Annotated in this window: 51 protein-coding genes and 1 riboswitch (1 of these 52 running past the window's edge); of the genes, 20 read left to right on the plus strand and 31 right to left on the minus strand. The window is 70.1% G+C overall.

What is annotated here, in order from left to right; genetic code table 11:
* From AB0J78_RS25655 to AB0J78_RS25680, 6 genes are all read right to left on the minus strand, one after another.
* Window positions 1-628 (minus strand): AMP-binding protein (locus tag AB0J78_RS25655; protein WP_363793243.1); only part of this gene is annotated, 628 nt, incomplete at its 3' end.
* A 183-nt stretch (window positions 629-811) separates the two neighbouring features.
* Window positions 812-1,576: an HAD-IIA family hydrolase gene (locus AB0J78_RS25660; protein ID WP_363793559.1), complete on the minus strand. Its 765-nt coding sequence runs from the start codon at window positions 1,574-1,576 to the stop codon at window positions 812-814.
* A 26-nt stretch (window positions 1,577-1,602) separates the two neighbouring features.
* A complete protein-coding gene (locus tag AB0J78_RS25665; RefSeq protein WP_363793245.1) occupies window positions 1,603-2,694 on the minus strand; it encodes an ATP-binding cassette domain-containing protein in 1,092 nt (363 codons plus the stop codon).
* On the minus strand, window positions 2,691-3,485 hold the full coding sequence (locus AB0J78_RS25670; RefSeq protein ID WP_363793247.1) for an ABC transporter permease: 795 nt from the start codon (window positions 3,483-3,485) through the stop codon (window positions 2,691-2,693). The genes AB0J78_RS25665 and AB0J78_RS25670 overlap by 4 nt, the downstream gene beginning before the upstream one ends.
* Complete coding sequence (gene modA / locus AB0J78_RS25675) at window positions 3,482-4,237, minus strand: molybdate ABC transporter substrate-binding protein (protein ID WP_363793249.1); 756 nt, start codon at window positions 4,235-4,237, stop codon at window positions 3,482-3,484. The genes AB0J78_RS25670 and modA overlap by 4 nt, the downstream gene beginning before the upstream one ends.
* A complete protein-coding gene (locus AB0J78_RS25680) occupies window positions 4,238-4,639 on the minus strand; it encodes a TOBE domain-containing protein (protein WP_363793251.1) in 402 nt (133 codons plus the stop codon).
* Window positions 4,640-4,800: 161 nt separating this feature from the next.
* Between AB0J78_RS25680 and moaA the strand changes: the two genes are divergently transcribed.
* The 3 genes from moaA to AB0J78_RS25695 all read left to right on the plus strand — a co-directional run bounded on the left by moaA (window position 4,801) and on the right by AB0J78_RS25695 (window position 7,506).
* Window positions 4,801-5,859, plus strand: coding sequence for a GTP 3',8-cyclase MoaA (gene moaA / locus AB0J78_RS25685; RefSeq protein ID WP_363793253.1), 1,059 nt, complete (start codon window positions 4,801-4,803; stop codon window positions 5,857-5,859).
* A 5-nt stretch (window positions 5,860-5,864) separates the two neighbouring features.
* Entirely contained in the window at window positions 5,865-6,173 is a 309-nt protein-coding gene (locus tag AB0J78_RS25690; protein ID WP_363793255.1) for a MoaD/ThiS family protein, read from the plus strand.
* Window positions 6,174-6,906: 733 nt separating this feature from the next.
* Complete coding sequence (locus AB0J78_RS25695; protein ID WP_363793257.1) at window positions 6,907-7,506, plus strand: transglycosylase family protein; 600 nt, start codon at window positions 6,907-6,909, stop codon at window positions 7,504-7,506.
* 339 nt (window positions 7,507-7,845) lie between these two features.
* Here the strand turns inward: AB0J78_RS25695 and AB0J78_RS25700 are convergent, their stop codons facing one another.
* The 4 genes from AB0J78_RS25700 to AB0J78_RS25715 all read right to left on the minus strand — a co-directional run bounded on the left by AB0J78_RS25700 (window position 7,846) and on the right by AB0J78_RS25715 (window position 11,357).
* Window positions 7,846-8,772 (minus strand): molybdenum cofactor biosynthesis protein MoaE, encoded by a 927-nt coding sequence (locus AB0J78_RS25700; RefSeq protein WP_363793259.1) that lies wholly within the window; start codon window positions 8,770-8,772, stop codon window positions 7,846-7,848.
* Window positions 8,773-8,824: 52 nt separating this feature from the next.
* Window positions 8,825-9,310 (minus strand): cyclic pyranopterin monophosphate synthase MoaC, encoded by a 486-nt coding sequence (gene moaC / locus AB0J78_RS25705; protein WP_363793261.1) that lies wholly within the window; start codon window positions 9,308-9,310, stop codon window positions 8,825-8,827.
* A 141-nt stretch (window positions 9,311-9,451) separates the two neighbouring features.
* Window positions 9,452-10,906, minus strand: coding sequence for an NAD-dependent malic enzyme (locus tag AB0J78_RS25710; RefSeq protein ID WP_363793263.1), 1,455 nt, complete (start codon window positions 10,904-10,906; stop codon window positions 9,452-9,454).
* 265 nt (window positions 10,907-11,171) lie between these two features.
* Window positions 11,172-11,357: a hypothetical protein gene (locus AB0J78_RS25715; RefSeq protein ID WP_363793265.1), complete on the minus strand. Its 186-nt coding sequence runs from the start codon at window positions 11,355-11,357 to the stop codon at window positions 11,172-11,174.
* A gap of 293 nt (window positions 11,358-11,650) precedes the next feature.
* Between AB0J78_RS25715 and AB0J78_RS25720 the strand changes: the two genes are divergently transcribed.
* Window positions 11,651-13,903, plus strand: coding sequence for a helicase-associated domain-containing protein (locus tag AB0J78_RS25720; protein WP_363793267.1), 2,253 nt, complete (start codon window positions 11,651-11,653; stop codon window positions 13,901-13,903).
* Window positions 13,904-14,123: 220 nt separating this feature from the next.
* Here the strand turns inward: AB0J78_RS25720 and AB0J78_RS25725 are convergent, their stop codons facing one another.
* Genes AB0J78_RS25725 through AB0J78_RS25740 form a run of 4 tightly spaced genes read right to left on the minus strand, consistent with a single transcriptional unit; the run spans window position 14,124 to window position 19,290 of the window.
* Window positions 14,124-14,723, minus strand: a complete 600-nt coding sequence (locus AB0J78_RS25725; protein ID WP_132676688.1) for an ATP/GTP-binding protein — start codon at window positions 14,721-14,723, stop codon at window positions 14,124-14,126.
* The gene (locus AB0J78_RS25730; RefSeq protein ID WP_363793269.1) at window positions 14,704-15,492 is read right to left on the minus strand and encodes a DUF742 domain-containing protein; all 789 of its coding nucleotides are present in this window, start codon (window positions 15,490-15,492) and stop codon (window positions 14,704-14,706) included. The genes AB0J78_RS25725 and AB0J78_RS25730 overlap by 20 nt, the downstream gene beginning before the upstream one ends.
* 31 nt (window positions 15,493-15,523) lie before the next feature.
* Window positions 15,524-15,931 (minus strand): roadblock/LC7 domain-containing protein, encoded by a 408-nt coding sequence (locus AB0J78_RS25735; RefSeq protein ID WP_175548002.1) that lies wholly within the window; start codon window positions 15,929-15,931, stop codon window positions 15,524-15,526.
* 20 nt (window positions 15,932-15,951) lie between these two features.
* A complete protein-coding gene (locus AB0J78_RS25740; protein WP_363793271.1) occupies window positions 15,952-19,290 on the minus strand; it encodes a nitrate- and nitrite sensing domain-containing protein in 3,339 nt (1,112 codons plus the stop codon).
* A gap of 570 nt (window positions 19,291-19,860) precedes the next feature.
* Between AB0J78_RS25740 and AB0J78_RS25745 the strand changes: the two genes are divergently transcribed.
* From AB0J78_RS25745 to AB0J78_RS25765, 5 genes are all read left to right on the plus strand, one after another.
* Window positions 19,861-20,874, plus strand: coding sequence for an ABC transporter substrate-binding protein (locus AB0J78_RS25745; protein ID WP_363793273.1), 1,014 nt, complete (start codon window positions 19,861-19,863; stop codon window positions 20,872-20,874).
* A gap of 495 nt (window positions 20,875-21,369) precedes the next feature.
* Window positions 21,370-22,383 carry an ABC transporter substrate-binding protein gene (locus AB0J78_RS25750; RefSeq protein WP_363793275.1) on the plus strand — a complete coding sequence of 338 codons (1,014 nt, stop codon included), beginning with the start codon at window positions 21,370-21,372 and terminating at the stop codon, window positions 22,381-22,383.
* 7 nt (window positions 22,384-22,390) lie between these two features.
* Window positions 22,391-23,158 carry an ABC transporter permease subunit gene (locus AB0J78_RS25755; protein ID WP_363793277.1) on the plus strand — a complete coding sequence of 256 codons (768 nt, stop codon included), beginning with the start codon at window positions 22,391-22,393 and terminating at the stop codon, window positions 23,156-23,158.
* Between the two features lie 88 nt (window positions 23,159-23,246).
* On the plus strand, window positions 23,247-24,053 hold the full coding sequence (locus AB0J78_RS25760) for an ABC transporter permease (RefSeq protein ID WP_363793278.1): 807 nt from the start codon (window positions 23,247-23,249) through the stop codon (window positions 24,051-24,053).
* A 5-nt stretch (window positions 24,054-24,058) separates the two neighbouring features.
* Complete coding sequence (locus AB0J78_RS25765; protein ID WP_363793280.1) at window positions 24,059-24,880, plus strand: ABC transporter ATP-binding protein; 822 nt, start codon at window positions 24,059-24,061, stop codon at window positions 24,878-24,880.
* 109 nt (window positions 24,881-24,989) lie between these two features.
* Here AB0J78_RS25765 and mdlC read toward each other — a convergent pair whose 3' ends face one another.
* From mdlC to AB0J78_RS25780, 3 genes are all read right to left on the minus strand, one after another.
* Window positions 24,990-26,585 (minus strand): benzoylformate decarboxylase, encoded by a 1,596-nt coding sequence (gene mdlC, locus AB0J78_RS25770; protein WP_363793282.1) that lies wholly within the window; start codon window positions 26,583-26,585, stop codon window positions 24,990-24,992.
* A gap of 73 nt (window positions 26,586-26,658) precedes the next feature.
* A complete protein-coding gene (locus tag AB0J78_RS25775) occupies window positions 26,659-27,303 on the minus strand; it encodes a hypothetical protein (protein WP_363793284.1) in 645 nt (214 codons plus the stop codon).
* Between the two features lie 58 nt (window positions 27,304-27,361).
* A complete protein-coding gene (locus AB0J78_RS25780; protein ID WP_363793286.1) occupies window positions 27,362-27,913 on the minus strand; it encodes a DUF4334 domain-containing protein in 552 nt (183 codons plus the stop codon).
* 263 nt (window positions 27,914-28,176) lie between these two features.
* On the opposite strand from AB0J78_RS25780, the gene AB0J78_RS25785 reads away from it, so the two are divergent.
* The 3 genes from AB0J78_RS25785 (at window position 28,177) to AB0J78_RS25795 (ending at window position 31,692) form a co-directional block, all read left to right on the plus strand.
* Window positions 28,177-29,838, plus strand: a complete 1,662-nt coding sequence (locus AB0J78_RS25785) for a DNA repair helicase XPB (RefSeq protein ID WP_363793288.1) — start codon at window positions 28,177-28,179, stop codon at window positions 29,836-29,838.
* A gap of 120 nt (window positions 29,839-29,958) precedes the next feature.
* On the plus strand, window positions 29,959-30,552 hold the full coding sequence (locus AB0J78_RS25790; RefSeq protein WP_363793290.1) for a suppressor of fused domain protein: 594 nt from the start codon (window positions 29,959-29,961) through the stop codon (window positions 30,550-30,552).
* Between the two features lie 159 nt (window positions 30,553-30,711).
* Window positions 30,712-31,692, plus strand: coding sequence for an o-succinylbenzoate synthase (locus tag AB0J78_RS25795; RefSeq protein WP_363793292.1), 981 nt, complete (start codon window positions 30,712-30,714; stop codon window positions 31,690-31,692).
* Window positions 31,693-31,721: 29 nt separating this feature from the next.
* Here the strand turns inward: AB0J78_RS25795 and AB0J78_RS25800 are convergent, their stop codons facing one another.
* From AB0J78_RS25800 to AB0J78_RS25830, 7 genes are all read right to left on the minus strand, one after another.
* Window positions 31,722-32,516 carry an SRPBCC family protein gene (locus AB0J78_RS25800; protein ID WP_363793294.1) on the minus strand — a complete coding sequence of 265 codons (795 nt, stop codon included), beginning with the start codon at window positions 32,514-32,516 and terminating at the stop codon, window positions 31,722-31,724.
* A gap of 214 nt (window positions 32,517-32,730) precedes the next feature.
* Window positions 32,731-33,585, minus strand: coding sequence for a xanthine dehydrogenase family protein subunit M (locus tag AB0J78_RS25805; protein WP_363793296.1), 855 nt, complete (start codon window positions 33,583-33,585; stop codon window positions 32,731-32,733).
* Window positions 33,582-36,014, minus strand: coding sequence for a xanthine dehydrogenase family protein molybdopterin-binding subunit (locus tag AB0J78_RS25810; protein WP_363793298.1), 2,433 nt, complete (start codon window positions 36,012-36,014; stop codon window positions 33,582-33,584). The genes AB0J78_RS25805 and AB0J78_RS25810 overlap by 4 nt, the downstream gene beginning before the upstream one ends.
* Window positions 36,011-36,577 carry a (2Fe-2S)-binding protein gene (locus AB0J78_RS25815; RefSeq protein WP_363793300.1) on the minus strand — a complete coding sequence of 189 codons (567 nt, stop codon included), beginning with the start codon at window positions 36,575-36,577 and terminating at the stop codon, window positions 36,011-36,013. The genes AB0J78_RS25810 and AB0J78_RS25815 overlap by 4 nt, the downstream gene beginning before the upstream one ends.
* Before the next feature lie 111 nt (window positions 36,578-36,688).
* On the minus strand, window positions 36,689-37,804 hold the full coding sequence (locus AB0J78_RS25820; RefSeq protein WP_363793302.1) for an XdhC/CoxI family protein: 1,116 nt from the start codon (window positions 37,802-37,804) through the stop codon (window positions 36,689-36,691).
* A gap of 57 nt (window positions 37,805-37,861) precedes the next feature.
* Window positions 37,862-39,010 carry a VWA domain-containing protein gene (locus AB0J78_RS25825; protein ID WP_363793305.1) on the minus strand — a complete coding sequence of 383 codons (1,149 nt, stop codon included), beginning with the start codon at window positions 39,008-39,010 and terminating at the stop codon, window positions 37,862-37,864.
* A 178-nt stretch (window positions 39,011-39,188) separates the two neighbouring features.
* Window positions 39,189-40,052: a MoxR family ATPase gene (locus AB0J78_RS25830; RefSeq protein WP_363793560.1), complete on the minus strand. Its 864-nt coding sequence runs from the start codon at window positions 40,050-40,052 to the stop codon at window positions 39,189-39,191.
* Window positions 40,053-40,138: 86 nt separating this feature from the next.
* Between AB0J78_RS25830 and AB0J78_RS25835 the strand changes: the two genes are divergently transcribed.
* Window positions 40,139-40,705 (plus strand): suppressor of fused domain protein, encoded by a 567-nt coding sequence (locus tag AB0J78_RS25835; protein WP_363793307.1) that lies wholly within the window; start codon window positions 40,139-40,141, stop codon window positions 40,703-40,705.
* 45 nt (window positions 40,706-40,750) lie between these two features.
* On the opposite strand, the gene AB0J78_RS25840 is transcribed toward AB0J78_RS25835, so the two are convergent.
* The 5 genes from AB0J78_RS25840 to AB0J78_RS25860 form a co-directional block, all read right to left on the minus strand.
* Window positions 40,751-42,748, minus strand: a complete 1,998-nt coding sequence (locus tag AB0J78_RS25840; protein ID WP_363793309.1) for a beta-N-acetylglucosaminidase domain-containing protein — start codon at window positions 42,746-42,748, stop codon at window positions 40,751-40,753.
* A 140-nt stretch (window positions 42,749-42,888) separates the two neighbouring features.
* The gene (gene groL / locus AB0J78_RS25845) at window positions 42,889-44,523 is read right to left on the minus strand and encodes a chaperonin GroEL (RefSeq protein ID WP_132623251.1); all 1,635 of its coding nucleotides are present in this window, start codon (window positions 44,521-44,523) and stop codon (window positions 42,889-42,891) included.
* Window positions 44,524-44,754: 231 nt separating this feature from the next.
* Entirely contained in the window at window positions 44,755-45,951 is a 1,197-nt protein-coding gene (locus tag AB0J78_RS25850; RefSeq protein WP_363793311.1) for a protein kinase, read from the minus strand.
* 117 nt (window positions 45,952-46,068) lie between these two features.
* Window positions 46,069-46,272 carry a cold-shock protein gene (locus AB0J78_RS25855; protein WP_132623257.1) on the minus strand — a complete coding sequence of 68 codons (204 nt, stop codon included), beginning with the start codon at window positions 46,270-46,272 and terminating at the stop codon, window positions 46,069-46,071.
* 317 nt (window positions 46,273-46,589) lie between these two features.
* Window positions 46,590-47,273, minus strand: coding sequence for a TIGR00266 family protein (locus AB0J78_RS25860; protein WP_363793313.1), 684 nt, complete (start codon window positions 47,271-47,273; stop codon window positions 46,590-46,592).
* Between the two features lie 212 nt (window positions 47,274-47,485).
* Here AB0J78_RS25860 and glp point away from each other — a divergent pair, with 212 nt between their 5' ends.
* The 5 genes from glp (at window position 47,486) to AB0J78_RS25885 (ending at window position 55,453) form a co-directional block, all read left to right on the plus strand.
* A complete protein-coding gene (gene glp, locus AB0J78_RS25865; protein WP_363793315.1) occupies window positions 47,486-48,712 on the plus strand; it encodes a gephyrin-like molybdotransferase Glp in 1,227 nt (408 codons plus the stop codon).
* 99 nt (window positions 48,713-48,811) lie between these two features.
* Window positions 48,812-50,770: a M48 family metallopeptidase gene (locus AB0J78_RS25870; protein WP_363793317.1), complete on the plus strand. Its 1,959-nt coding sequence runs from the start codon at window positions 48,812-48,814 to the stop codon at window positions 50,768-50,770.
* Window positions 50,771-51,466: 696 nt separating this feature from the next.
* Window positions 51,467-52,180: a phosphatidylserine decarboxylase gene (locus tag AB0J78_RS25875; RefSeq protein WP_363793319.1), complete on the plus strand. Its 714-nt coding sequence runs from the start codon at window positions 51,467-51,469 to the stop codon at window positions 52,178-52,180.
* Window positions 52,177-53,109, plus strand: coding sequence for a CDP-diacylglycerol--serine O-phosphatidyltransferase (gene pssA, locus AB0J78_RS25880; RefSeq protein ID WP_363793321.1), 933 nt, complete (start codon window positions 52,177-52,179; stop codon window positions 53,107-53,109). Before AB0J78_RS25875 ends, pssA begins: the two co-directional genes overlap by 4 nt.
* A gap of 133 nt (window positions 53,110-53,242) precedes the next feature.
* The gene (locus tag AB0J78_RS25885) at window positions 53,243-55,453 is read left to right on the plus strand and encodes an AAA family ATPase (protein WP_363793323.1); all 2,211 of its coding nucleotides are present in this window, start codon (window positions 53,243-53,245) and stop codon (window positions 55,451-55,453) included.
* A 138-nt stretch (window positions 55,454-55,591) separates the two neighbouring features.
* Here the strand turns inward: AB0J78_RS25885 and AB0J78_RS25890 are convergent, their stop codons facing one another.
* Together AB0J78_RS25890 and AB0J78_RS25895 are read right to left on the minus strand one after the other, a co-directional pair.
* On the minus strand, window positions 55,592-56,236 hold the full coding sequence (locus tag AB0J78_RS25890; protein WP_363793325.1) for a LytR C-terminal domain-containing protein: 645 nt from the start codon (window positions 56,234-56,236) through the stop codon (window positions 55,592-55,594).
* A complete protein-coding gene (locus AB0J78_RS25895; protein WP_363793562.1) occupies window positions 56,236-56,544 on the minus strand; it encodes a DUF3263 domain-containing protein in 309 nt (102 codons plus the stop codon). The genes AB0J78_RS25890 and AB0J78_RS25895 overlap by 1 nt, the downstream gene beginning before the upstream one ends.
* Window positions 56,545-56,837: 293 nt before the next feature.
* Between AB0J78_RS25895 and AB0J78_RS25900 the strand changes: the two genes are divergently transcribed.
* Both AB0J78_RS25900 and thiC read left to right on the plus strand, forming a co-directional pair.
* Window positions 56,838-57,410 (plus strand): peptide deformylase, encoded by a 573-nt coding sequence (locus AB0J78_RS25900; RefSeq protein WP_363793327.1) that lies wholly within the window; start codon window positions 56,838-56,840, stop codon window positions 57,408-57,410.
* 69 nt (window positions 57,411-57,479) lie between these two features.
* Window positions 57,480-57,601: riboswitch (TPP riboswitch) on the plus strand.
* Window positions 57,595-57,671: the beginning of a phosphomethylpyrimidine synthase ThiC gene (gene thiC, locus AB0J78_RS25905; RefSeq protein WP_363793329.1), read on the plus strand. It continues 1,561 nt past the right edge of the window; only the first 77 of its 1,638 coding nucleotides appear in the window; it begins with the start codon at window positions 57,595-57,597; its stop codon lies beyond the right edge, outside the window. (Overlaps the previous riboswitch by 7 nt.)

Genomic DNA, 57,671 nt, shown 5'->3' on the forward strand with positions numbered 1-57,671 from the left:
TGTTGAGGATGTTGTGATGCGACAACGTCGCACCCTTCGGAAAACCCGTCGTCCCCGACGTGTACTGAATGTTGATCGCATCATCCGACGACAGCCGGATCTCGCCGAGTCTGCGCTGGTCAGCGGTAGCGCCGGCGAGGCTCTCCCACTCCGGTGACTCCAGGAACACGACCTGCTCCAGGCCCGAGCACTTGCTCCGGACCTCGTCGACCATGGCGACGTAGTCGGAGCTCTTGAACGACTTCGCCGACACCAGCATCCGGACCCCGGCCTGGTTGAGCACGTACTCCAGCTCGTGCGACCGGTAAGCGGGGTTGATGTTGACCAGGATCGCGCCGATCTTGGCGGTCGCGTACTGGGTCAGGGTCCACTCGGCGCGGTTGGGCGCCCACACGCCCACCCGGTCCCCCTTGGTGATGCCGGCGTCGAGCAGGCCGGTCGCCACCGCATCGACGTCGGCGACGAACTCCCGGTAGGTCCAGCGACGACCCGTGGCGACCTCCACCAGCGCGTCCCGGTCGGGGAAGCGGGCGGCCGTACGGTCCAGGTTCGTCCCGATCGTGTCGCCCAGGAGCGGCACGGTCGACGTACCGGAGTCGTAGCTGAGCGGTGTCGGCTCGGTGTCCACGGCAACCTCCCGATTCGGTGGTGCAGGTCACCATCTTCACCTCCACCGCCATCTCGGGCCAACCCCGCGAGAGCGGTGCCCGCCCCAGCCATCGCCCCTCGAACTTCGCGCGAAGTTCGAGGGGCGATGGCTGGGTGGGTGGCTCGGGAATCACGTGCGGTGGTGATCCCCGAGGTCGTCCCGTCAGGCGTTGAAGGGGTCGGTGACGTGGTCCCGGAGGTCTGCGATGGAGCGGACGACCTTGGTGGGGCGGTACGGGAAGAGCTCCGCCGTGTCCTGGTCGGAGATGCCGGAGAGGACGAGGATCGTCTGCAGCCCGGACTCCAGGCCCGAGCGGACGTCGGTGTCCATCCGGTCGCCGATCATCAGCGTGTTCTCCGAGTGCACGCCCAGGTGGCGCAGCGCGGAACGCATCATCAGCGGGTTCGGCTTGCCCACGTAGTACGGGGCGCGGCCGGTGACCCGCTCGATCAGGGCGGCCACGGCGCCGGTGGCGGGCAGCGTGCCCTCGCGGCTCGGGCCCTTCTCGTCCGGGTTGGTGGCGATGAACCGGGCACCGTTCTCCACCAGTCGGATGGCCTTGGTGATGGCCTCGAAGCTGTAGGTGCGGGTCTCGCCCAGGATCACGTAGTCGGGATCCCGGTCGGTGAGCACGTAGCCGATGTTGTGCAGCGCGGTGGTCAACCCGGATTCGCCGACCACGAAGGCCGAGCCGCCGGGCCGCTGCTGCTCCAGGAACTGCGCCGTGGCCAGCGCGGACGTCCAGATCGCCTCCTCCGGGATGTCCAGCCCGCTGCGCAGTAGCCGGGCCCGCAGGTCCCGTGGTGTGTAGATCGAGTTGTTGGTGAAGACCATGAACGGGATGCCGTGCTCTCGAAGAGCGGCCACGAACTCGTCCGCGCCGGGCACCATGTGCTCCTCGTGGACCAGCACGCCGTCCATGTCCATCAGGTACGTCCAGGTGGATGGCTCAGTCACGCCCCCGATGATCCTCCGGATACCGGGTGAATGGCCACCTCGGTCGCCTTGATCACGAACCAGACTTCCTCACCTGCGGAAATCCCGAGCTCCGCGACCGCTGCCGGGGTGACGTCGGCGGACATCCCGACCTTCGAGGGGCCCGTGGCGCGCACCCGGACCACGTCGCCGCGCGGTTCCACGGCCGTGACGCGCACCGGCAGCGCGTTGCGCGGACTGCCGTGCGGGCGCTGCCGGTGCACCGCCACGGCCGACGGCGCGAACACCGCGCCCGCCGGTTCCCGGGACTCCAGCTCCTCGACCACCCGGCCGCTGATGATCTCCTCGCCGATCAGCACTCCGCCGTCGATCGCCGTGCCGGTCAGCAGGTTGAGACCGGCGAGGCGTGCGGTGAACGCCTCGCGCGGACGCGACAGCACCTCGCTGGTCGGCCCCTGCTCGACGACGCGACCGTCCTGCAGCACAAGCAGGCGGTCGGCCAGCACGACGGCGTCGAGCACGTCGTGGGTGACCAGCACCGTCGGCATCTCCTGACGCCGCAGCACCTGGTGCAGCAGTCCGCGCATGGCCGGAGCCGCGTCGACGTCGAGGGCCGCCAGCGGCTCGTCGAGCATCAGCAACCCGGGTTCGCCGGCCAGCGCGCGAGCCAGCGCGACCCGCTGCGCCTGTCCTCCGGACAGCCGCGCCGGACGGCGACCGCCCAGGTCGGCAACATCGGTCTCGGCCAGCCAGCGCGCGGCGATCTCCCGGGCCCGCGCCTTGCTCGTGCCCGCGGCGCGCGGGCCGAAGGCGACGTTGTCGCGCGCGGTGAGGTTGGGGAACAGCAGCGCCTGCTGGGCGAGCAGCCCGACTCCGCGCCGGTGCGTGGGGACGTTGATGCGGCGTGCGGTGTCCAACCAGGCCGTCCCGCCCAGTTCGACCACGCCGCGATCGGGCACCAGCTGCCCGGCCAGCACCGACAGCAGCGTCGACTTCCCGGCTCCGTTAGGGCCGAGCACCGCCAGCACCTCGCCGGGCGCCACCGCGAATTCCGCGCGCAGCGAGAACTCCGCGCGGTGCAGCTCGACGTCCACCCGCAGGCCGCTCACAACCGTCCCTCCACTGCCCTCGGCCTGGCGATCACGATCACCAGCAGGGCCACCACGACCAGCAACAACGACATCGCCACCGCAGCGTCCACATCGGACTGGGCGGTGGTGTAGATGGCCAGCGGCAGGGTCCGGGTGCTGCCCTGCAGGCTGCCCGCGAAGGTGATCGTCGCGCCGAACTCACCGAGCGCGCGGGCGAAGGTCAGCACCAGGCTCGACCCCAGCGCCGGGAGCAGCAGCGGCAGCGTCACGCGCCGGAATGCCAGCCACGGACCGGCTCCCAGCGTCGCGGCGACCTGCTCGTAGCGTCCGCCCGCCGTGCGCAACGCGCCTTCGAGACCGACCACCAGAAAGGGCATCGCGACGAAGGTTTGGGACAGCACGACCGCGGCCGTGGTGTAGGGCAACCGGATTCCGGCGACCGCGAGCACACCGCCGAGCGGCCCGGTCCGGCCCAGCAGGTACAGCAGCGCCAGCCCGCCGACCACCGGCGGCAGCACCAGCGGCAGCAGCACCAGCGCGCGCACCACCCGCATCCCGGGCAGCGTGGAGCGCGCCAGCACGACGGCCAGCGGCACCCCCAGCAGCGCCGCCAGGGCCGTCGCGATCAACCCGGTGATCACCGACAACCGCAGCGCCTCCAGCGCTGCCGGGCTCAGCAGCAGCCCCGGCAGCCGGGCCGGTTCGACGCGGGTGAGCAGACCGGCGACCGGCAGCACCACCAGCGCCAGCGCGAGCACCGCAGGGCCCCACAGCACTGCGGGGACCTGCGGTGGATGACGCCTGATCATGGAACGTCGAAACCGTGCGCGCCGAGCACCTCGCGGCCCGCGGGCCCGCGCACGAACGAGACGAACTCGTTCGCCAGCTGCGCCTGCTGCGAGTCCCCGATGGTGGCGATCGGGTAGTTGTTGACCGCCTGGTGTGCCTCCGGGAAGTCGATCGCCTGCACCCGGTCTCCCGCGGCCTTGGCATCGGTGACGTAGACCAGGCCCGCGTCGGCCTCGCCCGCGACGACCTTCTGCAGCACCTGCTTGACGTCGTTCTCCTCGCTGACCGGCCGCAACCCGACGTGGGCGGCGTCGGCGACCTGCTGGGTGGCGGCGCCGCAGGGCACCTGCGGGGCGCAGACGACCAGCTTCTTGTCCGCGAGGTCGGCGAGCGAGGTCACGTGCGCGGGGTTGCCGGGCGGGACCACGATGGTCAGCCGGTTGGTGGCGAAGCTCTGCGGCGGCGAGACCAGGTCTGCGACCTTCAACATGTTCTTGTCGTCGGCGGAGGCGAACACGTCGGCCGGTCGGCCCTGCTTGATCTGCTCGGCCAGCGTCGACGAACCCTGGTAGTCGAACTGGACCGCGACGTCGGGGTGCTCGGCGGTGAACCGCTTGCCCAGCTCGTCGAAGGACTCGGTCAGCGAGGCCGCCGCCAGCACCGTCACCGTGCGCTGCTGCGCGGGGGTCTGCTGGCCGGACCCGGCCTGCCCGCAGCCGGCCAGCAGGGTCAGCGCGAGCATCCCGCCCGCGATCATCTTGAGCTTCGACATTCAGCCCTCTCCCGGTGTCTCCACCACGACGTTGGTCGACTTGACCACGGCCACCGCCAGCGAACCGGGCACCAGCCCGAGCTCGCGCACCGCCTCGGTGCTCATCAGCGACACCACGCGGTGAGGTCCGCACTGGATCTCCACCTGCGACATCACCTTGTCCGAGACGATCTCGGTCACCAGTCCGACCCAGCGGTTGCGCGCCGAGCGCCCGACGGCCGACGGGTCCGGTGCGGACCTGGCCTGGTGGCGGGTGAACTCGGCGAGCGCGGCTCCGTCGACGACCAGCCGTCCGGCTGCGTCGCGCTCCGCGGGTAACTGCCCGCCGTCGACCCAGCGGCGAACGGTGTCGTCGCTGACGCCGAGCAGCGAGGCCGACTCTGCGATCCGATATTGCGGCACGGTCAGAACAATACTTCCGCAGGTGCGGGAAAACCAAGGCGTTCTGAACCGCGAACCAGGATCGTCAACCCCTGCCGCACCGCCGTTGACCAGCGATCTCGCACCGTCCAAATTGACGCTCGCGATCGAAAAGCGTCGGTCCGAGGAGATAGGGTCGAGTTGTGAACGCGGTGGACTTGGGAATTCCGTTCGTGCGCCGCACGATCGACTCCTCCGAACGGCCGGACACGCCGTACCTGGTGGATCGCTTCGGTCGGGTGGCGACGGATCTGCGCGTCTCCCTGATCGACAAGTGCAACCTGCGCTGCACCTACTGCATGCCCGCCGAAGGGCTGCCCTGGCTCAAGCGCGACGAAATGCTCGACACCGACGAGATGAACCGGCTGATCCGCATCGCGGTCGAAGAGCTCGGCGTCACCACGGTCCGCTTCACCGGCGGCGAACCGCTGCTGCGGCAGGACCTGGTCGACGTCATCGCGGCCACCTCGTCGCTGCCCAGCCGGCCCACGACCTCGCTGACCACCAACGGCATCAACCTCGGCGGCTTCGCCGAGAAGCTGGTGACGGCCGGGCTCAACCGGGTCAACGTCTCGCTGGACACCTTGGACCGAGCGGTGTTCAAAGAGCTGACCAGGCGCGACCGCATGCAGGACGTGCTCGACGGGCTCGCCGCCGCCAAGACGATGAAACTGGAGCCGGTCAAGGTCAACGCCGTGCTGATGCGCGGGATCAACGACCACGAGGCACCCGAACTGCTGCGGTACTGCATCGAGCGCGGCTACCAGCTGCGGTTCATCGAGCAGATGCCGCTGGACGCCCAGCACGGCTGGGAGCGCTCCGCGATGATCACCGCGGACGAGATCCTGGAGATGCTGGGCGAGGAGTTCACCCTCACCCCGGACGTCGCCGAGCGCGGCTCGGCACCGGCCGAGCGCTGGCTGGTCGACGGCGGCCCGGCCACGGTGGGCGTGATCGCCTCGGTGACGCGGCCGTTCTGCGCGGCGTGCGACCGCACGCGGTTGACCGCGGACGGACAGCTACGCTCGTGCCTGTTCTCGACGACGGAGACGGACCTGCGCGGCCCCATGCGCGAAGGCGCCACCGACGCCGAGCTGATCCGGCTGTGGCAGGGCGAGATGTGGGCCAAGGCCGCCGGTCACGGGATGGACTCCGGTGAGTTCGCCCAACCATCAAGGCCGATGAGCGCAATCGGGGGTTAGCGGAGATGACCGCGGTGTCGGAGCAGAGCGCCGGTCCGGCGAGGAGTTCGGTGTCGGTGCAGGTCCGGTACTTCGCAGGTGCTCGCGCCGCGGCCGGCGTCCGCGAGGAGACGGTGCGGCTGAACCGCCCGGACGGCGCGGCTCCGACCGTCTCCGACGCCATCGCGGCGGCGCTGAACCAGCACGACGAGAAGCTGGCCAAGGTGCTGCCGGCGTGCAGCTTCCTCCTCGACGGCGTGGCCGTTCGCGACCGCAGCACGCGCATTCCCGGCGACGCCACCCTCGACGTCCTGCCGCCGTTCGCGGGCGGCTGAACCGCCCTCTGAGGACGGTGCACTGTGTCCTCTGCGCGCGTGCGGGTGCGCGAATACAACATTCCCTGGCGTGTCGTACAGCCTCGTTCAGGTGACTTCTCAGTTGATTTTTCCCTCATTCGATCTTGATTTTCAGCGCACCTCCCGCGCCCGACGCTCGACCGCCTGAGAGCCACCCGATCTAGCGACTGGACCACCCACGCTCCGTGTTTTCGCGAACACGAATCGCGTTCGCGCTCGGCCGTCCGCGTCCCCACACCCCGGCGTGACCCACGCACGCTCGACATTTGGTAACCGCGTGACAGGGGTTCCCCAGTGGGAGCATCGTGGTGACCCAAGCCTCACTTACGGTGATCGATATCAGCCCGGAAACGGTCCGATAACGACGCTCTGATCAGCGAAAATGATCGGGATCGCCACCCGTTTCGCCGGTGTTACTGTGACCAGCGTCACATGGTCCAAGATTTCCGATCTTCGGATTGGTTACGTAGTGTCGCTCCTCGGTCGGCCCCGAACCGATCAGCAAGGAACTCGAGAGCCCGTGGCGCCGAACCTGTCCAGCGGGCTCTCACCCCGAAAACGAAACAGAACCGGACAGGAACGAGGGACGTCTCAGGGCCCCCCGAAAGCCCCGAGGCGCCGCCGGCTCCCCCGAGACCGGCGGGCGTGGACCCGGCTCCACCCGAAGGAGCCAGACCAGGGTTCGACCCGAGGCGCGGCAGGAGAGAGGGACATGTCCAGTTACAAGGGCAAGCACCGCAAGCCTTCGAGTACCAAGCGCAATTTCGCCCGGATCGCCGTTGCCGGCGCTGTGGTCGCCACCCCGATCGCGATCGCTGCACCCGCCAACGCCGCGGACTGGGACGCTCTGGCCAAGTGCGAGAGCAGCGGCGACTGGAGCGCCAGCACCGGCAACGGCTTCTACGGCGGCCTCCAGTTCACCCCGTCGACCTGGTCCGCGTACGGCGGCACCGAATACGCCAGCAGCGCCCACAACGCCACGCGCGAACAGCAGATCGCGGTCGCGGAGAAGGTTCTCGCCTCCCAGGGCAAGAACGCGTGGCCGGGTTGCAGCGCGAAGCTGAACTGGACCAGCGGCTCGACCAAGTCGAGCACCAAGACCGAGACCACGCCCAAGAAGAAGACCACGACCACCAAGACCAAGTCCACGGTCAAGGCGGACGGCGCGGACTACACCGTCAAGGCGGGCGACACCCTGGGCAAGATCGCCCAGCAGTTCGGCGTGAACTACCAGGACATCGCCACCAAGAACTCGAGCGTGATCAGCGACCCGAACCTCATCTTCCCGGGTCAGCAGCTCGACGTGAAGTAAGACCTGCACGGTCAGGGATCCCCCAACGCTGACCGGCAAGGAAGCACGCGCCGTCTCCCCCGACACGGCACGTGCTCCGCCAGAGAAACCCCCTCCGCCGCAATGCCCCCAAGCGGTGGAGGGGGTTTCTTGCTTTTGAAGGGAGTTGTGTCGGATCGGTTTGCTCAGCGGTGCGGGTGGCGGAACCTGAGACGCCGTCTGGACTCCGGGCGCCACTCCTGATGTATGGCCAATACACGGCGTCGCGGCGTCCTCGCCAGACGACGTCTCAGAACCCGCGGCGGTGCCGGTTGCTCGGGTGGGGTACGGAGAAAGCGGCTCCGCCGCTTGCCTGACGATCTATGGGCAGTTGACCCATTCTTCTGTGTTGTCGTCGAAGACCTGGCGCTTCCAGATGGGCAGCCGGCGCTTGACCTCGTCGACGAGTTCGGAGCAGGCGTTGAACGCCTGCTTGCGGTGCTCCGCGGCGACCGCGCAGCCGAGCGCGACGTCGCCGATCTTGAGCATGCCGACGCGGTGCGAGACGGCGATGGCGCGAACTCCTTCGAACCGCCCGGCGATGTCGTCGGCGACCTCCTGGATCACGTCCTGGGCGATGGGGTGCCCGGTGTACTCCAGCTCCAGCACTCCCCGGCCGCCGTCGTGGTCTCGCACGACGCCGCCGAAGGTCACCACTGCCCCGGCCGCCTTGTGCTCCACCGACCGGGCCAGCGAATCGACGTCGATGTGCTCGTCGACGACGTCGGCCCGCAGCACCTCGGCGGGGGTGTGCGCCGGTGCGGTCGCCGATCCGGGGTGGTCGCCGCCGTGGAGCTGATCGACCGCGTGGTCCAGGACGCCTTCCAGGACGCCGAGGCCGTCCTTGACCCCGCCGGTGGAGCCCGGGAGGTTCACGATCAGCGTGCGACCGCTGACCCCGGCCAGTCCTCGGGAGAGGACGGCGGTGGGGACCTCGGGCAGTCCGGCGGCGCGGATGGCGTCCGCGAGACCCGGGATCTGGTGGTCGAGGACCTGTCCGGTCACCTCGGGAGTGCGGTCGGTGGGGTTGATGCCGGTGCCGCCGGTGGTGATCACGACGTCCACCTCGGCGTTGACGGCGGTGCGCAGCTGATCGCCGACCGGGTCGCCGTCGGGCACCACGAACGGCTCGGGGGTCTCGTAGCCGCGGTCGCGCAGCCACTTAACGATCACCGGACCGGTGCGGTCCTCGTAGATCCCGGCGGCGGCGCGGTTGGACGCGGCGACGACTCGCGCGGTCCTCGTCATGGAGACCTCCCGTGAATGGCCCGGTTCTGGTGCAACGACGGCGAGCGGCGGATTAGTCCGCGTCGGTGCGCTCCCAGAGGCCGGTCTTGCCGCCTTCCTTGCGCTCGACGCGGACGGCGTCGAGCACGGCGCCGGGATCGACGGCCTTGATCATGTCGTGCAGCGCGAGCCCGGCGACGGCGACCGCGGTCAGCGCCTCCATCTCGACACCGGTGCGGTCGGTGGTCTTGACCGCGGCGGTGATCCGGACTTCGGTGTCGCCGAGTTCGAGCTCGACCTTGGCGCCGGAGATGGCGATGGGGTGGCACAGCGGGATGAGGTCAGGGGTGCGCTTAGCACCCATGATCCCGGCGAGCCGGGCGGTGGCGATGGCGTCGCCCTTGGGCAAGCCGTCGCGGCGCAGCAGCGCGATCACCTCGGCCGTCGTGCGCACGACTCCACTGGCCACGGCCCTGCGGGCGGTGGCGTCCTTCTCGGACACGTCGACCATGCGCGCGGCACCGGCCGCGTCGACGTGGGTGAGCTCATCCTGCGCCATGCCGAAAGCCTAGAGGACCGCCGTCCCCGGCCGAGTGGAGGGAAGGCGCAACGGGGGGCGCGATCACCGTCGTGATCACGCCCCCCGGAGACGGCGATGTCAGGTCCCGCACCGCCACGCGGCGCGGTTCCTCAGCAGCTCCTAGAAGTCGAGGTCTTCGGCCATGCTCCACGGCATGGACGAGCCACCCCGGGAGGCGGTCTCGGCGGGTTTGGCCGCCAGCGCCGCCTTCTTGACGGCGTCCGCGACGGCCGGGGCCACCGCGTTGTCGAAGACGCTGGGGACGATGAACGAGGCGTTGAGGCGCTCGCCGTCGACGACGTCGGCGATGGCGTTGGACGCCGCGAGCATCATGTCGTCGGTGATCTCGCGGGCGTGCGCGTCGAGCAGTCCGCGGAAGACGCCCGGGAAGGCCAGCACGTTGTTGATCTGGTTCGGGTAGTCGCTGCGCCCGGTAGCCACGATGGTGGCGTGCTGCTGGGCCTCCAGCGGGTCGATCTCCGGGTCCGGGTTGGCCAGGGCGAACACGATCGCGTCGGAGTTCATGCTCGCCACGTCGTCGGCGGAGAGCAGGTTGGGCGCCGAGACGCCGATGAACACGTCGGCCTCGCGCACCGCGTCGGACAGCGTGCCGGTGCGGCCCTCGTTGTTGGTGGTGGAGGCGATGTTGCGCAGGTTCTCGTCGTCGTCACCGCGCCCGGTGTGCACGATGCCGTTGATGTCGACGGCGATGATGTCGGCGGGCTTCTTGTTCTGCAGCAGCCGGATGATCGCCGAACCCGCGGCGCCGACACCGCAGACCACGATGCGGCAGTCGGCGATGTCCTTGTTCACCACGCGCAGGGCGTTGCGCAGCGCGCCGAGCACGACGATGGCGGTGCCGTGCTGGTCGTCGTGGAAGACGGGGATGTTGAGCTTCTCGCGCAGCCGCGCCTCGATCTCGAAGCAGCGCGGAGCGGCGATGTCCTCGAGGTTGATGCCGCCGTAGACGGGGGCGATCAGCTCGACGGCGCGGATGATCTCCTCGGTGTCCTGGGTGTCCAGGCAGACCGGCCAGGCGTTGACCCCGGCGAACTTCTTGAACAGCGCCGCCTTGCCCTCCATGACCGGCAGCGCGGCCTCCGGGCCGATGTTGCCCAGGCCGAGCACGGCGGAGCCGTCGGTGACCACGGCGACGGCGTTGCGCTTGACGGTGAGGCGGCGGGCGTCGTCGGGGTTCTCGGCGATCGCGGTGCACACGCGGGCGACGCCCGGGGTGTAGGCGCGGGAGAGGTCATCGCGGTTGGTGAGCGCGACGCGGGAGTTGACCTCGATCTTGCCGCCGAGGTGGACCAGGAAGGTCCGGTCGGAGACCTTGCGGACGCGCACGCCGGGCAGCGCTTCGAGGGTCTCGGTGACCTCGCCGGCGTGGTCGGCCGACAGCGCGTTGCAGGTGATGTCGACGACGATGCGGTCGGCGTGCGACTCGACCACGTCGAATGCCGTGATCACACCGCCCGCGCGCCCGATGGCGCTCGTCAGATCGCCCGCGGCGGTCGTCGACGGCGGAGCCTCGACGCGCACGGTGATCGAGTAACCAGGACCTGGAACCGGCATTGGCACACCCCTGTCGAGCGAACGGCTATGGACGTGGGTGCCGTCCTCCGGCGGTCTGACCGCCGAAGCAGATCGCCTCCCCGGCACGCAAGCCATTCTGACCCGCTAAGCGACCGGAACTTCACCCAGCACGAAAAAGCCTAAAACTTTCCCGACTGTGAGCTAGATCCGGTGGGTTACTCGTGAGTCAGTATTGACACGCCGCGTTCGCCGGGGACCGGTTTCGACGCCGAACCGGCACCCGGCCGGTCCGGCGACAGGGGCCTCACTTGTTGATGACCGTGACCGGGTGCTCGTACGGAACCGCGTCGTCGTTCAGCGGGAACGTGGTGTCCCCGAACGGCGACAGGGCGCCCTGCTTGTCGGCCACCAGCTCGCTGACCGGGTGCTCTCCGGCACCGGCCTGCGGCCAGGTCGGGTCGATACGGTCCTTCTTGGTCTTGCCGGCCACGTCGTCCTCCTGTGCATTCCGGCTACGGGCAACTCCAGTTTGCCGGATCGGGGCGATCGAACTCACCCAAGGGTGTCGCAGCTTGCACCTCTCCTCCCCTGCGCAACGCGGGACCCGCCACCCCAGGACGCGGCGTGCCCGGATTTCCACTGAAGTCCGGCACCAGATTTCCACTGAAGTCCGGGACCAGGTTTCCACTGAGATCCGGTCGGGGCCGGTGGGGGCGAGGTTGGGAGGGGTGGTGCGCGGCTAGCGCGGGGGGTTGGGGACGACTACTGGGTATCGTGGGCGTGATGCCTCCAGTGGGAAATTGGCTCCGCGACCGCGGCGACGAGCAGCTCGTCGCTCTGCTGCGCGCGCGCCCGGACCTGGCGACGCCGCCGCCCGCCGACCTGTCCGTGCTCGGCTCCCGGGTCGCGCAGCGATCATCGGTCGCCCGCGCCTGCGAGGAGCTGGACTCCTTCGCGTTGAGCGTGATGGAGGCGCTGGTCCTGCTCGACGCCGACAAGCAGCCCGTCGGGCTGGACGCGGTGGCCGACCTGCTCGGCAGCGAGGTCACGGTGCAGCGGGTTCGCCGGACGGTGAACGCGCTGCGCGACCTGGCGCTGGTGTGGGGCGACGACGACTCGCTGGAGATCGCGGGCACCACTCGCGAGGTGCTGCCGACGTTCCCCGGGGGCTTGGGGCGACCGGCCGACGACCTGACCGAGGTGACCGCCAAGGCGGCCCTGGCCGAGCTGGACGAGGAGGAGCGGCGGCTGGTCGGCAAGCTCGCCGACGGCTCCCCCATCGGACGCACCAAGGACGCGTCCGCGCACGTGCCGCTGGAACGCGCGACGAACCCGGTCCAGCGCCTGCTGGCCAGGGGGCTGCTGCTGCGCCGCGACACCGAGACCGTGGAACTGCCCCGGCAGCTGGCGCTCGCGGTGCGCGGGGATCAGCCGATGGGCCGGATCGAACCCGAAGAACCCGCCCCGGAGCTCACCCAGACCGACCGCGAGCGGGTGGACAGCACCGCGGGTGGCGCGGCGCTGGAACTGCTGCGGCACGTCGAGGAACTGCTGCTCGCGTGGGAGACCGATCCGCCGGACGTGCTGCGCTCGGGCGGGGTCGGCATCCGCGACGTGCGCCGCACCGCCAAGACCCTGGAGGTCGACGAGCAGCACATGTCGCTGCTGGTGGAGGTGGCCGTCGCCGCAGGCCTGCTGGACCGCACCGAGGACGCCGAACCGCGCTGGCTGCCGACGATCTCCTCCGACACCTGGCTGGCCTCCCCCGTCGAGCACCGCTGGGCCGTGCTGGCCGCCGCGTGGCTGGACCTCCCCCGGCTGCCGGGGCTGACCGGTGCCCGCGATGAGAAGGACCGGCTGATCGGGCCGCTGTCGGACGAGCTGAGCCGCCCGCTGGCGCCGAAGGACCGCCGCCGCATCCTCGACTACCTCGACGAGCTCCCCGGCGGTTGCGGGGCCCGCCCGGACGACGTGGCTACCGTGCTCGCCTGGCGCGCGCCCCGGCACGCCGGTCGGCTGCGCGACGACCTGGTGCGCTGGACGCTGTCGGAGGCGACCGCGTTGGGCGTGGTCGCGCTGGACGCGATGACCACCGCTGGTCGCGCGCTGCTGTTCGACGGCCCGGCCGAGGCCGGCCACCGGCTCCGCGAGGTGCTGCCCGATCCGCTGGATCACGTGCTGGTGCAGGCGGATCTGACGGTCGTCGCGCCGGGACGGCTGGAACCGGATCTGGCGGCGGAGATGAAGCTCGTCGCCGACGTCGAGTCCGCGGGCAGCGCCACCGTCTACCGGGTCGGCGAGGGCAGCGTGCGCCGGGCGCTGGACGCCGGCTACACCGCCGACGACCTGCACGCGCTGTTCCGGGACCGGTCGAAGACACCCATCCCGCAGGCGTTGACGTACCTGATCGACGACGTGTCGCGCCGCCACGGCAAGCTCCGAGCCGGAACCGCGGCAGCCTTCCTGCGCTGCGACGATCCGGTCGTGCTTGCCGAGGTGCTGGCGACTCCGGCGAGCGAGGAGCTGGAGCTGCGACGCATCGCTCCGACCGTGCTGATCAGCCCGCTGCCCCTGGCGGACCTGGTGGACGGGCTGCGCTCGGCCGGTTTCGCACCGGTGGCGGAGGGGCCCGACGGCAACGTGCTGGACCTGCGCGCGAGCGGGCGCCGCACGCGCGGAAAGACCCGGCAGCGCACGTCCTACGGGCCGCCGGTGCCCAGCGCGGAGCAGCTGGGATCGATGGTGACGCAGCTGCGCGCCAACGACATCGCCGGTTCGGCCCGGCGGGGCCGCGCGGTGGTGCCGGAGCGCGGGCGCCCGAGCGCCGAGGCGACGCTGGCGCTGCTGCGCGACGCGGCGGCCGAGAAGCGCAGCGTGTGGCTGGGTTTCGTGGACACCCACGGCGTCCGCAGCCAGCACGTCGTGCGCCCGGTCAGCGTCGGCGGAGGCGTCCTCCAAGGGGTCGACGCGGCCAACGACGAGCTCGGCAACTTCCCCCTGCACCGCATCACATCAGTCGCCCTGGTCGAGGACTGACGCAGGAGGAACCAAAAACCCAAGCGGCGCAACCGCTTCCTCTTTGCTGCACCCTCTCAACCGGCACCGCCGCGGGTTCTGACACGTCGTCTGGCGAGTACGCCGCGACGCCGATGTCCACCCCCTGGGTAAGCGGAATGCTCAAGGAGTGGCGCACGGAGTCCAGACGGCGTGTCAGGTTCCGCCACCCGCACCGCTGATCAAAGCAACCACGACACGACTAATGAGAAGTCGCGAGGCGTTGGCGCATGGCGTGCTCCACGAGCGTGATCAGCGCCTTCTTCGTCGACTCGCGGTCGCGGGCGTCGACGGTGATCATCGGGACCGACTCGGCGATGGTCAGCGCCTCGCGGACGTCCTCCATGCGGTGGTGCGTGAGGCCGTCGAAGGTGTTGACCGCGACGATGTAGGGCAGTCCCCGGTCGTCGAAGAAGTCGATCGAGGCGAACGCGTCCGCCAGCCGCCGGGTGTCGACGAGCACGACGGCGCCGATCGCGCCGCGCACGAGGTCGTCCCACATGAACCAGAACCGGTGCTGGCCGGGCGTGCCGAACAGGTAGAGGATCAGGTCCGAGTCCAGCGAGACGCGGCCGAAGTCCATCGCGACGGTCGTGGTGACCTTGCCCGGCGTGGCGGTGAGGTCGTCGACGCCGACGCTGGCCTCGGTCATCACCGCTTCGGTGGTCAACGGCACGATCTCGGAGACCGAACCGACGAAAGTCGTCTTCCCGACGCCGAAACCACCGGCAACCACGATCTTCGTCGAAGTCTTCTGGTTGCTCGGCTGCTGCGACCGGGGATCAGAGCCTGCGAAGCCCACTGAGCACCCTCTCCAAGAACTCCATGGACGGCCGATCACCGACGACCATGCCACTGTCATGAATCAGAACCAGCCCGGTGTCGGCCATGTCGCCGATCAGCACCCGCACCACGCCGAGCGGCAGCCGCATGTGAGCGGCGACCTCGGCGACCGAACGGGCCTCCAGGCACAGCTCGGAGATCGAGCGGTGCTCGGGCCGGGATTGGGTCGCCTGGTTGCGACCTCGTTCGCTGGTGCTTACCAACGTCTCGATAGCAAGATCATAATCGGTGCGGGTACGCCCTCGAGTTCGGGCATACGGCCGAACGAGTGAACCGCCGCTGTCCTCGGCTTCCATGTCGTCCATCGCCGGGATCGCCGGCATCGAGCCGGAAATCGACGGCATGGACTGGGAAATCGGTGACATCGACTGCGAGATGGACGGCATCGACACCGACGGCGGGCCGCTGTCCGGGCGCGGACGCGGAGCCGGGGTGCCGCGGTCCTGGGAGCCCCAGTTGTCCGCAGCGGCGCGGGGATCCTGCTTGCCCCAACCGTCGTGCTGGGCGTTGTTCTGCCCGCCCGAAGAGGTGTCGCCGTATCCGCCCGACCCGAACAGGTCGGCACCCGGTCCCCCGAACAACGCGCGGTCGTAGCCGCCGATGGCATCACCGCCCTGCCCGGACGGGGTGTCGTCGACGAAGTCGTCCTGCCAGGACTCCGCGCTCAGCCGCTTGTTGTAGAGGCGGAACAGGTCACCGTCCCAGCTGGGCTCGGAACCGGCGTTCATGGTCAGCTCCCCTCAGCTCTCCCAGCCGGAATCACCGGCGTCCCATGCCTTGCAGCTGCGCGCGCAGCTCAGGCGTGAGCTGACGACCGACCCGCTCCACGAGCAGGGTCATCTCGTAGGCGACCAGGCCGATGTCGGCGTTGGGCGCGGCGAGCACGGCCAGGCACGAGCCGTCGCTGATCGACATCAGGAACAGGTAGCCCTGCTCCATCTCGACGACGGTCTGGGTCACCTCGCCTGCTTCGAAGCAGCGCGCTGCGCCTTGGGTGAGGCTGACCAGACCTGACGCGACAGCGGAAAGCTGCTCGGCGCGGTCACGCGGCAAGCCTTGGGAACCGGCCAGCAGCAGACCATCCGCGGACACGACCACCGAGTGCGCCACGCCGGGTACCCGACGCACGAAGTCGGTGATCAGCCAACTGAAGCTGTTGCTGCTCATCGGTTGCTGCACGGACCCGTTCACTCCTGCTCCTCGGGACGGCTCGGATTCGAGCGGGGAAGTTCGGTGGAAACCGGTTCGGCCTTGGCGTGCCTGCCCCGATGGACGCCCTGCTGGAAGTTCGCCATGCGTCCGCGAACGGCATCGGCCGAGCGCGGGGCGGCGGGCTTGCGGCGAGGCGGCTGCGGGGAGCGGGGTGCTGCCGAGCCGGGCACGAGGTTGGTCTTCGGGACCCGCTTGGGAAGTCCGGCCGCGGTCGTCTCCTGGACCTCGTGGGTCTGCAGCAGCGCCTCGGCGGCTTTCCAACCGACATCCGCTTGCCCCCAGCCCGGGTCGGGCGTGGTGGTTCGCGGAACTTCGTCGACGACCGGTTCCGGCGCGGAGCTCGACGGGGTCGAGGGCGCGGCGGTTTCCGGCTCGGCGGGTTTGGGGTCGGCAGCGGCCGGGGTCGAGTCCTCGACATCGGACTCCCGGAACCACTGCGAGAGCACGGCTTCGTATATCGGCAGGCGTTGGGTAGGCGCATCGTCCATGTCCCAGGACTCCCTCGGCTCGTCGTCGGCGCGTGCCGGCGATCCGCCGTCGAAGCCCGGATGTTCCAGGCCGGGAGCTGATGCGTTCTCGGACTCCCAAGGCTCCGACGCCGGCTCTGGCCGGCCTTCGTTTCCTGGAGCGCCCTCGTGGCCGCCACCGAATGCCGCGCCGATTCCACTGCCGTTCAGGCTGCTGCCGTTCAGCGAGCCGCTGTCGGGCTCGCTCCCGGTCAGGCCGCCACCGCTGAAGCCGTTCCGGTGCTCGTCGGCGCCGAAGGGCTCGGACGGTGCGAAGTTCTTGGTCTTCTCCGCCTCGAACGGGCTGTGGAACAGGTCGGTCGACGAGGTCTCCGACGGTGCACCGCACTGCCCGTCGAAGCCCGGGTCGATATCCGGCCAGGCTTCCGCCCCGACTCCGTCGTCGTGGGGCGCCCGGTCGTCATCCTCCCATTGGGGGACGCTCGTTGCGCCGAATGAATCGCCGGAGGACATCGTCACGGAGTACTGCGCGGGCAGTTCCGCGTCGTGGTCGTCCGGCTCGTCGGCGAAGCCGTGGCCGTTGAACGAGGAGGCGCCCGGTGTCGAGTCGTCGGCGTCCACCGCCGCCTGGTTCATCGAGGTGAACGACGTCGGCGGCTCGGAACCGCTCAGGCTCGGCAGCTCGGCGCGGCTGGTCGGTGCGTCCAGGCCGGGCTGCTGGCCGTTGTTGCCCGCGGCGGCGCGACCGCCGAAGGCGGCGGCCAGGCCCAGCTGAGTGCCGGTCTCGCCGAGCTGACCGCGCTCCTCGGGCTGGACGGTGCGCGGCATGTCGGGCATCGGCACCGGGCCGTCCGGGGTGAGCTGCACGACCAGTTCGCCGCTGAGGCGGACGGTGGCCGTGACACCACCTTCCAGGCCCTCGTTGTTGCCGAGCTCGACCTCGATGTTGTGCCTGCGGGCCAGCTGACCGACCACGAACAGACCCATGCGCCGGGAGACCGCGACGTCGATCTCCGGCGGCCGCACGAGCCGCTCGTTGATCTCGTCGACCTCGCCGGCGTCGATGCCCACGCCGCGGTCGCGGATCTCGATGACCAGCTGCTGGCGGCGGTAGGCGGTGCGGACGGTGACCTCGGTGTCCGGGTTGGAGAACACCGTGGCGTTCTCCAGCAGCTCGGCGACCAGGTGCACGAAGTCGTTGACCACGCGGCCCTGCAGGGCCAGCTCGGGGGCGTCGACCACGGCGACCCGGGCGTACTGCTCGACCTCGGAGACGGCGGCGCCGAGCACCTCGTTGAGCGGGACCGGCCGCATGGTCCGCCGGGTGAGGTCGGTGCCGCCGAGGATCAGCAGGTTCTCGTTGTTCCGCCGCATTCGGGTGGCCAGGTGGTCCAGCTCGAAGAGGCTGGACAGCTGGTCCGGGTCCTGCTCGTCCTGCTCCAGCCGGTCGATCAGGGCCAGCTGCCGTTGCACCAGGGTCTGCGACCGGCGGGCGAGGTTGACGAACAGGTCGTTGACGTTGTTGCGGAGCATGGCCTGCTCGACGGCCAGCCGCAGCGCCTGCTGGTGCACCGCGTCGAAGGTGCGGGCGACCTGCCCGATCTCCTCGTCGGTGTAGACCGGCACGGTCGGCACCGTGGTCTGGTGGGACGCGCCCGGGTTCTCGGTGACCCGGTTGATCGCGTCGGGCAGGCTCTGCTGCGCGATCTCCAGGGCGCTGTAGCGCAGGGCCCGCAGCGGCCGCAGCATCGAGCGGGCGATGAAGGTCGCCACGCCGAAGGCCACGATCAGCAGCAGCGCCACCAGGGCGGAGTCGCGGATCAGCGTCCAGGTCGCGGAGTCGGCCAGCGAGGTGGCGTCGGAGTGCAGGTCTTCGAGGACGTCGGACTCGACCTCGCGGACGAGGTCGGTGCGCTGCCCGGACTGCTGTCCCCAGTCAGCCGGGGAGACGCCGAGGTTCTGGTTCTGCTGATCGTTGTCGTAGGCGATCAGCGAGCTCTGCTCCAGCTGCTCGCTGCGGTCGACCGCCGCACCGGCGACCCGCTCGGCGAACAGCGCGCGCTGGTCCTGAGTGGCCGCGGCCTCGAACTCGCCGTACGCCGCCTCGTAGCGCGCGTCGGCGGCGCGCATCTGATCGGGCTGACCGGTCAGGAACTGGTTCCGCAGCGACGCGCTGAGCAGGATCGAGCGCTGCCGGGCGAGCTGCTCCTTGGCTTGGCCGAGGGAGTCGGCGGCGCGGGCCGTCTGCGCGGTCGCGGTGTTGGCCGCGGAGTTGGCGACCTGGTTGTTGATCGACAGCAGCGTGTCGATCACCGAGTTGTAGGCGATCATCGTCTGCGGGCTGGTGAAGCCGCCGTTGACGGTGCCGCGCAGCGCTCCGAGGCTGTTGATCCGGTGCTCGGCGCTCTGGAAGGCGAAGCGGACCTCGGGGGTGAAGCCGACGACCTGCGGGTCGAACGCGAGGACCTGCTGGACGGCCGCGTCGACCTGGCGGCCCTGCGCCTGGTAGTCGGTGCCCGCGCTGCCGCCGTTGGAGGTGGTGAGCACGATCGCGAAGTCCCGCTCGCGCTGCAGCTCGTGGGTGAGGTTGGAGGTCTGCTGCGCCAACTCGACCTGGTCGACGATGGTCTGCATCTGCGACTGGCTGTTGAGACCGTCGTAGATGCGAACGCCACCGACGCCCAGCGCGGCCAGGGTTGGCACGAGCAGAACGGCGGCCATCTTGTACCGGAGGCGCCAGTTGCGCAGCCACCACTTCTTGGTCCGGGCGGCAGCCGGATCGGCTGGGCCGGGTGCGGTCGCGGGGTCGTTGTTGAGCATCCCTGTTTCCTGCGCTGCGGCGGACATGTGCGGAACCGCCACGGCTAGCTGCCCTTCCGTGCCGTGACAGTGGAGATCATCGTGCTGGGAGTGTGCCCGCGAACCGACGCGGTCGCGTCGGATTCCCACGAGCGGGTCCACGTCACCTCGGCGATCGAGTTTCCGCAGACCCCGACTCTGTCAGCCGGGCTTGCCATCACACTCCCTGGTCACAACGTGCATTCCCCCGAAGCAGAGGCCGGTCACCTCGACGGGCGAGACTATACTTAACCCGGCGTCACAAGTCAGGCCCCCAATACGGGTCACCGTCACTCTTAAGAGTGCCTTTGGCAACAGCTGGGCCGAACGTGTGACCCGTAGTTAGTTACGCCTGGTTGTAACCCGATAGTTCAAACCTTTACAGTCCTTTTTGCGCCCCACCCGTCACGGCCATCGCGCGTGTGCCCGGCCAGCCCGGCGCCTCCATCGAAGGTCGTGGCCAAGTCCACAGTGCACAGACGCAACTGCCGGACCCTACTCGGGGTTGTCCGCGCCGAGCCAGCGGAGCTCACGCAACGCCCGGCGCACCCCATGTCGTGCTGTTGCAAGGAGGACTCGATGACCCTGGCCAGTCGCGCTATGTCGCGGAGAGGGCTGCTCAAACTCGCAGGTGGCACGGCTACCGCCGGAGCGCTGATGGGCGCGAGCGGATGCGGCCTGCTGGGCGGCTCCGAATCGGCTGGCGGCGGTGACGGCACGGTCGAGAAGCCCAACATCAAGGTCGGCGCCATGCCGGTCACCGACCTCGCTCCCCTGCACCTGGCCGTGCGCAACGGCATCTTCCAGCAGGAGGGCCTCAACGTCGAGATCGTCACGACCTCGGACGGCAGTGCGGCTCTGACCAGCACCATCGGCGGTGACTACGACATCACCTACGCCAGCTACGTGCCCTTCTTCGCGGCCCAGGCCAGGGGCGTGGCGGACCTGAAGATCGTGGCCGACTGCGGCGCGGGCGCCCCGAACACGACCACGATCATGACCTCGCCCTCCTCGAAGGTGCGCACCCCGCAGGACCTGGCGGGCAAGACCATCGCCATCTCCGGGCCGCGCACCATCTCGGAACTGCTGGTCAAGGCCACCATGCGGGCCTACGGCGTGGACTTCTCCAAGTCCGAGTTCACCGCGATCCCGTTCATCAACATGCCGGCCGCTCTCCAGCAGGGCCGGGTGGACGCGGCGATCCTGACCGAGCCGTTCCTGACCCAGGCCGCGCGCGCCAGCGGAGCGGTCCCGGTGGCCGACACCAACACCGGCCCGCTGGAGGACCTGCCGCTGACCGGCTACGGCGCGACGGCGAAGTTCGTGCAGGACAACCCCAAGACCGTCGCCGCCTTCCAGCGCGCGATGGACCGCGCGGTGGCCGAGTCGCAGGACCGGTCGAAGATCGAGCCGCTGCTGCCGGAGTTCGCCAAGATCGACAAGGACACGGCCGCGATCATCTCGCTGCTGAAGTTCAACTCGCGCGCCGACGCGACGCGCTTGCAGCGCGTTCCGCGCCTGATGAAGGACTTCGGCTTCCTGGAGCAGGACATCGACGTGGCCAAGATGATCGTCCGGCCCGCGCAGGGCTGACCCTCGCGTCAGCCCCAGGGCTGAGGGGCGGGCCGATCCGATCAGCCGAAGTGCTGAGGAGGATCGGCCGGTCCGGCACCCGGACCCCGCCGCGGGACCGCCAAGCCGCAGGTGCTTCGTCACGTACGAGGCATCTGCGGCTTTTGTCGTTTTGCTCACCGTGTATTTCACGTTGTTGGCGCGTGATCACCCGTTCGCGATGTGGACAACACTGTCCGTGTTGTTTGCTTTCGCCAATCAGTGACGGGAGACACACCTTCGAGTAATCGACACAACGAGCCCATTACGTCTTGTTGTCGCCCCCTGATCAGGTATCTAGAGTTCTGCGCACCGATGCAGTCGGTGATCCCGAGGACACGGGATGTGCGCAGCGGCCACCGAAACCCCGCGCACGCAGTCCCCGCTTCCCGGCCGCAACGGCCTCGGTCCACGCAAGTCGCTCCAGCCGCCAGGGCCCGCGCAGGCCCACACCCCGCCATGCCAGGAGGAAACGCCATGCGTCCGAAGAACCGCCCGATAGCCCGCCGCGACCTGTTCAAAATCGCCGGCGGTGTGGCCACCGCAGGAGCGCTGATGGGCTCCAGCGGTTGCGGGCTGCTGGGTGGCGCGGAGCAGCAGTCGTCCGGGAACGGCCAGGTGGAGAAGGCCAACCTGCGCGTCGGCGCACTGCCCACCGCCGAGCTCGCCCCGCTGTACCTGGCGGCCGAAGCCGGTCACTTCCAGCGCGAGGGCCTCAACGTCGAGATCGTGCCCGCCTCCGACGGCGGCGCCGCGCTCAACAGCGCCATCGGCGGCGACCTCGACATCACCTTCTCCAGCTACGTGCCGATCTTCGCCGCGCAGGCCAAGGGCGTGGCCAACCTCAAGATCGTCGCCGACTGCATGTCGGCGGTGCCCAACAGCTGCCTGATCATGTCCGCGCCGGACTCCGGGGTGCGCACCGCGCAGGACCTGGCGGGCAAGCGGATCGCGATCTCCGGCCCCGGCACCATCTCCGAGCTGCTGGTCAAGGCCTCGATGAAGGCCAACAACGTGCCCTTCGACAAGGTGCAGATGGTGCCGCTGGGCTTCATCAACATGCCCAACGCGCTCAAGGCCGGCCAGGTCGACGCCGCGATGGTCGTGGAGCCCTTCCTGACCCTGGCCGCGCGCGACGCCGACGCCGTGCCGGTGCTCGACACCACCGCCGGCCCGCTGGAGGACCTGCCGCTGGGCGGCTACGTCTCCAACTCCGAGTTCGCCGAGAAGAACCCGAAGACCGTCGCCGCCTTCCAGCGCGCGATGACCGCCTCGGTGGCCGAGGCGCAGGACCGCGCCAAGATCGAGCCGCTGCTGCCGAAGTTCGCCAAGATCGACAAGGAAACTGCGTCCATCATCACGTTGCTGAAGTTGAACGCACGTGCAGATGCCACCCGCTTGCAGCGCGTTCCGCGATTGATGCTGGAATTCGGCTACATCACGAAGGACGTCGACGTGGCGAGCATGATCATCAAGCCGCCGCAGAGCTGATCGGGACATGACCAGAACAATCCGGGGTCTGCTCGGACTCCTGGGCTTCCTGCTGTTGTGGGAAGCCTTCAGCAGGTCCGGGCTCGTCGACCCCCAGTACTTCCCACCGCCCTCGGTGGTGCTGTCCAGGTTCGTCGAGCTCCTCGGCGACCCCTCCTTCCTGCTCGACCTGATCGCGAGCGTGCTGGCCTGGGCCATCGCGCTGGGCATCTCCATCGCCATCGCCGTGCCCGCCGGACTGCTGCTGGGCAGCGTGCGCGGCATCCGGGTGGCCACCCGCGCGATCATCGAGTTCCTCCGGCCGATCCCCTCCGTGGCGCTGATCCCGCTGGCCATCGTGCTGGTCGGGTCCGGTCCGGAGACCAAGATCGCCCTGGCGGTGTACGCGGCGGTGTGGCCGATCCTGTTCAACACCATCTACGCGTTGGACGAGGTCGACCCGGTGATGGTGGACACCGCGCGGTCCTTCGGCTTCGGCCGGACCCGCACGATGTTCACCGTGCTGCTGCCCAACGCCGCGCCGTTCGTGCTCACCGGCATCCGGATGTCGGCCTCGGTGGCGCTGATCCTGGTGGTCAGCACCGAGTTCCTGGCAGGAGGCGGCAGCGGGCTCGGCAGCTTCGTGCTGGACGCCTCGACCGGAGCCGGGCGGATGGACCTGGTCCTGGCCGGGACGATCGTCGCGGGCATCGTCGGCTACCTCATCAACGAGGCGCTGGAAACGGTGCACAAGCGAGGCCTGGCGTGGAGCGCGGTCGATCGGGAGGCAGTGTGACGGGCCACCTTTTTCCCGGCTTTCACGACTCCCCGGGAATTGACATCGTGAATTCACTGGAATTCAACTTCGGGTTGCGGGGTGCGTTGTGAAGAAAACGCGTGGATTCCTCCGCCAATGGCTCGTGCTCATCATCGCGGTTCTGCTGTGGGAATTGGTGACCCAAATCGCGCAGCACCCGTTCTTCCCGTCGCCGAGCAAGATCCTCGCCACCGCCGGGCAGAAGTGGTTCTCCGGACCTCCGGAATCGCTCTTCCTGACCAGCGAGGCCACCGGCGACCTGTTCGCCAGCCTCGGCCGGGTCGCCTTCGGGTGGGTGCTGGCCGCGGTCATCGGCGTCGCGCTGGGCACCCTGCTCGGCCGCTCGCGCAACCTGCTGGACTTCGTCGGGCCGCTGATGGCGTTCATGCGCGCCATCCCCTCACCGGTGCTGGTCCCGGTGTTCATCGTGCTGCTGGGCATCGGCTCGTCGATGCAGATCACCGTGATCGTGTTCAGCGTCGTGTGGCCGATCCTGCTCAACACCGTCGACGGCGTCCGCTCGGTGGACCAGGTCAAGATCGACACCGCGCGGTCGTTCCGCATCCCGCGGGCCCAGTGGATCACCGGCGTGGTGCTGCCCGCGGCGACGCCCAAGATCTTCGCCGGGCTGCGGGTTAGCCTGTCGTTGTCCCTGGTGCTGATGGTCGTATCGGAGCTGGTGGGGTCCACCAACGGCATCGGCTACCGGCTGATGTACGACCAGCGGCAGTTCGACTTCCCGGCCATGTGGGCGGGGATCGTCCTGCTGGGCGTCCTCGGATACGTACTGAACACCCTGCTGCTCGTGGTGGAACGCCGTGCGCTGAGCTGGCAGCCCTCGCAGGCGTCGGCTGACCAAGTTGTCGGAGGCTGACCGAAATGACCCGAACGAACACGATGCTGGAAGTCTCCGGACTCGGTCACCGCTACGGCGGTGCGAACGGGCACCAGGCCATCGCCGACCTCACCTTCGAGGTCCGCACCGGTGAGCTGGCGTGCATCGTCGGTCCCTCCGGCTGCGGCAAGTCGACGATGCTGCGGGGCATCTCCGGCCTGATCAAGCCGACCTCCGGCGACGTGCGGCTGCACGGCGAGGCGGTCGACGGCGTGCCCAGCGACCTGGCCGTGGTGTTCCAGGACTACAGCCGCTCGCTGTTCCCCTGGAAGTCGGTCCGCGCCAACGTCGAGTTCCCGCTGCAGGCCCGCGGCGTCAGCCGGTCCGAGCGGCGCGAGCGCGCCGACGAGGTGCTGGAGTGGGTCGGCCTGTCGGCCTCCGCCAAGAAGTACCCGTGGCAGCTCTCCGGCGGCATGCAGCAGCGGGTCTCCATCGCCCGCGCCCTGGCCTGCCGGCCTGCGCTGCTGCTGATGGACGAGCCGTTCGCGTCGGTGGACGCCCAGACCCGCTTCGAGCTGGAGGACCTGCTGCTGCGGGTCCGCAAGCAGTTCGACAGCACGGTCCTGCTGGTCACCCACGACATTGACGAGAGCATCTACCTCTCCGACCGGGTCTTCGTGCTGTCGAAGTCCCCGGCCACGATCGTCAAGGACCTGGAGATCCCGCTCGGCACCGAGCGCGACCAGATCACCACCAGGGAGTCCGAGACCTTCGTGCACCTGCGAAGCGAGGTGGCCCGCCTCCTCGACGTCAAGAGCGCAGGCGGGTCCCAGGCCTCAGCAGCGGAGACCACCCAGGTCTCCTGACCACGACGACGAGGGCGGCCCCGGCCACACCTGGTCGAGGCCGCCTCTTCGTCGTGTCAGGTTCCGCCACCCGCACCGCTGAGCAGGATGACCACTGACAGGTTCTCGATCAGTACAGGAAGCGTTGGCCTGGGTCGACCTTGATGTGCAGCAGGCTCGGGCCCTGCTTGCCGGCGAACTCCTCGGGCAGGGCTTCGGCCAGCTCCTCCGGGGTTTGGATGAGCTTGGCCGGGCAGCCGAGGCTGGTGGCCAGCGAGACGAAGTCGATGCCGCCGAGGTCCACGCCCGGCAGCTTGCTGCCACCGGCGGCCTCGCCCAGCACGGCCACGGCGGCGTACCGCGAGTTGTCCATGATCACGAAGGTGACCGGTGCCTGCTCGCGCACGGCCGTCCACAGCGACTGGATGCCGTACATGCTCGAACCGTCGCCGAGCAGCGCCACGGTCCGCCGGGCGGTGTTGGCCATGCCGACGCCGACCGCGGCGCCGACGCCGTAGCCCAGCGCTCCGGAGAAGCCGGTGAAGAACCCGCCGTCGGTGGAGCGGACGGGGAAGTACTCGTGCAGGTCGTTGCGGTGGCTCGGGGTCTCCTCGACGACGGCCGCGTCGGCGGGGAGCTGACCGACGAGGGTGTCGAAGACGTAGGAGGCCGTCATCGGCGTGGTCGCGACGGGCTTGTCCGGCCGCGCCATGGTCGTCGGCGCCGACCGGTCCAGATCGTCGAGCTGCGCGTTGACCTGCGGAACCGCGTGCGCCATCGTGCCCATCACGCCTCGCCCGGAGCGGGCGCGGGCCAGCACGTCGGGGTCGTCGTTGACCAGGAAGAGCTCGGGCAGCGCGATCTCGGCCTCACCCCGGTAGACGTGGTAGGTGAACGCCGGAGCGCCCCACACCACGACCAGGTCGTAGCCGGAGAGCTCCTGGCTGAGCAGCCGCTGCTCGGGCTGCAGGAACCCGGCGAAGCACGGGTGGTCCTCCGGGAAGGAGCAGCGCGGGGACATCGGCGGTGCGTACACCGCGGCCTTGGTCTTCTCGGCCAGCCGCACCATCTCGTCCACCACGCCGTCGGCGTCGACCGCCGGGCCGGTGACGAACGCGGGCCGCTCGCAGTCGCGCAGCGCCTCGGCGAGCCCGGCGATGGCCTGCGGGTCGGGCGCGAATCCCGGCGTGCGCGGGCGCGCGGGGACCTCCACACCGGGCTCGTCCCAGTCGTCGGCGGGCACGGACAGGAAGACCGGACCGTACGGCGGGGTCGTCGCCATCTGGTAGGCGCGCACCAGCGCGGCCGGGACGTCCGCGGCCCTGGCCGGCTCGTAGCTCCACTTCACGTACGGCTTGGGGAAGTTCGGCGCCTCGGTGGCACCCAGGAACGGTTCGTTGAACATCAGGCTGCGGGTCTGCTGACCAGCCGTGATGATCATCGGAGTGCGGTTGCGGTAGGCGGTGAACACCGCGCCCAGCGCGTGCCCGACACCACCGGCCGAGTGCAGGTTGACCAGCACCGGTTCGCGGCGGGACTGCGCGTAGCCGTCGGCCATCGCGACCACCACGGACTCCTGCAGTCCGAGCACGTAGTGGAAGTCGTCGGGCCATCCCGTCAGGAAGGGGACCTCCGTCGTGCCCGGGTTGCCGAACACCGTGGTCAGCCCGAGTTCACGCATCAAACCCCGGGTGATGTCGCGAACCGTGCGATCCTCGCTGCCCATTCGTGCTGCCTCCTCGCCCCACCGATCGTCGTGCTCCATCACAGCAGACCGGCTTCGTTAGCGGTAGTAAACGTCAGATGTCCCGAACGTCCCCGAAGCACACGGTCTTGCGGGTGAAGACGTAGTAGCCCTCGTTCTCCCCGCACGCGGACTCCGGGTCCTGCCCACCGACCACCCTGGTGACCTGGTCCTCAGACCGGGAGCACTCGATCTTCAACGGCAGGACGCCCTCGTCCTCCTGGAAGGGCGTCAGGCAGTCGCCCACCTTGACGTCGAGGACGACGCAGTAGGCGGTGCCCTCGGCGTAGTTGACGTAGTCGTCGCCGCACTCGGCGCGTTGGCGATTCTGGACCTCGACGACCTCGTAGTCGGACTCGGCCGAACCGCAGTCGGCCGGGGCCATCGGGCCACCGCGCTCGTCGAGCAGCTCCATGCAGTCGCCGGCCTCGATCCGGTTGCCGGCGATCACCGCCAGCGAGATCCCGACGATGCCCCCGGTCAGCAGCAGCACGCCGCCGACGACGAGCCCGACGATGAGACCGGTGCGCTTCTTCTTCGGCGGCGGAGGCGGCTGCTGGTTGCCGGCGACCTGGCGCCAGAAGGCGTCGGAACCCTGTTGCGGGAACGGGTAGCCCTGCTGCGTGGGCTGACCGGGCCAGCCCCCCGGATACGGCCCGGACTGCGCACCGTGAGGATCCGGTTGCGGTGGGTAGGTCACAAGTCCTCCGTGGTCGAGTTCGCCACCAGCAATCTACCCAGCCAGGGAAAACGTGTTCCTACGCGGCATCGCGGCGCAGCACGAACATGAACGGCTCGTCCATGCCGCGCAGGTCCATCGCGCACAGCAGCGTGTCCTCGTCGACCTTGCGGAACGGGTCGTGGATCGGCAGCGCGTCGTAGACCATCGCGGCGGAGGACACGCCCCGGTACTCGACCATCCGCAGCCGCGCGCGGGGTTCGGCCGTGGTCATCAGCGGCATCAAGACTCGGAACAGCGTCGCCACGACGGGGTTGTTGAGCCTGCCGGCGATGCCGAGCAGCAGCCCGACCGGCATGAACGCCGGGTTGATGCTCACCACGCGTCCTCCGCTCGCGGCGAACAGCAGCGGGTGGGCGTCGTCCGCTCCCCCGAAGCGCTTGCCGTACCAGCCGAACCGCTCAAGCAGCCCGTCGAACGGGTTCCCGGTGTCGATCCCGTTGCCCCGCCAGGTGCCCACCAGCTCCTCGACCCGCACCGGGGGCAGCGAGTCGAACAGTTCCAGCACGTCCTCCAGGCGAGCCCCGGGCTCCAACTCCCGCAGCCGCTCCCGCGCGTTCTCCGCAGCCATGTCACTCCTCGCACCCGAACGAGATCGACGGAACGCTCCCACCAACCCCCACAATCCCCCGATCGCCGGGCGACGCACCTCCCGGTGGACGACGCGGGCGCGGGCTCGCGGGCGATTTGAGTCACTTCGCGCCGCTGCTGGGACTGGACCCGGCGAGGGCGGTGTTGCCCGAGTGGAATACTGGGCCGGGAGTCCGTCCGGTGGCTGCCGACAGTGCTGATCACCTGCGGAAACTCCACCCGATCCCCGAGGGAGCGCTCACCTTGACCGACGGACCTCTGATCGTCCAGTCCGACAAGACGTTGCTGCTCGAAGTCGATCACGACCTCGCCGACGACGCGCGCACCGCCATCGCACCCTTCGCCGAGCTGGAGCGCGCGCCGGAGCACGTGCACACCTACCGGATCACGCCGCTCGCGCTGTGGAACGCGCGCGCCGCCGGGCACGACGCCGAGCAGGTCGTCGACGGACTGGTCCGCTTCTCCCGCTACCCCGTGCCGCAGCCGCTGCTGGTCGACATCGTCGAGACCATGGGCCGCTTCGGTCGCTTGCAGCTGACCAACGACCCCGCGCACGGCCTCGTGCTGGTCTCCGTGGACCGCGCCGTGCTCGAAGAGGTCCTGCGCAACAAGAAGATCGCCCCGATGTTCGGCGCCCGCCTCGACGACGACACCGTCGTCGTGCACCCCAGCGAGCGCGGACGTCTCAAGCAGATGCTGCTCAAGGTCGGCTGGCCCGCCGAAGACCTCGCCGGCTACGTCGACGGCGAAGCGCACCCCATCGAGCTGGAGCAGGACGGCTGGAACCTGCGCGACTACCAGCGCCAGGCCGTGCAGTCGTTCTGGGCCGGCGGCTCGGGCGTCGTCGTGCTGCCCTGCGGCGCAGGCAAGACGCTGGTCGGCGCGGCGGCCATGGCCGAGGCGGCGGCGACCACGTTGATCCTGGTCACCAACACCGTCGCCGGCCGCCAGTGGAAGCGCGAGCTGATCGAGCGGACCTCGCTGACCGAGGAGGAGATCGGCGAGTACTCCGGCGAGAAGAAGGAGATCCGGCCGGTCACCATCGCGACCTACCAGGTGATCACCCGCCGCTCCAAGGGCGAGTACAAGCACCTGGAGCTCTTCGACTCCCGCGACTGGGGCCTGGTCGTCTACGACGAGGTGCACCTGCTGCCCGCCCCGGTGTTCCGGATGACCGCCGACCTGCAGTCCCGGCGCCGGCTCGGCCTGACCGCCACCCTCGTCCGCGAGGACGGCCGGGAAGGCGACGTGTTCTCGCTGATCGGCCCCAAGCGCTACGACGCCCCGTGGAAGGACATCGAGGCCCAGGGCTGGATCGCACCCGCGGAGTGCGTCGAGGTGCGGGTGACGCTGACCGACAACGAACGCCTGCAGTACGCCACCTCCGAAGCCGAGGAGCGCTACAAGCTCTGCGCGACCGCGCGCACCAAGGCCCCGGTGGTCAAGGCGATCCTCGACCAGCACCCGGACGAGCCCGCCCTGGTCATCGGCGCCTACCTGGACCAGTTGCACGAGCTCGGCGAGGCGCTGGAGGCGCCGATCATCGAGGGCTCGACGAAGAACAAGGAGCGCGAGGAGCTCTTCGACGCGTTCCGTCGCGGCGAGATCAGCCGGCTCGTGGTGTCCAAGGTCGCCAACTTCTCGATCGACCTGCCCGAGGCCTCGGTCGCCGTGCAGGTGTCGGGCACCTTCGGATCCCGGCAGGAGGAGGCGCAGCGGCTCGGCCGACTGCTGCGACCCAAGGCCGAGCGCAAGCAGGCGCACTTCTACTCGGTCGTCTCGCGCGACACCTTGGACACCGACTACGCCGCGCACAGGCAGCGGTTCCTCGCCGAACAGGGTTACGCCTACCGGATCGTGGACGCCGATGACCTGCTCGGCCCGGCAATCCCGGACGCGGGGTGACGGAAACTCCGGGTGAGCCCCGGATAGCTGTCACCCAAAGGGGGCCCGCGTTCGGCTGCTTTGCAGCTACCGTTGCGATGAACGAACGCAGCGTCTGAGCTGCAAGACACTGGAGATCGGATGGAAACCGAGCACGAACGGCCGGCGATGGGCGGTGCGCACCGCTTCGTCGGCCTAGCGGAGAACCTGGAACGCTACGCCGGCGCCCCCACGGGAGCCGAGCCGCCGAACGTGAACGGCACCAACCGCGGCTACGGTCTGGTGTTCTTCCACCTCGAGGAACTCCATCTGACGACGGTGATCAGCAGCGGCCTGCGGTTCCAGCCGCTGGGCGTCCACCCCGCCCAGGAGCTGGCCTGCACGGTCTACCGGGAGCAGGCCGAAGCCGCCCGACACCTGGTCGACCTCACCTCGGAACTGCTGGTGCAGAACCGCACCTTCCTGGTTCCCGACCAGATAGTGCCGAACGAGAAGCCGCTGCTGCCGGGAACCGAGTTCCACGGCGTCCTGGCCAGCGGACATCCGATCTTCCCGTCGGAGTTCACCCGCTTCACCGACCCGGAGGGCACCGAGCAGCTCCAGGTCTTCACCCTCCTCCCGGTCACGCTGGGCGAGCTCAACTACATCCTCGACCACGGCGTCACCGCCCTGCGCCAGCAGTGGGCACGCTTCGAGGTCGACGTCTTCGACCTCGGCCGCCCCAGCGTCGCGTAACCCCCGTCCGAGGCCGTCCGATCACGGACATCACCTCGTCAACCCGATTTCAGTGGAAGTCTGGAACCGGATTTCAATGGAAATCGGGGGCGGACTTCCACTGAATTCCGGCTGCACCTCGGGGGCGCGGTGGTGGGTTCGGGCTGAAAGGATTGGGTCATGGCGAGCTTCGATCCAGCGGAACTGGACGCCGTGCGGGTGTACGCGTTGCCGATGCGGAACCGGTTTCGCGGGATCACCGTGCGGCGCGGGGTGCTCATGTCGGGACCTGCCGGGTGGGGCGAGTTCTGCCCGTTCGAGGACTACGACGACGCCAGCGCGGTTCCGTGGTTGAAGGCGGCGTTCGAGGCGTGCGGTGAGCACTGGCCGCAGCCGGTCAGGGACCGGATCCCCGTCAACTGCACCGTCCCCGCCGTGTCCGCCGAGAAGGCCGCGCAGATCGTGGCGCGCTCCGGGTGCCGGACCGCGAAGGTCAAGATCGCCGATCCCGGCCAGGCCGCCTCCGAAGACCTGGAGCGGGTCGCCGCCGTCCGGGACGCGCTCGGGCCCGACGGCGCGATCCGGGTCGACGCCAACGCGGCGTGGGACGTCGACACCGCGGTCAGCCGCATCCGCGAGCTCGACGCCGCCGCCCAAGGCCTGGAGTACGCCGAGCAGCCGTGCCCGAGCATCGAGGAGCTCGCCGCCGTGCGCCGCAAGGTCGACGTGCGCATCGCCGCCGACGAGAGCATCCGCCGCGCCGAGGACCCGATGCGCGTGGCCGTGGCCGGAGCGGCCGACGTGGCGATCATCAAGGCCACGCCGCTGGGCGGAGTCCGCCGAGCGCTGCAGGTCGCCGAGGCGTGCGGTCTGCCGTGCGTGGTCTCCTCGGCGGTGGAGACCAGCGTGGGCCTGTCGGCGCAGCTGGCGCTGGCCGGCGCGCTGCCCGAGCTGCCGTTCGCGTGCGGGCTGGGCACCATGGCGCTGCTCGACGGCGACGTGGTCGCCGATTCGCTGCTGCCCGAGCAGGGGTTCCTGCCGGTGCTGTCGAAGCCCCCGGAGCCCGACCCGGCGCTGGTCGCGGCCGCCACTCCCCCTGCCGACGTGCAGCGGTGGTGGCTCGACCGGCTCGGCCGGGTCGGAGCGCTCCTGCGGGACTGAGGATCGAGCCCCGCACCTGGGGGAAGTGCTTACGAGGCGCGCTTGCGGGCGCGGCGCTTCTTGAAGCGGCGCAGCACGATGAACGCCACCAGCAGACCGATCACCGCCGGGGCGGCCCGCTTGAGGACCGGTGCGCCCGCGGTGCCCAGCAGGTCGATGGCCTCGTCGTTGGCGGCCGGCTCGGCGATGGTGGTCGAGCTCGGCGAGTCGGCGCTGGCCGGGGTGACCCGCCAGCTGGTGTCCTTGCGGGCCGAACCGACCGCGGCGCCCGCGGCCGCCGACCCCGCTGCCGCGGCGGCACCGTTGCCGTTGGCGCCACCCGCGGTCTCCGTGCTCTGCGGCCCGGCCGACGCCTTCTCCTGCGCGGCCGGGACCTCCTGCTCGGACTCCAGCTTCTTGGCGAGGTTGTCGGCGAACTGGTTCAGGATCTTGCCGCCCACCTCGGAGATCAGGCCGCGACCCAGCTGAGCGGGCTTGCCGGTGACCTTCAGGTCGGTGTCGACCGTGCCGGAGGTGGTGCTGCCCTCGTCGGTCAGCGTGACCACCACCGTCGCGGCGGCGGTGCCGCTGCCGCGCGAGTCCTTGCCGCTGGCGTCGATGACCAGCCGCCGGTTCTTCTCGTCGATGTCCTTGAAGACACCGGTTCCCTTGTACAGCAGCGTCACCGGTCCGAGCTTGACCTTCACCGAACCGGCGAACTCGTTGCCCTCGGCCTTGGTGAGCGTGGCGCCGGGCATGCACGGAGCGACCCGTTCGGGGTCGGTCATCGCCTTCCACGCCGCATCGATCGGCACCGGAACGCTGAACGTGTGCTGCATTTCCACTGGAAGGTCCTCCTGATTGACCGTGCTCGGCTCAGGCGCAGAGCCATCGTTTCAGTCTGAAGCTATATCGCAGTCCACCCACCAGCCTCCCAGGCCGGACGGCGTGCCGATAGCCCGATCGGCTCAGCGGGAAGGACCACCCGCCCACAACAACGATTCGGGTCTGGCGGCAATTCCGCGGAACGCCGCCAGACCCGACCTTCGCCGGAGCGGATCAGCCGCCTGCCGCCGCCAGCACCGCACGTCCGGTCAGGACTTCGGCGAGGTGTTCCCGGTAGTCGGCATCAGCGCTGGAATCACCTGTCGCGCTGGTGCCTTCGGTCGCGTGCCGGGCGGCCGCGCGGACCGCCTCGGCCGTGGCCTGCTGGCCGACCAGCGCCTGCTCCACACCCATCGCGCGGATGGGGGTGGCGCCCATGTTGGTCAGCGCGATGCGCGCTTCGGCGATGGCACCGCCGGAAACCCGCACCGCTGCGGCGACTCCGACGATCGACCACGCCTGGGCGACGCGGTTGAACTTCTCGTAGTGCGCGTTCCAGCCGGTCCACTTCGGCATCCGCACCTCGACCAGCAGGTCGGTGGGTTCCAGCGCGGTGGTGAAGTAGTCGACGAAGAACTCCGACGCCGGGACGGTGCGCCGGCCCGAGGGACCGGCGATGACCATCTCCGCGTCCAGCGCGAGCGCCGGAGCCGGCAGGTCACCGGCCGGGTCGGCGTGCGCCAGCGAACCACCGAAGGTGCCCCGGTGGCGCACCTGCGGGTCGGCGACGGTGCGGGTGGCCAGCGTGATCAGCTCGGCGTGCTGCTGGATCAGCGGGTCCCGCTGCACCTCGTAGTGGGTGGTCATGGCGCCGACGACGAGCTTGTCGCCGTCCTCGCGGACGCCCCGCATCTCCGGGATGCGACCGACGTCGACGATCGTGCTCGGATCGGCCATCCGCATCCGCAGCACGGGCAGCAGGCTCTGCCCACCGCCGAGCACCTTGGCGTCCTCGCCCGCCGCCGCCAGCGCGGCGACGGCCTCGTCCACGGTCGAGGGCGCGACGTATTCGAACTGGGCCGGGATCACCGCGTACCTCCATGGGGGTTCATCGAGCCGAGTCCGCCGCCGGCCTCCGGCGCCGTCTTCCCGGACGCGCGAGCGCCGGTCACCGCCCGCCACACGCGCTGCGGCGAGCAGGGCATCTCGACGTCGTTGACGCCCATCGGCCGCAGCGCGTCGACGACCGCGTTCACCACCGCGGGCGTGGAGGCGATCGTTCCCGCCTCCCCCACGCCCTTGACGCCCAGGGCGTTCGAGGTCGCGCGGGTCTCGGTTCGGTCGGTGGTGAACTCCGGCAGGTCGGCCGCCGAGGGCACCAGGTAGTCGGCCAGCGTGCCCGTGGTGAGCGTGCCGCCCTCGTCGTAGACGGCCTCCTCGTAGAGCGCCTGCGCGATGCCCTGGGCGAGACCGCCGTGCACCTGGCCCTCCACGATCAGCGGGTTGATCACCGATCCGATGTCGTCCACGCACACGTACTTGCGGATCTTCACGTGCCCGGTCTCGGTGTCCACCTCGGTCGCGCAGAGGTGGGTGCCGTGCGGGAACGAGAAGTTCTCCGGGTCGAACGTCGCGTCGGAGTCCAGGTTCGGCTCCACCCCGTCGGGCAGGTCGTGCGCGGCGAACACCGCGAGCGCGACCTCGCCCATCCCCACGCCCCGATCGGTGCCGCGCACGCCGAACCTGCCCGAGGAGAACTCCAGGTCCTCCTCGGCGCATTCGAGCATGTGCGCGGCGATCGGCCGGGCCTTGTCGATGACCTTGTCGGCGGCGGCGACCACGGCCATGCCGCCCACGGTCAAGGAGCGGGAGCCGTAGGTGTCCATGCCGCGCGGCGAGACCTGGGTGTCGCCGTGCAGCACCTCGACGTCGTCGAAGGCAACGCCGAGCCGGTCGGCCACGATCTGGCTCCACGCCGTCTCGTGCCCCTGACCGTGCGGGGAGGAACCCGTGACGACCTCGACCTTGCCGGTGGGCAGCATCCGGATCGCCGCGTGCTCCCAGCCGCCCGCGCCGTAGGACAGCGACCCCAGCACCCGCGAGGGCGCCAGCCCGCACATCTCGGTGAAGGTGGAGATGCCGATGCCCAGCTGGACCGGGTCGTTCTCGCGACGGCGCCGCTCCTGCTCCTCGCGCAGCGAGGTGTAGCCGAACAGCTCCATCGCCTTGTCGGTGGCGGCCTCGTAGTTGCCCGAGTCGTAGGTCAGACCCGCGACCGTGTCGTACGGGAACTCCTCGTGGGCGATCCAGTTCTTGCGCCGCACCTCCATGGGTTCCATGCCCAGTTCGGCGGCCAGCTCGTCCATCATCCGCTCGATGCCGAAGGTGGCCTCCGGTCGCCCGGCGCCGCGGTAGGCATCGGTCGGCGTCTTGTTGGTGAACACGTTGGTGCAGCTGAAGTGGTACGCCGGGATCTTGTAGATCGAGTTGAACATCAGAGCGCCCAGGATCGGCACGCCCGGTGTGACCAGCCGCAGGTAGGCGCCCATGTCGGCGAGCAGTTCGACCTTGAGCCCGGTGATCCGGCCGTCGCGGGTCGCCGCCATCGACAGCTTTTGGATCTGGTCCCGGCCGTGGTGCGCCGAGACCATGGTCTCCGAGCGGGTCTCGGTCCACTTCACCGGACGGCCGAGCCGCTGCGCCATCAGGAACGCGAGGACCTCCTCCGGCGTGACCTGGAGCTTCCCGCCGAAACCGCCGCCGACGTCGGGTGCGATGACCCGGATCTTGCTCTCGGCGACGCCCAGCGTCATGGCCAGCATGACCCGCAGGATGTGCGGGACCTGGGTGGCCGACCAGACGGTGATCTGCTCACCGGTCGGGTCGACGACGACCGAGCGCGGCTCCATGAACGCCGGGATCAGCCGCTGCTGGCGGAAGGTTCGCTCGACGAGCACCTCCGCGCCGGACAGGGCCTGCTCGACGTCGCCGCCGGTCCCGGCCTCGGCCGAGTCGAAGGTCCACACGGCGTTGGTGTTGGTGCCCAGGTCCTGGTGGACCAGCGGCGATCCCGATTCGATCGCCGAGGGCATGTCCAGCACGACCGGCAGGTCCTCGTAGTCGACGTCGATGGCGTCCATCGCGTCGCGCGCCTCGGCGGCCGAGCGGGCGGCAACCATCGCCACCGCTTCACCCGCGAAGCGCACCTCCTCGACGGCCATCGCCGGGGCCGCCGGGGCCTTCATGTCCTCGGTGATCGGCCACGCGCAGGGCAGGCTGCCCTGGACGTCGGCGATGTCGCGGCCGGTGACGACCGCGACCACGCCGGGAGATTCCTTGGCCGCCTCGGTGTCGATCGCGGTGATCTTGGCGTGCGCCATCGGTGAGCGCAGGATCGCCAGGTGCAGCGTTCCGCTGGGAGCGAGGTTGTCGGTCCAGCGCGTGCGGCCGGTGATCAGCCGCGCGTCCTCCTTGCGCTTGCGGGAACGCCCGAGTTCCGGCTCTGCCACAGCGGTCATGACTGGCGACCTCCCGTGGCCTCGGCGCCGGTCCGCTCGTCGGCGGGCTTGCGCTGCATGGGCGTGTCATCGGTGTGCTCGGCCGCGGGCCCTGCGCCGGGTTCCATGCGCTGGGCGGCGTCGCGCACCGCTCGGACGATGTTCTGGTAGCCCGTGCAGCGGCAGAGGTTGCCCTCCATGCCTTCGCGGACCGCCTGGTCGTCGGGTTCGGGGTCCTCGGCCAGCAGGTCCAGCGCCTGCATGATCATGCCGGGGGTGCAGTACCCGCACTGCAACGCGTGGTTGTCGTGGAAGGCCTCCTGCAGCGGGTGCAGCTTGCCGTCCTGGGCCAGTCCTTCGATGGTGGTCACGTCGTGGCCATCGGCCTGGACCGCCAGGACGGAACACGACTTCACGCTGTGCCCGTCCATGTGGACGGTGCAGGCACCGCAGTTGCTGGTGTCGCAGCCGACTACGGTGCCGACCTTGCCGAGCCGCTCGCGCAGGTACTGCACGAGCAGCGTTCTAGGTTCCACTTCATCGGTGTACTTGGTGCCGTCTACGTTGACGGTGATGCGGGACATGGAACGGCCTCCTCGCCAGGAGCGCGGACGTTCGGGAACACGACTATCCGCCGAGTGACGGATGTCACTCCGCTAGAGGGTCCTACGCCGTTCCGGCGAGAGCAAGCGGGCTCAGTCGTGGTGGATCGGACCCTCCACGTCCGAGAGCCTCACACCGCGGCCGCCCCAGCGCAGCGCGATCAGCTCCGCGGCGATGGAGACAGCGGTCTCCTCCGGGGTCCTGGCGCCCAGGTCGAGACCGATCGGCGAGGACACGCGGGAGAGCTCCTCCTCGGTGACGCCCTCCTCGCGCAGCCGCGTCAAGCGGTTCTCGTGCGTGCGGCGCGACCCCATCGCTCCGATGTAGCCGACGTCCATGCGCAGGGCTTCCTTGAGCACCGGCACGTCGAACTTCGGGTCGTGGGTGAGCACCATGACCGCCGTGCGCTCGTCGAGGCGCCCCTCCTCCGCTTCCTGGGCGAGGTAGCGGTGCGGCCAGTCCACGACGACGTCGTCGACCCCCGGGAACCGGCTGTTGGTGGCGAACACCGGGCGCGCATCGCACACCGTCACCCGGTAGCCGAGAAAAGCACCCATCCGGGCCATCGCGGCGGCGAAGTCGATCGCGCCGAAGACGAGCATGCGCGGCGGCGGCTCGAACGAGTTGACGAACACCCGCATGCCCTCGCCGCGGCGCTGCCCCTCCGGGCCGTACTCGATGACGCCGCTGCGACCGCTGGCCAGCATGCCGCGCACGTCGTCGATCACCGCGTCGTCCACCCGCGACGCGCCGAGCGTGCCGCGCACCCGCTCGCGCCAGATCAGCAGGTGGGTGCCGACCTTGGCCTGCTCGGGGTGCTCGATGACGGTCGCGACCGCCACCGGCTCCTCCGCGCGCACCGAGGCGGCGACCTCGTCGAGGTCCGGGAAGGTCTCGCGGTCGATCCGCTCGACGAAGATGTCGAGGATCCCACCGCAGGTCAGGCCCACCGCGAAGGCGTCGTCGTCGCTGACGCCGTACCGGCGCAGCACCGGCTCCGAGCCCTGCAGGACCGTGGAGCCCTCCTCGTAGACCGCGCCTTCGACGCAGCCGCCGGAGACGCTGCCCACGGCCTCGCCTTCCTGCGTGACCAGCATCGACGCACCCGGCGGGCGGGGGGCGGAGCGGAACGTGGCCACCACGGTGCCCAGCCCGACGGACTCGCCGGCCTCCCAGCGCTTGGTCAAGTCATCCAACACGTCACGCACGGTGCACCTACCTCCACGGGCCGTCCTGGCCCCTCCAAGCATCCACCCGGGCCGGTGTCAGGCGAAACCGACCGGCACGCCGGGGAGCTGCTCCCCGGACTGGGAAAGTCTGCGAACCCATGACCAGATGTCTTCCAGCGACCTCAGACTGTGACCGGCCACCATCCGGTCAACGTGCGGGAGGGCCGCCACAATTCCGGATTGCACGGGTTGATATCCGTCGTGGCCCGCGTGCGGGTTCGCCCAGATCACGCCGCGTGCCAATCTGTGCAGCCGGCACATCTGCTCGGCCAGGTCGGTGGCGTCGCCGCGCTCCCAGCCGTCGGAGAAGAGCACCACGACGGAGCCGCGCGCCATGCCGCGCTGACCCCACCTGTCCAAGAACACCCGGAGAGTGTCGCCCAGTCGTGTGCCGCCGGAGAAGTCGGGGACCGCACGAGAAGCCGCCTGCAACGCGGATTCCGGATCGCGCTGGCGCAACTGCCTGCTCACGCGGGTCATCCGGGTGCCGAGCGTGAAGACCTCCGTGCTCGCCGGAGCCCGGCGGACCACGACGTGCGCGAAGCGCAGCAGCGCGTCCGAGTACGGGCTCATCGAACCGGAGACGTCGATGAGCAGCACGACGCGACGAGCACGCCGCGAGCGGTGCTGCCGGGGCAGGCGCACCGGCTCGCCCCCGGACCGCAGCATCGCGCGCAGCGTGGCGCGCGGGCTCAGCGCTCCGCGCTTGCCCGGCTCGCGCCGCAACGCCGGGCGCGTCGGAGGTTCGGGGCGCAGCACCGCCAGCATCCGGCGGAGGTGGTCGCGTTCGGCAGCGCTGAGCTCGGTGACATCGCGGTTGCGCAGCACCTCCGCGTCGCTGGCGGCCGCCGCGAGGGGATCATCGGACTCCCCCTCGCCCTCTCCGTCGGACGTCTCGGCGGTCAGCGCCGCGATCTTCGCGGGGCGCGACACCGGCTTCCCGGGCTGTTCCACCTGCATCGGCTCCGCGCTGAACCAGGTCTCGAACGCGGCGTCGTAGCGCGCGACGTCATCGGGCTCGGAACACAAGGTCAACCGCCCGGCCCAGTACACGCCCTCCCGCTCGTCGAGCCCGACCTGCTCCACCGCGGCCAGGAAGCTCTGCACCCGATTCGGCCCCACGGCCATCCCCGAGTGCCGCAGAGCCCGCGCGAACCCCACCAGCCCGGTCACGGTCTCCACCATCACCACACCTCCCAACGCAGGTCACCACCCCTCCCCCCGGATTTCAGCGGAAACCGGGTCCCCAACTTCCACTGAAACCGGGGACCCGACTTCCACTGAAACCGGGGACCCAAGTTCCACTGAAATCGGGGACGCGAGTTCCACTGAAGTCCGGTTTCCGAGTTCCATTGAAGTTCGGTCAGGGGGTGAGGATGCCTGCTGAGCGGACTCTTTCCGCGTCTTCTCGGTACTTGAGGACCGCGCCGAGGGTGGTGGCGGCCGTTTCCGTGTCCAGCGACGTGGCGCCCAGGGCCTGGAGGGCTTGGGTCCAGTCGAGGGCTTCGGCGACGCCCGGGGGCTTGAGGAGCTCCATCTGGCGCATGCGCTGGAGAGCCGCGGCGACCTGCTCCGCCAGGCGACCGTCGACGCCCGGCAGGCACCTGCGCAGGATGGCGACCTCTCGCTCCAGGCCCGGGTGCTCCAGCCAGTGGTAGAGGCAGCGGCGCTTGAGGGCGTCGTGGACCTCGCGGGTGCGGTTGGAGGTGAGGATGACGATCGGCGGCTCCTCGGCGCGGACCTCGCCGTACTCCGGGATGCTGACCGCGTACTCCGAGAGCACCTCCAGCAGGAACGCCTCGAACTCGTCGTCGGCGCGGTCGATCTCGTCGACCAGCAGCACGCACGGCGCCTCCTGCAAGGCGCGCAGCAGCGGCCTGGCCAGCAGGAATCGCGGGGTGTAGAGGGAGGACTCGGCCGCGTCGGCGTCGAGCTCACCTCGGGAGGCCGCTTCCAGGGTGCGCAGGTGCAGCAGCTGCCGCGGGAAGTCCCAGTCGTAGAGCGCCTGGGCCGCGTCGATGCCCTCGTGGCACTGCAGGCGGATCAGGTTCACGCCGAGCGCCGCCGCCAAGGCCTGCGCGAGCGCCGTCTTGCCGGTGCCCGGTTCACCTTCGGTCAGCAGCGGGCGACGCATCCGCATCGCCAGGAAGGCCGCGGTCGCGATCCCGTCGTCCGGCAGGTAACCGGTGTCGTCCAGCGCCGCCGCGACCTCGGCCGGTGATTTCATCTCGAGAGCGTCAGCCACCCCCCGAGCCTATTCGACCGGACGCATCCACCCCATAGGATGCGCGTCGGTCGAACTAGAGGTGGGGCATGAGCAGGTTCAAGGGGTTCCCAGCGCACGTGGAGAAGCACGTCGGACGCGTTCGGGGTGCCGACAGCCGGAGCGCCGGTGGGCGGGAGCGGGCCTACAACCTCGTCTACTGCGACCACGCCGACGGCACGCACGTGACCGTGCTGACCAGCGGGCTCCGCGAGCACACCGCCGGGGCACCGCTGCCGCAGGAGCTGCTGTGCACGCTGCGCCGGGACCAGGAGGTCTACGCCAAGCACCTGGTGGGCGTGGTCGCCGAGCTGCTCACCGAGTCGCAGGCGCGCGTCGGCTACGGCGCGCTGATCATGAACGACCGCATCCTGCTGCCGGACACCGCGATCGCGGGCGCGATGGCGGCACCGCACCCGTACCTGGGCGACGAGTTCGACGTCCTGCTCGACGAGAGCGTCCCCGTCCTGCAGCTGATCACGCTCGTCCCGATCACCCGCGCGGAGTCGCAGCTCGTGGCGCGCTTCGGCCGCGACGCGCTCTACGACAGGTGGGAGGCCCAGGAGACCGATCTGGTCGACATCTACCGGGACGACGCGGGCAGCGGGCAGTTCTAGTCCGAACCGACCGGGTTGATCATGGGCGGTTCGGACCAGGACTGATCACCTCAGGCCGGGGGCCTCGGTCAGGAACGCGTCGAGGACGCCGTCCGCGACCAGGACCTGCCCCGCCGGGCGGACCTCGGCGGTCGTGGAGTGGATGCGCTCGGCAGCGTCCGCCGCCCAGCGCGCCTCGTCGAAGCGCGCCTTGGCCGTGGCCTCATCGCCGGAAGCTCGGGCTTGCAGGCCGTCGGCCGTCGCGAGCAGGGCCTGACCCCACTGGTCGGTCGCGGTGAGCCAGTGATCGGTGTCGGTGACGAAGTCCCTCGGCGCTCCGGCGCGAATGCGCTCCGGGGCGTTGGCGACGAGCTCCGCGTAGGCCCGCAGGTCCCGCACCGCCGCGCGGCGGTCGCCACCGGTCCACGCCGCGCGGAACGCGTCGAGGCGGCGGGACAGCTCCGGAGCGGGCGGCAGCCAGGCCGAACCGTTGGCCACCGGGGCCATGTGCTCCAGGTCGAAGAACGCCAGCAGCGCCTCCGCGGTCGCCGGATCCGCCTGCACGCCGGGCGAATCACCGGCGAGCCGCTTGCCCGCCAGGTACTCGGCCGCGGCCCGCCAGGCCCGCTGCGGGTCGAAGTCCTCGTCGTTCCAGGAGAAGTCGGCCGCACCGATCTCCACGACCTTGCTCGCCGCCGCCTGGTTCATCGGGTTGACGACGTCACCGGCCAGCTGATCGCTGAGCCCGCGCTCGCGCTTGTCGTAGGAGCCGAGCATGATCCGGCCGCGCGAGCCGTTGAAGTCGTTGACCGGGTAGTTGTCCCACAGGAAGACCTTGCGGCCCCACACGGTTTCGGCCTGCTTGGCGTCGGAAACGGTGATCTGGCGCGGGATCACGCCGTCGCCGGTCCACATCACCAGGACCCTCGGGTCCAGCGCTTCGCGGATCGCCGTCTTGTACTCCGAGTCCTCGACGTCGGAGTACTCGGTCGGCACGAACTGCAGCGGCGCCACCCCGGGGTGGGTGTCGACGAACTCGCGCTGCACCTTGTTGAGCAGGTCGGCCTGCGCCCGCCCGGCCGAGCCCTCCGAGGGACGGCCGTAGGCGCGCTCGTCACCCGCGCAGTTCCAGCGCGTGTAGGAGATGTCGTCCAGCGGCAGCGAGAAGTCGCGGACGCCCTCGTCGTACATGGCCTGCAACTTCGCCTGCAGCGCCTGGAAATCGCGCGGATCGCTGTAGCAGATGGAGTTGCCCGGCGAGAGCGCGAAGGTGAACTTCACGTGGTGCGCACCGGCCTGCCCGATCAGCTCGCGGACCTCTCCGAGCTCCTGCGCCGGGTAGGGCTCGCGCCACTTCTCGCGGTGGTACGGATCGTCCTTGGGCGCGTAGATGTAGGTGTTGAGCTTGACGTCGCCGTAGAACGCCAGCTGGTCCATCCGCTCCTGGTGCGTCCACGGCGGGCCGTAGAAGCCCTCGATCGCGCCGCGCAGCGGCATCGCCGGCCGGTCCAGCACGGACACTCCCGCGATGCGGCCCGGCGAGACGAGCTGCCGCAGCGTCTGCACCCCGTAGTAGGCCCCGGCCGGGTCGGATGCGCCGATGAACACCTCCATGTCGGTGTCCGGGCGCACCGCCAGCACGTACGCCTCCTTGTCCATCGGGACCGGGGCGCCCATGCCCGCCTCCTGCAGGCCCTTGACCACGGTCGGCGAGGTGCGCTCGCCGATCCGCACCCGCAGCGAGGCATCGGTGGCGGGAGCGCCCGGTTCGCGGATCGCGACCTCGTCGGCCCCGGCGAGTTCGAGCACCTGCTTGGCGAGGTCCTTGGTCTGCCGCTCCACCAGCGGGTCCACCACGACCTCGACCTTGCCGCGGACCGCGACGTCGTCGCCGAGCCTGTCGAGCAGCTCCGGCTGCGGCACCACCGACGGCACGCCCTCACCGGGCAGCGCGTCGGAGCTCTGCGGGGCCGGCTGCTCCGGTGGAGGCGCGGAGTTCGTGCACCCGGCCAAGGCCATGATCCCGGCCACGCACACCGCGAACGACCTGGAAAAACCGCGCATCGAGCTCCCCATCCAATCCACCGGCGACGCCTCCCAGTCCAACACACCCGGCGATGACCCGAATGGGTCACCTGTTCGCGTGACACACAGCAGAAGGGCCGCCCCCGATGGGGACGGCCCTTCTCAGCTTGGGACTGGACTCAGAAGCCCATGCCACCCATGCCACCGGTCGGGTCGGCGGCGGCAGCCGCGTCCCCGCCCTTCTCCGGCTTGTCCGCGACCACGGCTTCGGTGGTCAGGAACAGCGCGGCGATCGACGCGGCGTTCTGCAGCGCCGAGCGGGTGACCTTGGCCGGGTCGATGACGCCGGCCTGCACCAGGTCCTCGTACTCGCCGGTCGCGGCGTTGAGGCCGTGGCCGGAGGTGAGGTTCTTGACCTTCTCCGCGACGACGCCACCCTCGAGACCGGCGTTGACCGCGATCTGCTTGAGCGGAGCCTCGACGGCCAGCTTGACGCTGTTGGCACCGGTCGCCTCGTCGCCCTCGAGCTTGAGGCCGTCGAAAGCGGTCTGCGCGGCCTGCAGCAGAGCCACGCCACCACCGGCGACGATGCCCTCCTCGACCGCGGCCTTGGCGTTGCGGACCGCGTCCTCGATGCGGTGCTTGCGCTCCTTGAGCTCGACCTCGGTCGCCGCACCGGCCTTGATGACCGCAACACCGCCGGCCAGCTTGGCCAGGCGCTCCTGCAGCTTCTCGCGGTCGTAGTCGGAGTCCGAGCGCTCGATCTCGGCGCGGATCTCGTTGACCCGGCCGGCGATCTGCTCGTCGTCGCCAGCACCCTCGACGATGGTGGTCTCGTCCTTGGTCACCACGACCTTGCGGGCCTGGCCCAGCAGGCTCAGGTCAGCGGTGTCCAGCTTGAGGCCGACCTCTTCGCTGATGACCTGACCACCGGTGAGGATGGCCATGTCCTGCAGCATCGCCTTGCGGCGGTCGCCGAAGCCCGGGGCCTTGACGGCGACGGACTTGAAGGTGCCGCGGATCTTGTTGACCACCAGGGTCGACAGGGCTTCGCCCTCGACGTCCTCGGCGATGATCAGCAGCGGCTTGTTGGCCTGCATGACCTTCTCCAGCAGCGGGAGGAGGTCCTTGACGTTGGAGATCTTGCTGCTCAGCAGCAGGATGTACGGGTCGTCGAGGACGGCCTCCATGCGCTCCGTGTCAGTCACGAAGTACATGGAGATGAGGCCCTTGTCGAAGCGCATACCCTCGGTGAGCTCGAGTTCGAGCCCGAAGGTGTTGCTCTCCTCGACGGTGATGACGCCTTCCTTGCCGACCTTGTCCATCGCTTCGGCGATGAGCTCGCCGATCTGGCGGTCGCCGGCGGAGATCGCGGCGGTGGCGGCGATCTGGTCCTTGGTCTCGATTTCCTTGGCGTTCTTGAGCAGCTGCTCGGCGATCGCCTCGGTGGCCTTCTCGATGCCCTTCTTCAGAGCGATCGGGGAGGCGCCGGCCGCGACGTTGCGCAGACCCTCGCGAACCAGGGCCTGGGCGAGCACGGTGGCGGTGGTGGTGCCGTCACCCGCGACGTCGTCGGTCTTCTTCGCGACCTCCTTGACCAGCTCGGCCCCGATCTTCTCCCACGGGTCCTCGAGCTCGATCTCCTTGGCGATCGAGACGCCGTCGTTGGTGATGGTCGGCGCGCCCCACTTCTTCTCGAGCACGACATTCCGGCCCTTGGGGCCGAGCGTCACCTTGACGGCGTCGGCGAGGGTGTTCATGCCGCGCTCAAGACCGCGGCGGGCGTCCTCGTCGAACGCGATCATCTTGGCCATTGCGGTGTGGTCCTCCACCTGTCTGGACGCCGACGGTGCACACTGGGGCGTGCACGACGGCAGGACTCTGCTCGGCCAGGCTCGGTGCCCGCGACGGACGATCGCGCGACGACGCCGTCATGTGGCGCCGCCGGAACGACCTCACCGTCCCGACCTGGCACTCAACCTTGATGAGTGCCAGTACCGTGTTTAGCACTCACCGATGCCGAGTGCAAGCGACCTGCCTCGGTCTCACCCTCCGGCGGTCGGCACCGACGTGGGCAGTTCGGCGGTCGACGGCGTGCTCCCGGAGCTCGACCCGCTCCCGGACGTGGCCATCGCCACGAACAGCAGCACGATCACCAGCAGTGCGACGCCCACCAGCACCGGCACGATCCACTTCGCCGCACCGCCCGACGAGGTCTTGGTGAACGACGAGGACCCGGCGGGCATCGGCGGGCGCAGCCGCACCGGCTGCTGCTGGTAGCCCGGGTAGGACTGCTGCGGGTACGGCCCGGACTGCTGGGGCGCCTGCTGCTGGAACGGCTGGGAGGCGGGATGCGCGGGCTGCGGCACCGGCTGCTGCGCGACGCGCGGCGGCGCCGGGGCCTCCCCGGCGACCGGGCCGAGCGCGGCGCGGGCCGCGGCGATCAGGTCCTGGCAGCTCGCGTAGCGCTGGTCGCCGCGCTTGGACATGCCCCGGCGCAGCACCTCGTCGATCGGCGGCGGCAGCAGCACCAGCGATCCGGGCGCAGGCGGCTCCGTGCCCAGATGCCCCTGAATGACCTCCTGGACCGAGCCCGGGAACGGCGGACGCCCGGTCAGGCAGGCGAAGAGCATGCAGGCCAGCGCGTACTGGTCGGTGCGGCCGTCGACCGGCTCGCCGCGCAGGTGCTCGGGGGCGGCGTAGGTCGGCGAACCCAGGAAGTCGCCGGAGGACGTGCGGTGGCCGGTCGCGCCGCGCCGGGTCAGCCCGAAGTCGGCGAGGTAGACGTGCTCGTGCGAGGACTCGCGGGAGGTGACCAGCACGTTGGCCGGTTTGAGGTCGAGGTGCACCAGACCGCGCTCGTGCAGCATGTCCAGCGCTTCGGCGATCTGCCCGAGCAGCTCCAGGCTGCGCTTCGGCGAGATCGGCCCGTCGGAGATCAGCCCCGCCAGATCGGTGCCCTCGACGAGCCGCATCGCGATGAACAGCATGCCGTCGACCTCGCCGAAGTCGTACAGCGGCACGATGTTCGCGTGGTCGATCGCCGAGGTGTTGCGGGCTTCGTCGACGAAGCGCTCGCGGAACTCCGCGTCGCCGGTGATGTGCTCCCCCATCACCTTCAACGCGACCTTGCGGCCGAGCCGGACGTCGGTGGCGCGGTACATCACGCTCATCCCACCGCGACCGAGCACGCCGTCGATCTTGTAGTGGCCCAGCCTGCGACCGGTCAAATCTTCCGACACGTCCCGCAGCCTAACCGGCTGAGATCACGCGGGTGCGGGTTTCGCGGGATGGCGCGCTGCGGCCCGGTCCCCCACCAGGAGAACCGGGCCGCACGACGACCTGGTGCGAAGTTCTCTTCAGACCTTGCGAACGCCGTCGGCTTGAGTTCGGCCATCGCGGCCGGCTTTCACCTCGAATTCGACCCGATCCCCTTCAGAAAGGGTGCGGAAACCAGACATGTCGATTGCGGAGTAATGGACGAACACATCGGATCCACCGTCCGTCGCGATGAATCCGTAGCCCTTCTCCGAGTTGAACCATTTGACCGTGCCGACCGCCACGGCGTCCTCCTCAAGAAATGTGATGCACGACGCTAGCGCCGCTGGAGCATCGGCCACACTACTCCGGAAAATCGGGCTCGTCGCGGGTCTGCTAATACGACTTTTCCGTTAAACGCTGGGCCGAACGGGTGGCTTCTCCGGACACGTTCCGTCATCAACAGGAGCTAATTCCCCCGACTGTCGCAATCGCATTCAAACCCGCACCAAAACCGGCGACGAATGCTCCCGCCGGGAAACCGACTCGCGACAACGACCGGAGCGAATGGGTCAGACCAATTGCGGTCCGGTGCAATGCGCGATCGTTTTCAACGAGCGAATCAGGAGCGCGGACCGAGGCCATTCGAGCGCAACCAGCCGACCAGTCCGCGCGGGTTGCGGGTCTGGGTCAGCACCTGGCCCGGTCCGGCGAAGTCGAACACCAGGCCCTCGCCGCTCTTGAGCGACTGCGCCACGCCCTGGTTCATCTGCCGCAGCTGGCTCTGCACCGTGTCGGCGTAGGCGACGACGTGACCGGTGTCGATCGTGATGTACTCGCCGGGCTGCAGGGTGACCACGTCCAGCGCGCCGTAGCAGGCCACCACCGCCGAGCCGTGCCCGCTGAGCCGGGTCAGGAACCCGCCCTCGCCGCCGAAGAGGTTCTGGAAACCGCCCCACTGGGTCTCGACCTGCACCGTGCTCGCCGAGGCCAACCAGCAGCCCTTCGTCACGCACCAGCCGACCCGGCCGTCGAGCTCCAGCACGTTGAGATCACCGGGCAGCGTGGGCGCCACGTCGACCCAGCCGCCCTGCTGCGGCGCGGTGTAGGTGGAGACGTAGAAGGATTCGCCGCCCAGAGCGGATCGGGCCAGCGACTTGAAGAAACCGCCCTGCGCGCGCGACTCGACGGTCACCCCGTAGCTGGTGGCCAGCATCGAACCGGACTCCACCCGCACGGGCTCCCCCGGTGCCAGCATCAACCGGGCGACCCCGTACGACGGCGTGTGACGAGTACGGACCTGCACAGCACAACCCCCTTCAGGGCCCCACCGGTCGGCGCGGGCACGGCGATTCTATGTAGGTGGCACCGAGCCCGGGGAACTCCGCGCCACCACCCGGAGAACCCGTGCTCGGGGTGTCGGCGTCAGGAGAACCGGGCATTGTGCCATCGCGCCGAGGAGCGACCAATCCCACGCCGATGGCGACACGACGGGTGCCCATGACAGATGATGCGTGCGTGTCGTCCAACAACCCCGCCCACGAGCTGACGTCGGTCGCCGACCACCGGGCGAAGGTCGCATCACTGCTGACCCGCACACCGGTCGAGACCCGTCCGCTGCAGAACTGCCTCGGCCTGGCCCTGGCCGAGGACCTGATCGCCCCGATCTCGCTGCCGCCGTTCAGCAACTCCGCGATGGACGGCTACGCGGTCCGCTCGGTCGATCTGACCGAGGCGACGCAGGACGAGCCGGTGAAGCTGCCGGTCCCCGAGGACATCCCCGCCGGCCGGGTGGACGTGCCGCCGCTGCAGCCCGGCACCGCGCACCGGATCATGACCGGCGCCCAGCTGCCGCCGGGCGCCGACGCGGTGATCCCGGTGGAGCGCACCGACGCGGGCACCGAGACGGTGGCCCTGTTCGGTTCGGTGCAACCGGGCGCCCACGTGCGCCGCGCGGGCGAGGACGTCGCGGCGGGCACGACCGTGCTCACCGCGGGCACCCGGTTGGGCGCCGCTCAGCTGGGCGTGGCCGCCGCCGTCGGCATCGCCGAGCTCCCCGTGCACCGGCCGGTGCGGGTGCTGGTGCTCTCGACCGGCTCCGAGCTGGTCGCGCCCGGGGAAGAGCTGCAGCTCGGGCAGATCTACGAGTCCAACGGGCTGATGCTGGCCGCTGCCGTGCAGGAGGCGGGTGGTGAGCCGACGATGCTGCGCTTCGTGCCCGACGACGTCGACGCCTTCCACGAGGTGCTGCAGGCCCACCTGGACTCCGCCGACCTGCTGATCACCTCGGGAGGGGTCAGCGCCGGGGCGTACGAGGTGGTCAAGGACGCCCTGGCCGGCAACGGCGTGGAGTTCACCAAGGTCGCGATGCAGCCGGGGATGCCGCAGGGCTGCGGCCGCTACCGGGACGCGTTCGCGGTGGTCACGCTGCCCGGCAACCCGGTGAGCTCGATGGTCTCGTTCGAGGTCTTCGTGCGTCCGGCGATGCTGGCCGCGGCCGGGCACGCCACGACCACGCGGCACCGGCGGCAGGCGGTGCTGGCCGAGTCGCTGACCGCTCCCTCGCGCAGGCAGCAGTTCCGGCGCGGGGTGTTCGACCCGGTCTCCGGCGAGGTCAGCCTGCAAGGAGCCCCGGGTTCACACCTGCTGGGCAGCCTCGCGCGGGCGAACTGCCTGCTCGCGATCCCGGAGGACGTGACCGAAATGCCCGCTGGGTCCACTGTGGACGTGGTGTTGCTGGACTAGATCAAGTCGATATCGCTTGTCACACCATCGTTGACGGTTCGACTTTCGGTCGCGAAGACTGCCAGTCCGACCTTCCACTTCCCCTCCGGAGTTTTGCACGTGCGTGGCCCCTGGCGCGCCGCCTTGGCGCTGGCGTTGCACATCGGTTTCTTCGTCGTGTCCCTCGGCCTGGTCGCCGGCCTGCTGATGATGGCGGGCATGACCTTCCGCCGCGACACCGTCGGAGGGATGAAGGTCGCCTTCGCCGCCGTCGTCGTCGGCGCGATCTTCGTCATCGGCCTGCGGGCGGTGCTGCGCAACCGGGTCCGCCCGCGCGGCGTGCCCGTGGACCGGGTCTCCCAACCCAACCTGTGGCGCACGATCGACCAGCTCGTCGACGCCACCGACTCCCCGCTGCCCGACGAAATCCGCATCACCTCCGAGCCGGGCGTCGCCATCCGCGAGAACACCGCCTTGCTTGGCCTGCGCACCCGCACCCGGTACCTGGAGATCGGGTTGCCGATGCTGGCGGCGCTGACCACCTCCGAACTCGGCGCGTCGCTGGCGCACGCGGTCGGTCGCCTCACCGGTCGCAGCAAGCTGACGGTGACCGCCCACCGGGTGCTGGCCAGCGTCCAGCGCACCGTCGACGGGCTCACCACCGGCCCGGTGAAGTGGCTGTTCGTCGGGTACGCGCGGTTGTTCACCGCCATCGCGGTCACCACCACCAAGGAGCTCGTGCTCGCCGGGGACGCCGCCGCGGTGCGCGTTGCGGGCAAGCGGACCGCGGTGATGGCGCTGCGCAAGTCCGTCGCGATCGAGCTCGGCTGGCGGGACTACGCGGACGCGTACCTGAGCATGGCCGCCAGCATCGGCCACGCACCCGACGTGCTGCTGGGCTTCCGCAGCTTCATGGACCACCCGACGCGCAAGCCCGCGCTGGCCGAGCGGGCCAAGCAGGCCATCGCCGACGAGCGCGGCGAGTTGCCGCTGCGCACCAGGGTCGAGCTGATGAAGCGGCTCAAGTCCGCCGACAAGGAGGCCGACGAGCGCCCGGCCTTCGCGGTCCTGCGCAAGCCGCGCAACGCCGTTCCCGAGCTGGAGGACCGGCTGCTGGTCGACTCGCTCGGGCCCCGGATGCCGTGGCCGGAGGTCGTCCGGCAGGCCGGAGCGGCGCAGTCCGCCGAGAAGGCCGCGCAGCTCAGCGCTGCCGCCCACCAGTGCGGGCTGGGTGTGGACCCGACGATCCAGGGCATCCTCGCCGCCATCCACCGCGGTCACGGCCGCGACCTCATCAACCCCGTGCTCAACCCGGGCCTGCACCCGTCGATGATCGACCAGACCGCCGAGGACACCCTCACCGAACTCCTCGGCTGCACCGTCATCGACGCGCTGATCTGCGCCCGCCGCGCCCACCACGAGCTGGACTGGGGCGGGCCGCCCGCGGTGCGGCTGGCCAACGGCCGCCCGCTGGACCCCGACCGCCTGGTCCGCCCCGCCGTCGCCGACCCGCGGCTCATCCCCGGACTGCACCGGGTGCTGGTCGACCTGGGCGTACCGCTGCACCACACCCGCGAGCCCGCCGACGAACCGGAGCCGTCGCTGGCCGGGATCGTCAGCCCGGTGCAGTGCTCCGGGGAGGCCTACGACCTGCTGGTCAGCGACCGCGGCCTGCTGCTGCTCCCCAGCGACGCCAGCGCCGCGAAACGGCTGCTCGCGGGCACCCTGGCCCGGCTCAGGGAAGCCGAGCAGGAGCAGCTCAGCGAGCTGGCCTCGCGGCCGATCAACGAGCTGCGGGAGCGCTCCGGAGCGCAGTGGGTGGACAGCCGCGACGTGGCCAGCGCCCGCCTCGACCAGGAGAAGGCCGGCTGGTCGCTGGAGCTGGACCTCTACCTCGACGAGTACGCGATGTCGACGCTCGACGAGGTGCGCGTGAGCCCGGGCCGCGACGACGGCGTCTCCGTGCTGACCCTGGGCAGCACCGCCGACGGCGTCGAGCACGGAGATCCGTACCACGGGCTGGCCGAGCTGATGGGAGCCCGCATGGAGCTGGACGAGCCCGCCCTGTCCCTGGAATGACCGCCACCCTGACGTGGAGCCAGCAGCCGTCTTGTTGACGCGGAGTTACTGAATGCGTTCCCAACGTCCTCCGTTAGCGGCTACGGAGAGGCTGTGAACTCGATTACACTAGGAACCGCGTCACGAAACGTTGATCACCGAGTCTCCTTCGTGTCCGCAACGGCACCCTCGCTTGCCGGGTGTCGCGGACCGCGAAAAGAGGGCCGTGCGCCGTCGGGGGGCGCACGGACCCGAAATCAAAGAGGCCGTTCGGCACCTACGGGGAGGCGCCGAACGGCCTCTTTGTTCTGCTCGTGGGGCCGCGGTCGCCCTGCTGGACGGTGCGGGTGGCGGAACCTGAGACGCCGCCTGGGTCCGGGCGCCACTCCTGATGTATGCCAATACGCGGCGTCGCGGCGTCCTCCCCAGGCGGCGTCTCAGAACCCGCGGCGGTGCTGGCTGCTCAGGTGGGGTACTGAGAAAGCACCTTCGGTGCTTGCCTGACGGTTGGGGGTTTCACCCGTACGTGTGACTCTTGGTCGTCTGGGCGGTAGCATCCGGTTTGAGATACGTGCAGGTCACGCGGGTTGTTCTTGATCGACTGCGCCCCCTGGCGACGGTGGGAACGAGGCGTCCGCGATGCTGTACGTCTACGGCGCAGGCAGGACTACCGCGCCGCGCTGACATGACCTCCGACGCAGGGGCGCGACTACCTCGATGAGCAGCACCCAAGAGAGCCCGCTGGCGCACCTGATCGCGCTGGCCAAGGACACCGTTCCGCCGATGCACCCGGCAGGCAGGCCGTTCGTCATCGGCGCCGCCGTCGCCACGCTGGTGCTCCGCCGCATCTGGCGCCCGCTGGGCGTGGTCGGCGCCGTGCTCACCGCCTGGTGCGCGTGGTTCTTCCGCGAGCCCGCCCGCACCACCCCGACCCGCGAGGGCCTGGCCGTGGCCGCCGCCGACGGCGCCGTCGCGCACGTCGAGAGCGCCGTCCCGCCGGCCGAGCTCGGCTTCGGCGAGACGCCGATGATCCGCATCAGCACCTTCCTCACCATCTTCGACGTGCACGTCCAGCGCGTCCCGGTCAGCGGCAAGATCGACAAGATCGTCTACCGCCCGGGCAAGTTCCTCTCCGCGGACCTGGACAAGGCCAGCGAGGACAACGAGCGCAACTCGATGGCCATCCGCTCCCAGGACGGCACCCGCGTCGCCGTCGTGCAGATCGCCGGGCTCGTCGCCCGCCGCATCGTCTGCGAGGTCGCCGAGGGCGACACCGTGGCCGCGGGCAACACCTACGGCCTCATCCGGTTCGGCTCCCGCGTGGACCTCTACGTCCCCGCCGACAGCAAGGTCCTGGTCGAGCCCGGCCAGCGCACCATCGGCGGCGAGACCCCGCTCGCCGAACTGCCCAGGGGGAAGCGCGACCGATGAGCATGCGGACCACCCCCGGCGTCCGGCTGCTGCCCAATGCGATCACCGTGCTGGCGATGTGCGCGGGCCTGTCCGCGATCCAGTTCGCCCTCAACGGGCAGCTGACCTTCGCGATCGGGTCCGTCGCCGTCGCAGCGGTGCTCGACGGCCTCGACGGCCGGATCGCCCGGCTGCTCGACGCCACCTCCAAGATGGGCGCCGAGCTGGACTCCCTGGCCGACGCGATGTCCTTCGGCGTGGCCCCGGCGTTGACGCTCTACGCCTGGCACATGCAGGACAACCGGGCCGGCTGGGTGGTGTCGCTGATCTTCGCGGTCTGCATGGTGCTGCGGCTCGCCCGGTTCAACACGCTGCTCGACGACGCCGAGCAGCCGCCGTTCGCCAAGGAGTTCTTCGTCGGCGTGCCCGCCCCCGCGGCCGGGCTGCTGGCGCTGCTGCCGCTCGCCCTGACCGCGCACTTCGGCTACCCGGGCTGGTGGGCCAACCAGAGCGTGGTCATGGTGTGGATGGTGCTGATCGCCGCGCTGGCGGTCAGCCGGGTGCCCACCCTGTCGCTGAAGACGGTGAAGGTCCCGCCGAAGATCGTGGCCCCGCTGCTGGTGGGCGTCGCTCTGCTGGCCGCGCTGGTCGTGGTGTTCCCGCTGATCTCGCTGGCCGTCGCGATGGTGCTGTACCTGCTGCACGTGCCCTACGCGGTCTACCGCTACCAGTGGCTCTCGCGGCACCCGGAGGCGTGGGACGCCGCTCCCCGGGAGCGCCGGGCGATCCGCCGCAACACCCAGCGGCGCCTGGGCATCCGCCCTCCGCTGCGCCGCAGCGTGGCCGGTGCCGCGCGGCGCGTGCGACTCCCCCGCCGCCCCACCGGGCCGGGGCACCCCCGGCGCAGCTGGCGCCGCCTCGAACTCCGCCGCAACCGCGACGACTACTGAGGCACGCGGCGGTTCTGGTCCGAACTGTCCGGGCGAATAGGACATCGATCATGGACGGTTCGGACCACGACCGCCCGTCGCCCCACCGCCGCTGACCACGTCGTCCCCGCCGCGAGCGGCTAGGGTCGGTGGGGTGGCTTCGATCAGCTTGACCGCCCGCGTCTCCACGTCCGCGCGCGACACCCGCCGCGGGGTCGTGCGGCTGCACCCCGAGGTGCTGGACGCCCTGGACCTGCGGCCGTGGAGCGCGGTGCGCCTCACCGGAGCGCGCGAGACCGTCGCCCTGGCCGCCGCCGCGGAGAGCACCTCACCGACCGGGTTCCTGCTGCTCGACGACGTCGCGCTGCTCAACCTCGGGGTGACCGAGGGCTCGTCCGTGGCCGTCGCCCCGGCGCAGGTGGAGGTCGCCAAGCGGGTCTCGATCACCGGTTCGCGGATGGCGCGGGCGACCGTCTCGCCGGAGACCGCCCGGCTGGCGCTGACCGGCAAGGTCTTCTCCCTCGGCGACGCGGTGTCTCTGCTGCCGCAGGACCTCTCGCCCTCCTCCTCGTCCCGCGCAGGCGAAGTGCGGCGCCAGATGTCCGCCGCCATCGGCCTGACCTGGACCAACGAGCTGATCAGCGTCGCGGCGACCGAGCCCGCCGGCGCCGTGGCGGTCCAATCGTCCACAGTGGTCGAGTGGCAGGACGGCGCGACGTCCGAAAACCGCTCCGCCGCAACCGAAACCCCCTCACGGCCGACCGCTCCCGAGCCCGTCGACGAGCAGCACTCCCCCGTGCCGGTGACCGACCTGGTGGGCTCGCGCGACACCGCCCGCCGCCTGACCGAATGGCTCCGGCTGGCCTTCGACCAGCCCGAGCTGCTGCGCAGGCTCGGCGCCGAACCCCGGCTGGGCGCGCTGATCAGCGGCCCGCCCGGAGTCGGCAAGGCCACGCTGGTGCGCGCCGTGTGCGCCGAGATCGGCGCGGAGCTCGTCGAGGTCGCCGCCCCGACCATCGCCGCGCTGGAGGCGCGCACCGCCGCCAACCGGCTGCGGGAGGCCATCGACCGCGCCACCGCCGCCTCCGGCGACGGAGTCCTGCTGCTCACCGACGTCGAAGCGCTGCTCCCCGAGTCCGACCCACCGCCGCTGGCCACCATCGCCCTGGAGTCGATCCGCGACGCCATCGGACGCGACGAGCTGGCCGTGATCGTCACCAGCTCGAACCCGCAGTCGGTCGATCCGCGGCTGCGCGAACCGGGCGCGGTCGACCGCGAGCTCACCATCGGGCTGCCCGACGACACCACCCGCGCCGACCTGCTCGGCGTGCTGCTGCGCGGCGCCCCGCTCGACGAGGACATCCGGTTCGCCGAGATCGCCGAACGCACACCGGGTTTCGTCGCCGCCGACCTACTGGCGCTGTGCCGGGAAGCCGCGCTGGGCGCAGCGCTGCGGCACCGCGACGACCCCGCCGACCCGCGAATCCGCCGCCAGGACCTGCTGGACGCCCTGACCTCGGTGCGGCCGATCTCGATGTCCACATCGGACAACCTGCAGACCGGCGGGCTCACCCTCGACGACGTCGGCGACATGACCGAGGTCAAGCAGGCCCTCACCGAGACGGTGCTGTGGCCGCTGCAGTACCCGGACTCGTTCACCCGCCTGGGAGTCGAGCCGCCGCGCGGCGTGCTGCTCTACGGCCCGCCCGGCTGCGGCAAGACCTATCTCGTGCGGGCGCTGGCGGGCAGCGGCAGGCTCAACGTGCTCACCGTGAAGGGCGCGGAGCTGATGGACAAGTGGGTCGGCGAGTCCGAGCGCGCCGTCCGCGAGCTCTTCCTGCGGGCCAGGGGCGCCTCGCCCGCGCTGGTCTTCCTCGACGAGGTGGACGCGCTGGCACCGCGACGAGGCCAGTCCTCGGACTCCGGTGTGTCGGACCGGGTGGTCGCGTCCCTGCTCACCGAGCTCGACGGGGTGGAACCGATGCGCGACGTCGTCGTGCTGGCCGCCACGAACCGCCCGGAGCTCATCGACCCGGCCCTGCTGCGTCCCGGCCGCTTCGAACGGCTCGTCTACGTCCCGCCGCCGGACGCCGAAGCCCGCCAGGCCATCCTCACCGCGGCGGCGAAGAACACCCCGCTGTCCGATGACGTCGACCTCGCGGAGCTGGCCGGAACCCTCGACGGCTACTCGGCGGCCGACTGCACGGCACTGGTCCGCGAAGCCGCGCTCACGGCGATGCGGGAATCCATCTCCGCCGCCAAGGTCACGGGCACCCACCTCGCCACGGCCCGCGAGGCGGTCCGCCCGTCCCTGGACCCGGCCCAGCTCGAGACCCTCGCCGCCTACGCCGAGAACCACCGCTGACCCGCGGACCGGTCCGATCTCACGCGAAGCCAACCTTCAGCCCTCTGACCAGGACGTGCACGCCCGAGCGCGGGTCGCGGCGCTACAGACGTGCGGGTGCGTGCGGTGAGGGCTTGAACTCCGCGCGGGGTTCGGGGATCACTTCCCGACGGACGGGCCCTTGTAGTCGTTGGTGATGATGGCGATCAGGCCCGGCGTGGCGTCCTGTATCCCGTCGAAGCGGGCCTCGGCTCGGGCGCCGATGCGGGCGGCGAGCTCCTTGGCCTGGCGCTCCTCGCCGGTGCCGGGGCGGAAGAAGACCGTGGTGGTCGGGATCTTGCCCTTGGCGTAGTTGCCGACCTCGGGCACGTCGTACCCGGCCTTGCGCAGGTCCTCGGCGGCGCGGTGCGCCAGCCCGGAGATCGTCGAGTTGTTGTAGACCCGCACGATGATCTGCTCGCTGCCCTTGCCGGAACCGACCGGGACGTCCTGCCCCGAACCCGGGGTCTGGGCGTTGCCCGAACCGGGCTGCTCGGTGACCGGCGGCTGGGTCGTGGGGGGCTGGACCACCGGAGGCTGGGCCGACGGCGGCTGCACGGGCGGGACGACCGGGGCCGGCGCGGGTTCCGGCGGCGGCTGCACCTGCGAGGTGGGCTCCTGCGGCAGCGGCTGGGCGGTGTCCGAGGACTCGCCGGACATCAGGGTCGCGGTCCCGAACACGGCCGCGAGCACGCCGACTCCGATCAGACCCAGGCCGATCAGCTTGGCCCCGCCGGGTCCGCCGGACGGTTCCCCAACACTCATCAGTGCAACTCGATTCCCAGTCGTTGAGCGGCCCTCGTGCGCTGTCGTGCCGCCCGTGCCTTGCGCAGTCTCTTGATCAGCATAGGGTCCGCGTTGAACGCGGCGGGGGAATCCAGCAGCGTGTTGAGCAGCTGGTAGTACCGCGACGCGGACATGTCGAACAGTTCCCGGATCGCGATGTCCTTCTTGCCCGAGCGCTTCCACCACTGCGCTTCGAAGGCGAGGATCCCCAGCTCCCGGTCGGTCAGGTCCCGGTCCGCGGGGCCCGGTTCGGGCTCGTCCGCCGGCGGTTCGACGATCCGCTCGATGGGCTGCGTGATCGGCTCGGCGAGGGTCAGCCGCCGACGCTCCGGCGCCTGCTGACGCCCGTGCATGCGCGCGAGTTGTTCGCACTGACGGGCGATCTCCTGCGCGGTCAGCATCTGGGCGGCGTCCATCCGGCTCCTCGCCTCGCGATTCGGTCGCGGAGAATCACACGGCTGTCATTCCCGGTGACCAATTGAACCATGCCGTGATCCGGACGGTGAGCCGATCACACCCCTGTTTCACGCGCAAGAGCGCACCCGGTCAGGCCACCTGGGGGAACCGATAGGGTCCGCGCATGGCTGTTCACCCCATCCGCGTCTACGGCGACCCCGTGCTGCACAACCCGACTCGCCGGGTGGAGCGCTTCGACGAGGAGCTGCGCACTCTCGTCGAGGACATGTTCGAGACGATGGCCGCCGCGAACGGGGTGGGCCTCGCGGCCAATCAGATCGGCGTCGACCTGCGGTTGTTCGTCTACGACTGCCCGGACGACGAGGGCGTGCAGCACCGCGGCGTGGTGATCAACCCCGAGCTGACGACCTCGGAGGTCCCGGAGACCATGCCCGATCCGGACGACGACTGGGAGGGCTGCCTGTCGGTCCCCGGCGAGTCGTACCCGACGGGCCGGGCGGACTGGGCGAAGGCCACCGGGTCCGATGTGGACGGAAAGCCGGTGGAGGTCGAGGGGACCGGCTTCTTCGCGCGCTGCCTGCAGCACGAGACCGATCACCTCGACGGCTACGTCTACCTGGACCGGCTCACCGGCAGGCACGCCCGCGCGGCCAAGAAGATGATCAAGCGCAACGAGTGGGGCGTCCCCGGCCTGAGCTGGGACCCGGCCGAGGTGGGCGACCCGTTCGCCGAGTGAGCCGAACGCGGCCGGACGGATGAACCTGTTGCCATCGGCGGCCGCACCCCCGTAGCCTCGGCCACGAACAAGTCAATCCGCGGGAGCTCGCACCAAGAGCGGGCTGAGAGGGCGACTGGAGAACTCCGGGGTCGCCGACCGCACGAACCTGACCGGGTAATGCCGGCGTAGGGAGTGGACGGCAATGGCCGACGTGTATCCGAACGCATCCGGAATCACCACGGGACCCATCGAGGGATCCCGAAAGGTCTTCAGCAGCAC

Source organism: Saccharopolyspora sp. NPDC049426 (genome assembly GCF_040676935.1).
Taxonomy (GTDB): Bacteria; Actinomycetota; Actinomycetes; order Mycobacteriales; family Pseudonocardiaceae; genus Saccharopolyspora.

Coding starts and splice junctions, on each gene's coding strand:
- AB0J78_RS25660 (WP_363793559.1), bottom strand. CDS start 1,576: ATGGACATGGACGGCGTGCTGGTCCACGAGGAGCACATGGTGCCCGGC.
- AB0J78_RS25670 (WP_363793247.1), bottom strand. CDS start 3,485: ATGATCAGGCGTCATCCACCGCAGGTCCCCGCAGTGCTGTGGGGCCCT.
- modA (WP_363793249.1), bottom strand. CDS start 4,237: ATGTCGAAGCTCAAGATGATCGCGGGCGGGATGCTCGCGCTGACCCTG.
- AB0J78_RS25690 (WP_363793255.1), top strand. CDS start 5,865: ATGACCGCGGTGTCGGAGCAGAGCGCCGGTCCGGCGAGGAGTTCGGTG.
- AB0J78_RS25695 (WP_363793257.1), top strand. CDS start 6,907: ATGTCCAGTTACAAGGGCAAGCACCGCAAGCCTTCGAGTACCAAGCGC.
- AB0J78_RS25700 (WP_363793259.1), bottom strand. CDS start 8,772: ATGACGAGGACCGCGCGAGTCGTCGCCGCGTCCAACCGCGCCGCCGCC.
- moaC (WP_363793261.1), bottom strand. CDS start 9,310: ATGGCGCAGGATGAGCTCACCCACGTCGACGCGGCCGGTGCCGCGCGC.
- AB0J78_RS25710 (WP_363793263.1), bottom strand. CDS start 10,906: ATGCCGGTTCCAGGTCCTGGTTACTCGATCACCGTGCGCGTCGAGGCT.
- AB0J78_RS25720 (WP_363793267.1), top strand. CDS start 11,651: ATGCCTCCAGTGGGAAATTGGCTCCGCGACCGCGGCGACGAGCAGCTC.
- AB0J78_RS25730 (WP_363793269.1), bottom strand. CDS start 15,492: ATGAACGCCGGTTCCGAGCCCAGCTGGGACGGTGACCTGTTCCGCCTC.
- AB0J78_RS25735 (WP_175548002.1), bottom strand. CDS start 15,931: ATGAGCAGCAACAGCTTCAGTTGGCTGATCACCGACTTCGTGCGTCGG.
- AB0J78_RS25740 (WP_363793271.1), bottom strand. CDS start 19,290: ATGTCCGCCGCAGCGCAGGAAACAGGGATGCTCAACAACGACCCCGCG.
- AB0J78_RS25745 (WP_363793273.1), top strand. CDS start 19,861: ATGACCCTGGCCAGTCGCGCTATGTCGCGGAGAGGGCTGCTCAAACTC.
- AB0J78_RS25750 (WP_363793275.1), top strand. CDS start 21,370: ATGCGTCCGAAGAACCGCCCGATAGCCCGCCGCGACCTGTTCAAAATC.
- AB0J78_RS25755 (WP_363793277.1), top strand. CDS start 22,391: ATGACCAGAACAATCCGGGGTCTGCTCGGACTCCTGGGCTTCCTGCTG.
- AB0J78_RS25765 (WP_363793280.1), top strand. CDS start 24,059: ATGACCCGAACGAACACGATGCTGGAAGTCTCCGGACTCGGTCACCGC.
- mdlC (WP_363793282.1), bottom strand. CDS start 26,585: ATGGGCAGCGAGGATCGCACGGTTCGCGACATCACCCGGGGTTTGATG.
- AB0J78_RS25780 (WP_363793286.1), bottom strand. CDS start 27,913: ATGGCTGCGGAGAACGCGCGGGAGCGGCTGCGGGAGTTGGAGCCCGGG.
- AB0J78_RS25790 (WP_363793290.1), top strand. CDS start 29,959: ATGGAAACCGAGCACGAACGGCCGGCGATGGGCGGTGCGCACCGCTTC.
- AB0J78_RS25795 (WP_363793292.1), top strand. CDS start 30,712: ATGGCGAGCTTCGATCCAGCGGAACTGGACGCCGTGCGGGTGTACGCG.
- AB0J78_RS25810 (WP_363793298.1), bottom strand. CDS start 36,014: ATGACCGCTGTGGCAGAGCCGGAACTCGGGCGTTCCCGCAAGCGCAAG.
- AB0J78_RS25815 (WP_363793300.1), bottom strand. CDS start 36,577: ATGTCCCGCATCACCGTCAACGTAGACGGCACCAAGTACACCGATGAA.
- AB0J78_RS25825 (WP_363793305.1), bottom strand. CDS start 39,010: ATGGTGGAGACCGTGACCGGGCTGGTGGGGTTCGCGCGGGCTCTGCGG.
- AB0J78_RS25830 (WP_363793560.1), bottom strand. CDS start 40,052: ATGAAATCACCGGCCGAGGTCGCGGCGGCGCTGGACGACACCGGTTAC.
- AB0J78_RS25835 (WP_363793307.1), top strand. CDS start 40,139: ATGAGCAGGTTCAAGGGGTTCCCAGCGCACGTGGAGAAGCACGTCGGA.
- AB0J78_RS25840 (WP_363793309.1), bottom strand. CDS start 42,748: ATGCGCGGTTTTTCCAGGTCGTTCGCGGTGTGCGTGGCCGGGATCATG.
- groL (WP_132623251.1), bottom strand. CDS start 44,523: ATGGCCAAGATGATCGCGTTCGACGAGGACGCCCGCCGCGGTCTTGAG.
- AB0J78_RS25875 (WP_363793319.1), top strand. CDS start 51,467: ATGAGCAGCACCCAAGAGAGCCCGCTGGCGCACCTGATCGCGCTGGCC.
- pssA (WP_363793321.1), top strand. CDS start 52,177: ATGAGCATGCGGACCACCCCCGGCGTCCGGCTGCTGCCCAATGCGATC.
- AB0J78_RS25890 (WP_363793325.1), bottom strand. CDS start 56,236: ATGAGTGTTGGGGAACCGTCCGGCGGACCCGGCGGGGCCAAGCTGATC.
- AB0J78_RS25900 (WP_363793327.1), top strand. CDS start 56,838: ATGGCTGTTCACCCCATCCGCGTCTACGGCGACCCCGTGCTGCACAAC.